Origin of the sequence: Shinella sp. (assembly GCF_049651085.1) — a bacterium.
GTDB lineage: Bacteria > Pseudomonadota > Alphaproteobacteria > Rhizobiales > Rhizobiaceae > Shinella.
In genome coordinates, this window is sequence record NZ_JBASBL010000007.1 from 222,213 (window position 1) to 278,477 (window position 56,265).

Annotated in this window: 54 protein-coding genes and 1 pseudogene (2 of these 55 running past the window's edge); 40 read left to right on the forward strand and 15 right to left on the reverse strand. The window is 65.1% G+C overall.

What is annotated here, in order from left to right:
- A protein-coding gene (locus WA950_RS04360; protein ID WP_424550453.1) for a transglycosylase domain-containing protein crosses the window boundary here: on the reverse strand, positions 1-115 show its 5' portion. Its footprint begins 2,057 nt before the window's first position; the window shows 115 of its 2,172 coding nt (coding positions 1-115); the start codon lies at positions 113-115; its stop codon lies off the left edge, out of view.
- A gap of 188 nt (positions 116-303) precedes the next feature.
- Here WA950_RS04360 and WA950_RS04365 point away from each other — a divergent pair, with 188 nt between their 5' ends.
- The gene (locus WA950_RS04365; protein WP_424550541.1) at positions 304-786 is read left to right on the forward strand and encodes a YcgN family cysteine cluster protein; all 483 of its coding nucleotides are present in this window, start codon (positions 304-306) and stop codon (positions 784-786) included.
- A gap of 67 nt (positions 787-853) precedes the next feature.
- Here the strand turns inward: WA950_RS04365 and WA950_RS04370 are convergent, their stop codons facing one another.
- Positions 854-1,186: an MmcQ/YjbR family DNA-binding protein gene (locus WA950_RS04370; protein ID WP_424550454.1), complete on the reverse strand. Its 333-nt coding sequence runs from the start codon at positions 1,184-1,186 to the stop codon at positions 854-856.
- Positions 1,187-1,432: 246 nt separating this feature from the next.
- Here WA950_RS04370 and WA950_RS04375 point away from each other — a divergent pair, with 246 nt between their 5' ends.
- The 31 genes and pseudogenes from WA950_RS04375 (at position 1,433) to WA950_RS04525 (ending at position 30,859) form a co-directional block, all read left to right on the forward strand.
- On the forward strand, positions 1,433-1,984 hold the full coding sequence (locus WA950_RS04375) for a hypothetical protein (protein WP_424550455.1): 552 nt from the start codon (positions 1,433-1,435) through the stop codon (positions 1,982-1,984).
- Entirely contained in the window at positions 1,953-3,437 is a 1,485-nt protein-coding gene (locus tag WA950_RS04380) for a DNA-packaging protein (protein WP_424550456.1), read from the forward strand. Before WA950_RS04375 ends, WA950_RS04380 begins: the two co-directional genes overlap by 32 nt.
- A 13-nt stretch (positions 3,438-3,450) precedes the next feature.
- Positions 3,451-4,065 carry a glycoside hydrolase family 19 protein gene (locus WA950_RS04385; protein WP_424550457.1) on the forward strand — a complete coding sequence of 205 codons (615 nt, stop codon included), beginning with the start codon at positions 3,451-3,453 and terminating at the stop codon, positions 4,063-4,065.
- A 56-nt stretch (positions 4,066-4,121) separates the two neighbouring features.
- Complete coding sequence (locus WA950_RS04390; RefSeq protein WP_424550458.1) at positions 4,122-5,258, forward strand: phage portal protein; 1,137 nt, start codon at positions 4,122-4,124, stop codon at positions 5,256-5,258.
- 237 nt (positions 5,259-5,495) lie between these two features.
- Positions 5,496-5,804 (forward strand): DUF6107 family protein, encoded by a 309-nt coding sequence (locus WA950_RS04395; RefSeq protein ID WP_424550459.1) that lies wholly within the window; start codon positions 5,496-5,498, stop codon positions 5,802-5,804.
- 46 nt (positions 5,805-5,850) lie between these two features.
- Positions 5,851-6,408 carry an HK97 family phage prohead protease gene (locus tag WA950_RS04400; protein WP_424550460.1) on the forward strand — a complete coding sequence of 186 codons (558 nt, stop codon included), beginning with the start codon at positions 5,851-5,853 and terminating at the stop codon, positions 6,406-6,408.
- 16 nt (positions 6,409-6,424) lie between these two features.
- Positions 6,425-7,675: a phage major capsid protein gene (locus WA950_RS04405; protein WP_424550461.1), complete on the forward strand. Its 1,251-nt coding sequence runs from the start codon at positions 6,425-6,427 to the stop codon at positions 7,673-7,675.
- 119 nt (positions 7,676-7,794) lie between these two features.
- Complete coding sequence (locus WA950_RS04410; protein ID WP_424550462.1) at positions 7,795-8,364, forward strand: head-tail connector protein; 570 nt, start codon at positions 7,795-7,797, stop codon at positions 8,362-8,364.
- Positions 8,364-8,696: a phage head closure protein gene (locus WA950_RS04415; protein WP_424550463.1), complete on the forward strand. Its 333-nt coding sequence runs from the start codon at positions 8,364-8,366 to the stop codon at positions 8,694-8,696. The genes WA950_RS04410 and WA950_RS04415 overlap by 1 nt, the downstream gene beginning before the upstream one ends.
- A complete protein-coding gene (locus WA950_RS04420; protein ID WP_424550464.1) occupies positions 8,693-9,100 on the forward strand; it encodes a DUF3168 domain-containing protein in 408 nt (135 codons plus the stop codon). The genes WA950_RS04415 and WA950_RS04420 overlap by 4 nt, the downstream gene beginning before the upstream one ends.
- 27 nt (positions 9,101-9,127) lie before the next feature.
- Positions 9,128-9,535, forward strand: coding sequence for a phage major tail protein, TP901-1 family (locus WA950_RS04425; protein WP_424550465.1), 408 nt, complete (start codon positions 9,128-9,130; stop codon positions 9,533-9,535).
- A complete protein-coding gene (locus tag WA950_RS04430; protein ID WP_424550466.1) occupies positions 9,535-9,891 on the forward strand; it encodes a gene transfer agent family protein in 357 nt (118 codons plus the stop codon). Before WA950_RS04425 ends, WA950_RS04430 begins: the two co-directional genes overlap by 1 nt.
- Positions 9,888-10,112: a rcc01693 family protein gene (locus WA950_RS04435; RefSeq protein WP_424550542.1), complete on the forward strand. Its 225-nt coding sequence runs from the start codon at positions 9,888-9,890 to the stop codon at positions 10,110-10,112. Before WA950_RS04430 ends, WA950_RS04435 begins: the two co-directional genes overlap by 4 nt.
- Entirely contained in the window at positions 10,096-10,644 is a 549-nt protein-coding gene (locus WA950_RS04440) for a phage tail tape measure protein (protein ID WP_424550467.1), read from the forward strand. The genes WA950_RS04435 and WA950_RS04440 overlap by 17 nt, the downstream gene beginning before the upstream one ends.
- A gap of 56 nt (positions 10,645-10,700) precedes the next feature.
- Positions 10,701-11,336: a phage distal tail protein, Rcc01695 family gene (locus WA950_RS04445; protein WP_424550468.1), complete on the forward strand. Its 636-nt coding sequence runs from the start codon at positions 10,701-10,703 to the stop codon at positions 11,334-11,336.
- Positions 11,333-12,223, forward strand: coding sequence for a DUF2163 domain-containing protein (locus WA950_RS04450; protein ID WP_424550469.1), 891 nt, complete (start codon positions 11,333-11,335; stop codon positions 12,221-12,223). The genes WA950_RS04445 and WA950_RS04450 overlap by 4 nt, the downstream gene beginning before the upstream one ends.
- Positions 12,216-12,656: an NlpC/P60 family protein gene (locus tag WA950_RS04455; RefSeq protein ID WP_424550470.1), complete on the forward strand. Its 441-nt coding sequence runs from the start codon at positions 12,216-12,218 to the stop codon at positions 12,654-12,656. Before WA950_RS04450 ends, WA950_RS04455 begins: the two co-directional genes overlap by 8 nt.
- A 3-nt stretch (positions 12,657-12,659) precedes the next feature.
- Positions 12,660-16,494, forward strand: a pseudogene (locus WA950_RS04460) (baseplate multidomain protein megatron).
- A 12-nt stretch (positions 16,495-16,506) separates the two neighbouring features.
- Positions 16,507-16,713 (forward strand): hypothetical protein, encoded by a 207-nt coding sequence (locus WA950_RS04465; protein ID WP_424550471.1) that lies wholly within the window; start codon positions 16,507-16,509, stop codon positions 16,711-16,713.
- A 92-nt stretch (positions 16,714-16,805) separates the two neighbouring features.
- Positions 16,806-17,057, forward strand: coding sequence for a hypothetical protein (locus tag WA950_RS04470; protein WP_424550472.1), 252 nt, complete (start codon positions 16,806-16,808; stop codon positions 17,055-17,057).
- Positions 17,058-17,109: 52 nt separating this feature from the next.
- Positions 17,110-17,781, forward strand: a complete 672-nt coding sequence (locus tag WA950_RS04475) for a response regulator transcription factor (protein ID WP_424550473.1) — start codon at positions 17,110-17,112, stop codon at positions 17,779-17,781.
- Positions 17,771-19,189 carry an ATP-binding protein gene (locus WA950_RS04480; RefSeq protein WP_424550474.1) on the forward strand — a complete coding sequence of 473 codons (1,419 nt, stop codon included), beginning with the start codon at positions 17,771-17,773 and terminating at the stop codon, positions 19,187-19,189. Before WA950_RS04475 ends, WA950_RS04480 begins: the two co-directional genes overlap by 11 nt.
- A 108-nt stretch (positions 19,190-19,297) precedes the next feature.
- Complete coding sequence (locus tag WA950_RS04485; protein ID WP_424550475.1) at positions 19,298-19,732, forward strand: hypothetical protein; 435 nt, start codon at positions 19,298-19,300, stop codon at positions 19,730-19,732.
- A 115-nt stretch (positions 19,733-19,847) separates the two neighbouring features.
- Complete coding sequence (gene ccmI, locus WA950_RS04490; RefSeq protein WP_424550476.1) at positions 19,848-20,987, forward strand: c-type cytochrome biogenesis protein CcmI; 1,140 nt, start codon at positions 19,848-19,850, stop codon at positions 20,985-20,987.
- Entirely contained in the window at positions 20,984-21,433 is a 450-nt protein-coding gene (ccmE, locus tag WA950_RS04495) for a cytochrome c maturation protein CcmE (protein WP_424550477.1), read from the forward strand. The genes ccmI and ccmE overlap by 4 nt, the downstream gene beginning before the upstream one ends.
- Entirely contained in the window at positions 21,430-23,415 is a 1,986-nt protein-coding gene (locus tag WA950_RS04500) for a heme lyase CcmF/NrfE family subunit (RefSeq protein ID WP_424550478.1), read from the forward strand. The genes ccmE and WA950_RS04500 overlap by 4 nt, the downstream gene beginning before the upstream one ends.
- The gene (locus WA950_RS04505) at positions 23,412-23,879 is read left to right on the forward strand and encodes a cytochrome c-type biogenesis protein (protein WP_424550479.1); all 468 of its coding nucleotides are present in this window, start codon (positions 23,412-23,414) and stop codon (positions 23,877-23,879) included. Before WA950_RS04500 ends, WA950_RS04505 begins: the two co-directional genes overlap by 4 nt.
- A 127-nt stretch (positions 23,880-24,006) precedes the next feature.
- The gene (locus WA950_RS04510) at positions 24,007-25,572 is read left to right on the forward strand and encodes a Do family serine endopeptidase (protein ID WP_424550480.1); all 1,566 of its coding nucleotides are present in this window, start codon (positions 24,007-24,009) and stop codon (positions 25,570-25,572) included.
- A 189-nt stretch (positions 25,573-25,761) separates the two neighbouring features.
- Positions 25,762-26,445 (forward strand): response regulator transcription factor, encoded by a 684-nt coding sequence (locus tag WA950_RS04515; RefSeq protein WP_424550481.1) that lies wholly within the window; start codon positions 25,762-25,764, stop codon positions 26,443-26,445.
- A 4-nt stretch (positions 26,446-26,449) separates the two neighbouring features.
- On the forward strand, positions 26,450-27,874 hold the full coding sequence (locus WA950_RS04520) for an ATP-binding protein (RefSeq protein ID WP_424550482.1): 1,425 nt from the start codon (positions 26,450-26,452) through the stop codon (positions 27,872-27,874).
- Between the two features lie 33 nt (positions 27,875-27,907).
- Positions 27,908-30,859, forward strand: a complete 2,952-nt coding sequence (locus WA950_RS04525; protein WP_424550483.1) for a bifunctional [glutamine synthetase] adenylyltransferase/[glutamine synthetase]-adenylyl-L-tyrosine phosphorylase — start codon at positions 27,908-27,910, stop codon at positions 30,857-30,859.
- A gap of 13 nt (positions 30,860-30,872) precedes the next feature.
- On the opposite strand, the gene WA950_RS04530 is transcribed toward WA950_RS04525, so the two are convergent.
- Together WA950_RS04530 and pepN are read right to left on the reverse strand one after the other, a co-directional pair.
- Positions 30,873-33,221, reverse strand: coding sequence for a PAS domain-containing sensor histidine kinase (locus WA950_RS04530; protein ID WP_424550484.1), 2,349 nt, complete (start codon positions 33,219-33,221; stop codon positions 30,873-30,875).
- Between the two features lie 254 nt (positions 33,222-33,475).
- The gene (gene pepN, locus WA950_RS04535) at positions 33,476-36,124 is read right to left on the reverse strand and encodes an aminopeptidase N (protein ID WP_424550485.1); all 2,649 of its coding nucleotides are present in this window, start codon (positions 36,122-36,124) and stop codon (positions 33,476-33,478) included.
- 325 nt (positions 36,125-36,449) lie between these two features.
- On the opposite strand from pepN, the gene WA950_RS04540 reads away from it, so the two are divergent.
- Positions 36,450-37,388, forward strand: coding sequence for a DMT family transporter (locus tag WA950_RS04540; protein WP_424550486.1), 939 nt, complete (start codon positions 36,450-36,452; stop codon positions 37,386-37,388).
- Here the strand turns inward: WA950_RS04540 and WA950_RS04545 are convergent.
- The 7 genes from WA950_RS04545 to WA950_RS04575 all read right to left on the reverse strand — a co-directional run bounded on the left by WA950_RS04545 (position 37,379) and on the right by WA950_RS04575 (position 44,062).
- Positions 37,379-38,665 (reverse strand): MFS transporter, encoded by a 1,287-nt coding sequence (locus WA950_RS04545; RefSeq protein ID WP_424550487.1) that lies wholly within the window; start codon positions 38,663-38,665, stop codon positions 37,379-37,381. The two genes, WA950_RS04540 and WA950_RS04545, sit on opposite strands and share 10 nt — an antisense overlap.
- A 254-nt stretch (positions 38,666-38,919) precedes the next feature.
- Complete coding sequence (locus WA950_RS04550; protein WP_424550488.1) at positions 38,920-39,063, reverse strand: hypothetical protein; 144 nt, start codon at positions 39,061-39,063, stop codon at positions 38,920-38,922.
- Positions 39,064-39,115: 52 nt separating this feature from the next.
- Positions 39,116-39,292: a hypothetical protein gene (locus WA950_RS04555; RefSeq protein ID WP_424550489.1), complete on the reverse strand. Its 177-nt coding sequence runs from the start codon at positions 39,290-39,292 to the stop codon at positions 39,116-39,118.
- A 210-nt stretch (positions 39,293-39,502) separates the two neighbouring features.
- Positions 39,503-40,363 carry a uracil-DNA glycosylase family protein gene (locus WA950_RS04560; protein WP_424550490.1) on the reverse strand — a complete coding sequence of 287 codons (861 nt, stop codon included), beginning with the start codon at positions 40,361-40,363 and terminating at the stop codon, positions 39,503-39,505.
- 45 nt (positions 40,364-40,408) lie between these two features.
- Complete coding sequence (locus WA950_RS04565) at positions 40,409-41,701, reverse strand: Hsp70 family protein (protein WP_424550491.1); 1,293 nt, start codon at positions 41,699-41,701, stop codon at positions 40,409-40,411.
- 145 nt (positions 41,702-41,846) lie between these two features.
- The gene (locus WA950_RS04570) at positions 41,847-42,635 is read right to left on the reverse strand and encodes an SDR family oxidoreductase (RefSeq protein ID WP_424550492.1); all 789 of its coding nucleotides are present in this window, start codon (positions 42,633-42,635) and stop codon (positions 41,847-41,849) included.
- Between the two features lie 26 nt (positions 42,636-42,661).
- Positions 42,662-44,062 (reverse strand): FAD-binding oxidoreductase, encoded by a 1,401-nt coding sequence (locus tag WA950_RS04575; RefSeq protein ID WP_424550493.1) that lies wholly within the window; start codon positions 44,060-44,062, stop codon positions 42,662-42,664.
- Between the two features lie 260 nt (positions 44,063-44,322).
- On the opposite strand from WA950_RS04575, the gene WA950_RS04580 reads away from it, so the two are divergent.
- The 4 genes from WA950_RS04580 to WA950_RS04595 all read left to right on the forward strand — a co-directional run bounded on the left by WA950_RS04580 (position 44,323) and on the right by WA950_RS04595 (position 49,157).
- Positions 44,323-45,987: a 4Fe-4S dicluster domain-containing protein gene (locus WA950_RS04580; RefSeq protein ID WP_424550494.1), complete on the forward strand. Its 1,665-nt coding sequence runs from the start codon at positions 44,323-44,325 to the stop codon at positions 45,985-45,987.
- Between the two features lie 150 nt (positions 45,988-46,137).
- Entirely contained in the window at positions 46,138-46,767 is a 630-nt protein-coding gene (locus WA950_RS04585; protein ID WP_424550495.1) for a L,D-transpeptidase, read from the forward strand.
- A gap of 344 nt (positions 46,768-47,111) precedes the next feature.
- Positions 47,112-48,110, forward strand: coding sequence for an ABC transporter substrate-binding protein (locus WA950_RS04590; RefSeq protein ID WP_424550496.1), 999 nt, complete (start codon positions 47,112-47,114; stop codon positions 48,108-48,110).
- Between the two features lie 159 nt (positions 48,111-48,269).
- Positions 48,270-49,157 (forward strand): ABC transporter permease, encoded by an 888-nt coding sequence (locus WA950_RS04595; protein ID WP_424550497.1) that lies wholly within the window; start codon positions 48,270-48,272, stop codon positions 49,155-49,157.
- Between the two features lie 61 nt (positions 49,158-49,218).
- Here the strand turns inward: WA950_RS04595 and WA950_RS04600 are convergent, their stop codons facing one another.
- Positions 49,219-50,127 (reverse strand): DMT family transporter, encoded by a 909-nt coding sequence (locus WA950_RS04600; protein ID WP_424550498.1) that lies wholly within the window; start codon positions 50,125-50,127, stop codon positions 49,219-49,221.
- A gap of 139 nt (positions 50,128-50,266) precedes the next feature.
- On the opposite strand from WA950_RS04600, the gene WA950_RS04605 reads away from it, so the two are divergent.
- Positions 50,267-50,740, forward strand: a complete 474-nt coding sequence (locus WA950_RS04605) for an Lrp/AsnC family transcriptional regulator (protein ID WP_424550499.1) — start codon at positions 50,267-50,269, stop codon at positions 50,738-50,740.
- Between the two features lie 44 nt (positions 50,741-50,784).
- Here the strand turns inward: WA950_RS04605 and WA950_RS04610 are convergent, their stop codons facing one another.
- Both WA950_RS04610 and WA950_RS04615 read right to left on the reverse strand, forming a co-directional pair.
- Positions 50,785-51,186 (reverse strand): DoxX family protein, encoded by a 402-nt coding sequence (locus WA950_RS04610; protein ID WP_424550500.1) that lies wholly within the window; start codon positions 51,184-51,186, stop codon positions 50,785-50,787.
- 231 nt (positions 51,187-51,417) lie between these two features.
- Positions 51,418-52,641 (reverse strand): MFS transporter, encoded by a 1,224-nt coding sequence (locus WA950_RS04615; protein ID WP_424550543.1) that lies wholly within the window; start codon positions 52,639-52,641, stop codon positions 51,418-51,420.
- A gap of 361 nt (positions 52,642-53,002) precedes the next feature.
- Here WA950_RS04615 and WA950_RS04620 point away from each other — a divergent pair, with 361 nt between their 5' ends.
- A complete protein-coding gene (locus WA950_RS04620) occupies positions 53,003-53,941 on the forward strand; it encodes a diacylglycerol/lipid kinase family protein (protein ID WP_424550501.1) in 939 nt (312 codons plus the stop codon).
- A 109-nt stretch (positions 53,942-54,050) separates the two neighbouring features.
- Here WA950_RS04620 and WA950_RS04625 read toward each other — a convergent pair whose 3' ends face one another.
- Positions 54,051-55,409, reverse strand: coding sequence for a glutamine synthetase family protein (locus WA950_RS04625; protein ID WP_424550502.1), 1,359 nt, complete (start codon positions 55,407-55,409; stop codon positions 54,051-54,053).
- 146 nt (positions 55,410-55,555) lie between these two features.
- Here WA950_RS04625 and WA950_RS04630 point away from each other — a divergent pair, with 146 nt between their 5' ends.
- Positions 55,556-56,265, forward strand: partial view of an aspartate aminotransferase family protein gene (locus WA950_RS04630; RefSeq protein ID WP_424550503.1) — the 5' portion only. Its footprint extends 664 nt past the window's final position; the window shows 710 of its 1,374 coding nt (coding positions 1-710); it begins with the start codon at positions 55,556-55,558; the stop codon falls past the right edge of the window.

Below are 56,265 nucleotides of genomic sequence, written 5' to 3' on the forward strand. Positions count from 1 at the left end.
CGCCCAGGCGAAAGCCGGCGTTCCAGACCGTGGAGTCGATCCAGGAATCGATGCGCAGGAAGAAGTGCCGCTTGCGGCGGCGGGGTTTTTCGGTTTTCTGGCTGTCGTCTTCCACGATCGCGGTCTCTCGCGTTCCTCGGTTCAGGCGCCGTGACACTGCCTGTTTCCGGTTAACGTCCTGTCACTACCGGTTTATTCGAACAGGATAGCAGTCTTTTGAAGGCAGCAGAACGAAATGTCGTTCCGTCCCGGCGGCGGTCGGCTCTTGACCTTTGGAGCCAAGGGGTTCAGGGGTCGGACATGATGACCAAGAATGCGGAAAAGCCGGGCGACCTGCCGTTCTGGAAGACCAAGACACTCGGGCAGATGAACGATGTGGAGTGGGAGAGCCTGTGCGACGGTTGCGGGCTCTGTTGCCTCAACAAGCTGGAGGACTGGGAAACGGGCGAGATCGCCTGGACCTCGATCCGCTGCGTGTTGCTCGACACGGACAGCTGTCGCTGCTCGGACTACGAGAACCGGCAGGCGACCGTGCCGGATTGCATCCGCCTCACCGTCGAAAGCGTCGCCGAAATCTCCTGGCTGCCGCCGACCTGCGGCTATCGCCTGATCCGCGACGGCCACGATCTCTACTGGTGGCACCCGCTCGTCTCGGGCGACCCGGACACCGTGCACCAGGCCGGCATTTCCGCCCGCGGCCGCACCGTGAGCGAAGTCGGCATCGATATCGAGGACTACGAGGACTATCTGGTGACCTGGCCGCTGGAAGTGGGCGAGGGGAAATAGGCCGGAGTATCCTGTTTTTTTCGCAGTTCCGGGCGCAAAGCCGCCGCGCACTTGTGCTGGAACTGCCCTAGTGAAGGCTTGTCCTGACGAGCTTCTTCGGCGCGACATTTCGCCAGGCGGTGCCGATGAGATCGCGCACCCGCTCGCCATCCGCGCCGTCGAAATAGAGCGAGGTCCAGCCCTTGCGGCCCCAGCCGCCGGGCACTGGCGCGCAAAGGCCCGGATCGGTTTCCAGTACCAAGAGCTGCTGGTCGGGCGTGAACTTGAGAACGGCGCGGCCCGGCTCCGGCAAAGTCATGAAAACCTTCTCGCCCACCCGGAAGTCGCGCTTGCCGAAATGGGCACTTTCCCGCGCCTCCGGCATGCCGAGCGCCATGGCGATGAGATCGTCGGATATCATGACGCAAGGATAGCACCGAATGGGGCGCCAGAAAAGTTTTTGCAAGAAATAGGAAAATAGTCCTTGACGGCGTGACGGTCGTTTGATAGGGTCATGGCATAGTCGGAAAGGTGCGGGCGGAGGGATCGCCGGGCTTTTCGGAGGCTGGAAGGTTTGGCGGTATCCGCCCGCGGCCGGCTCTACAGGAATATTTTGACAGGCGCTCGTTCCATCCGGACCGGGCGCTTTTTCATTTTCGGGTGTGCGATGGAAACGGATCTGGCGATCGATATCGAGCTGTTCGGCGTCCTGCCGGAGCCGGCGGCCTATGACGGCCTTGCCGGGTGGCGCGCGGATTTCACGGGCGGGGCGGCGGCGGTGCTCGATACCAAGGCCGCAGCGCCCGGCGATCCGTTCCTCGACATGCAGGCCATGCTGCTTGAAATGACCAAGGAGCTGCGCGAGCGCTTCCAGCGCTTCCAGAGCCAGAAGGTGCTGGCCGAGCGCGATGCGGACGCTGCCGACGACGAGGCCTTGCGCAAGGCGGCGCAGACCGACGCCAAGGCGGCGATCGAGGCGGTCTCGCTGATCGTGCGCACGCTGGAGAAGATCGACAGCCTGCAGCGCACGCTGATCGCCGAGCGGGCGGAGGCGGAAGCCATGGCGGGCGAGCCCGGGGACGAGGCGGCGCTGGCGGAGGAATTCGAGCGCCTTGTCGAGGAGCGGGTAGAGGACCGGATGAATGCGGCGAAACAGGACTGGATGCGCGAATTCGGGACTGGCGGCGATGCTGCCGCGCGAGCGGAAAGCGGGCCGTAGGGAATGCCTGGCCCAACGGGCGATCCGGCGCAAGCTCGACAAGACGATGAAGAAGGCGGCTGCGGGCTTGCGGATGATCGAGGAACAGCGGGCGCGAACGGATTTTGACAGGACTGCCGACGCGCTGGAGGCCGAGCTTCGGCAGCGGCGTGCGGGTATTTCCGATCCCCAAGCTTCTCCTGATGGGGAGGCAGGCCCTGCCGATGCGGGCGAGCCTCGAAAGCGGACAGGCTTCCATAGCTGGCGGCAATCGCGCGAATGGCGCTTTACCTACCGCACCGCCCAGATGCCACCGAAAGGCGACTGGCGGGTCTGGCTTCTGATGGGCGGGCGCGGCTCGGGCAAGACGCGGGCGGGGGCCGAATGGGTGCATGCGCTGGCGCTGTCGCGGCCTGACATCCGCATCGCGCTGGTGGCCGAAACCCTCGGCGATGCGCGCGAGGTGATGATCGACGGCGTTTCCGGCATCTGCCGCATCGCCGGGCGCCTGCGGCCGGAATTCGAGACCTCGCGCCGGCGGCTCGTCTGGCCGAACGGCTCGATCGGGCAGATCTTTTCGTCGGAAGACCCGGAGAGCCTGCGCGGGCCGCAGTTCCATCTCGCCTGGTGCGACGAACTCGGCAAATGGAAACATGCGCAGGAGACCTGGGACATGCTGCAATTCGGCCTGCGCCTTGGTGACGATCCGCGCGTGCTGGTGACGACGACGCCCCGGCCGGTGCCGCTGTTGCGGTCGCTGGCGGGCGATCCGGGGACGGCGGTGCGGCGCATCGCGACCTCGGATAATGTGAAGAATTTGTCGCCGGGGTTTCTTGCGGCCATGGCGGACCGCTACGGCGGCACGCGGCTCGGGCGGCAGGAACTGGACGGCGAGCTGATCTGCGACCGCGAAGACGCACTGTGGAGCCGGGCGCAGCTGGAAGCGATCCGCCTCAGGCATGCCGGGCCGCTCTCGCGCATCGTCGTGGCGGTCGATCCGCCGGCGACGGCCTCAGCGGCTTCGGTCTGCGGCATCGTGGTCGCGGGGCTGGGCGGCGACGGGCGTGCCGTGGTGCTGGCGGACTGTTCGGTGACGGGCGCAAGCCCGGCGGGCTGGGCGGGCTCGGTGGTGCGCGCCTTCCGCCGCTTCGATGCCGACCGGGTCGTCGCCGAGGTCAACCAGGGCGGCGACATGGTGACGGCGATGCTGAAGAGCGTCGACGCCAACCTGCCGGTTGCGACCGTGCGGGCGACGCGGGGCAAGTTCCTGCGCGCCGAGCCGGTGGCGGCACTCTACGAGCAGGGGCGGGTGGCGCATGCCGGGGCCTTTGCGGAGCTGGAGGACCAGATGTGCGATTTCGGCCCGGACGGACTGTCCTCCGGCCGTTCGCCGGACCGGCTCGATGCGCTCGTCTGGGCGCTGACGGCGCTGGTGATCGACCGGCAGGGCGAGCCGCGGGTGCGCGGGATCTAGATTTTCAAGGAACATGGCGATGATCGAACGCAGGGCGTTTTTCGACGGCGTGCGCGCGGCCCTCTATGGCGGGCGGCTGCGCGGCGGGCAGGTGGAGGGACTGGCGGCGATCATCGACCGGTTCGAGCGGGGCGGCGAGACGGACGACAGGCGCTTCCTCGCCTATGTTCTGGCGACGGCGCATCACGAGACGGGCGGGCGCATGCAGCCGGTGCGTGAGACATTCGCCGCGACCGACGAGGCGGCCATCGCCCGTCTCGACCGGGCCTTTGCGGCCGGACGCCTGCAGCAGGTTTCCGCGCCCTATTGGCGGCAGGACGACACGGGCAAGAGCTGGCTCGGCCGCGGCCTGGTGCAGATCACCCACCGGCGCAACTATCAACGCATGGCGGAGCTGACGGGCATCGACCTTCTCGCCCGGCCTGAGCGGGCGATGGAGATGGCGGTTTCGGTGGAAATCCTCTTCACCGGCATGCTGCAGGGCGCCTTTACCGGGCGGCGGCTGGCGGATCATTTTTCACCCGGCCGGGCAGACTGGGTGGGCGCGCGGCGCATCATCAACGGGCTCGACCGCGCCGAAAAGGTGGCGGGGTACGGGCGGGCCTTTCTTGCGGCGCTGGGCGGATAGTGGATGAGGGGCTGCTTCCCGCAGGTATTCGCATTTTCACAGGAACCGAGGACATCATGAAGCTACCCTCCTTCTTCTCGCGGCGGCGCCAGATGGCGGCGGAAACCAAGGCGTCGGGCTTTTTCGCGCTGACGGCCGAGGGCCGGGCGCACTGGTCGAGCCGCTCCTATGCCTCGCTGTCGCGCGAGGGGTTCATGAAGAACCCGGTGGCGCACCGCGCGGTGCGCATGATCGCGGAGGCGGCGGCCTCCGTGCCGTGGCTGGCCTATGAGGGCGAGGCGGAGCGGCCGGACGACGCCCGGCTGGCACTGCTTGCCCGGCCGAACGGGCGCATGGCGGGCACGGATTTCTTCGAGACGCTTTACGGGCACCTCCTGCTCTCCGGCAATGCCTTCGTCGAGGGCGTGCGGATCGGCGAGGAACTGCGCGAGCTGCATCTGCTCAGGCCCGACCGGGTGCGCATCGTCGAGGGACGGGACGGCTGGCCGGAGGCCTATGAATACCGCACCGCCAACCATGTGCGCCGGCACAGGGCGGGCGATGGGCAGGCGATCCTGCATCTGAGGCTCTTCCACCCGCTCGACGACCAGCTCGGTTTCGCCCCGCTGGAGGCCGCCTCCATGGCGCTGGACCTCTCCAATGCGGCGGCGATCTGGAACAAGGCGCTGCTCGACAATTCGGCGCGGCCCTCCGGGGCGCTGGTCTACCAGCCGAAGGAGGGCGGCAATCTTTCGCCCGACCAGTACGACCGGCTGAAGAGCGAGCTGGAGGAGGGCTATTCCGGCCCGGCGCGGGCCGGGCGGCCGATGCTGCTGGAAGGCGGGCTCGACTGGAAGGCGATGGGGCTCAGCCCCCGGGAGATGGATTTCGTGGAAGCAAAGAACGGCGCGGCGCGCGACATCGCGCTCGCCTTCGGCGTGCCGCCCATGCTGATCGGCATTCCCGGCGATGCGACCTATGCCAACTACCAGGAGGCCAACCGCGCCTTCTGGCGGCTCACCGTACTGCCGCTTGTCAGCCGCACCGCGGCGTCCTTCGCGGCCTGGTTTTCCGAGGAGGGCGAAGCGTTGCGGCTGGTGCCGGACCTCGACCAGGTGAACGGGCTGGTGGCGGAACGCTCGGAACTGTGGGCGCGCATGGGCGCGGCGGCGTTCCTGAGTGACGAGGAGAAAAGGCGGGCGGTGGGATATTGAGCGGGGGCGTCGCCCGGTGATTGGTCAGGAAAAACAGGTGCCTGCGTCGCGGGCATGATTCACTTTGCCGCCTGCCGGATTCAATCCGTGAAGTCCTTGAATCGGTTTTCGAAGAATACGGGACAAGGGATTCAAAAGACTCGAAGATTTCCCATCGCTGGCCCGCGTGAGCCGGCGATTTCCGGCCGACTGCGGCCGAACCTTCTGGATTTAGATAATAATCTGAAAGGCTTAACAATGGCTGACTTCGGAAACGACGGCGGGCTTTGGACGGCCCGACTGCTCGGCGCGTCCGCGGGCGCTGCCGTTTCGCTCATCTATCTGCTTCCCAGGAGCCGCCGCGAGGCGGCCTGCCGGTTCTTCACCGGCCTTGCCTGCGGCCTCGTCTTCGGCGGGCCGGCCGGGCTTTGGATCGCGGTCAGGCTCGGCATTGCGAGCTATCTCGGGCCGGCGGAGGTGCTGCTGACCGGTTCAGCGGCGGCGAGCCTTTCGGCCTGGTGGGGCCTCGGCGTGCTGGCGCGGCTGGCCGAACGGCTGCGGGAATAGGCGACGGCGGCTGCCGGCCTTCCCTTTCACATCATCGGAGAGAGCAATGATAACCGACGACCTGCCGGTCTGGCGGACGAAGAAATATGCCGATCTGACGCTCCAGGGCGTTTCCGGCGACGGGGTGTTTTCCGGCTATGCCAGCCTCTTCGGCGAGGTGGACCTCGGCAAGGACGAGATCGCGCCCGGCGCCTTCGTCCGCTCGCTGGAAAAACGCGGCGCCGCCGGCGTGCGCATGCTCTTCCAGCACGATCCGGCCGAGCCTATCGGCCGCTGGCGCAAGATCCGCGAGGATCAGCGCGGGCTCTATGTCGAGGGCGTGCTGTCGCCCGGCGTGGCCCGGGCCCGCGAGGTGCTGAACCTCATGAAATCCGGCGCGCTCGACGGGCTTTCCATCGGTTTCCAGACGGTGCGTTCGAGGACCGAGCGGGCAAGCGGGGTGCGCCGCATCCTGGAGGCGGACCTCTGGGAAATCTCGATCGTCACCTTTCCCATGCTGACCTCGGCGCGGGTGTCGAACGTGAAGAATGCGCGGTGGTTCCGCGACAGGGAAACGGAGCTCGTGCGCATCATGCGCCGGGCGGCCCGGATGCTGAAATGCTAACGGAGAAGAGCAGGACATGACCGAGACCATGAAGACCGCGCCGGAAATCAAGGCCGTGCCGGAAACGATGACCGCCGCCTTCGACGACTTCATGGAGGCCTTCGAGGCCTTCAAGGAGACGAACGACCGCAGGCTCGGCGAGATCGAGCAGAAAATGACCGCCGACGTGGTGACGCGCGACAAGGTGGACCGCATCAACCGCGCCATGGACGAGCACAAGCGCGTGCTCGACCAGCTGGCGCTGAAGAAGGCGCGCCCGGCGCTCGGGGGCAGCGGCGAGGGCGGCATCGAGGCGGCGGAGCACAAGGCGGCATTCTCCGACTATATGCGCCGGGGCGACGAAAGCGCGCTGCGGGCGCTCGAGGGCAAGGCCATGTCGGTCGGCTCGGCGGCGGATGGCGGCTATCTCGTGCCGCCGGAAACAGACACGGAGATCGGCCGCCGGCTTTCCGCCGCTTCGCCCATCCGCGCGCTTGCCACGGTGCGGCAGGTTTCCGGCGCGGTGCTGAAGAAGCCGTTCGCGACGAGCGGAATGGCCGCCGGCTGGGTGGCGGAAACGGCCGTGCGGCCGCAGACCAATACGACCCAGCTTGCCGAACTCTCCTTCCCGACGATGGAACTCTACGCCATGCCGGCGGCGACCGCCGCGCTGCTCGACGATGCGGCGGTGGATGTCGAAAGCTGGATCGCCTCCGAGGTCGACATGGTCTTCGGCGAGCAGGAGGGCACCGCTTTCGTTACCGGCGACGGCACCAACAAGCCGAAGGGGTTCCTCAGCTACACCAATGTCGCCGATGCCAGCTGGAGCTGGGGCAATCTCGGCTATATCGCCACCGGCACGGCGGGCGCCTTCAAGGCGAGCGGGCCGTCCGACACGCTGATCGACACGATCTATGCGCTGAAGGCCGGGCACCGGCAGAATGCCAGCTTCGTGATGAACCGGAAGACGCAGAGCGCCATCCGCAAGTTCAAGGATGCGGACGGCAACTACCTCTGGCGTCCGCCGGCAACGCCCGGCCAGGCCGCCTCGCTGATGGGCTTTGCCATCGCCGAAGCCGAGGACATGCCGGACGTGGCGGCCGACAGCTTCTCCATCGCCTTCGGTGACTTCCGCGCCGGCTATCTCGTCGTCGACCGCACGGGCGTGCGCGTGCTGCGCGACCCGTATTCCGCCAAACCCTATGTGCTGTTCTACACGACCAAGCGTGTCGGCGGCGGGGTGCAGAACTTCGAGGCGATCAAGCTGGTGAAGTTCGCGGTGAGCTGAGCTGAGCTTTCTTCCCATGCGTTTCCTTGCACCGGCGGTCGTCCCCTGACGCCGGTGCCGCGGGCGCGGTTTTCCTCCCGGCCGCGCCCGCATCCCCTTTCTTTCCGGACAGGATGATCATGACCATCGCCGAACTCTTGCCGCCGGCCGGCGAGCCGATCACGCTCGCCGAGGTGAAGGCGCATCTGCGCCTCGATACGAACGACGAGGACGGGCTGCTGACAGCGCTCATCCGCACGGCGCGCGACCATCTGGAAGACGAGACGGGGCTGTGCCTCATCGCGCGGCCAATGCGCCTCTATCTCGACGGCTGGCCTGCCGGAAAAGTGATTCAGATTGCCAGAGGGCCGGTGCAAACCATTGAACTGGTGACGGTTTACGACGCTGACGGCACGCCGGTGGAGGCCGATACGACAGGCTATGTGCTCGACGGCACGGCGCGGCCGGCGCGGCTTCTGCTACCCGTGCACCCAGCGACGGAACGTGCCGTCAACGGCATCGAGATCGATTTCACCGCCGGTTTCGGCGAGAGCGGCGCGGACGTGCCGGACACGCTGAAGCGGGCGATGCTGCTGCATGTCGCGGCGATGTTCGAGCTGCGTGGGGTCCTCTCCCTCGATGACCAGCCGGGCGCGGTGCCGCAGGGCTATGACCGGCTCGTCGCGCCGCATCGCCTGAGGAGGCTGTGATGGCGAAACACCTCGACCCCGGCCAGCTCAACATGCGTCTTACGCTGGAGCGGCCGGACGAAACGCCGGACGGGCAAGGCGGCGTCAGCGTGGGCTTTGCCGCGCTGGCGACGCTGTGGGCGCGCATCGAGCCGGTCGCCGCACGGGCGGACGAGGCGGCGGGCACGCTGCCGGTGACGGTGACGCACCGCATCTGGCTGCGGCGACGCAGCGACCTTGCCGGTGGCATGCGACTGCGCAAGGGCGCGCGGCGTTTCGCCATCCGCGCCTTCCGCGATCCAGACGAGACGGGGCGCTACACACTCTGCGACTGCGAGGAGATCAAGCCATGAGCGCGGCATCGGCCCTGCAGACGGCGATCTTCGCCCGGCTTTCCGGCGATGCGGCGCTGACGGCGCTTGTCGGCGCGAGCGGCATCACCGACCGCCGGCTCGCCGAGCCCGCTTCGCCGCTGGTGGTGATCGCCGGCATCGAGAGCATCGACCATTCGACCGCCACGGAGGCCGGCGAGGCGCATGTGGTGACGCTTGAGGCCTGGTCAGAGGCGGCGGGTCACCGGCAGGCACAGGCGATTGCCGCTGCGATACGCGCGGCGCTGCACGACGCGCCGCTGGCGCTGGCCGGTCACCGGCTCGTGCTCATCCTCCATCGCGACACGCGGCTGCGGCGCGACGGCAAATCCCGCTTCCACCGCGCCGAGATGCGGTTCCGGGCGGTGACGGAGCCGGATGTCTAACCAGATTTAACGGAAAGGGACCTTGCCATGGTGGCACAGAAGGGGCGGGAACTGCTGCTCAAGATCGACAACGGAGCGGGCTTCGTCACGGTTGCCGGGCTTCGCTCGAAGCGGCTGTCGTTCAATGCCGCGCTGGTCGACGTGACGGATGCGGAATCGGCCGGGCGCTGGCGCGAGCTGCTTGGCGGGGCCGGCGTGCAGCGCGCGGCGGTTTCCGGCAGCGGCATCTTCAAGGACCAGGCGTCGGACGCGCTGGTGCGCGCGCAGTTCTTTGGCGGAACGATTGCCGGCTGGCAGATCGTCATCCCGGATTTCGGGACGGTCGCCGGGGTGTTCCAGATCGCGGCGCTCGAATATTCCGGCGTGCATGACGGCGAGGTGCTGTTCGAGATCGCGCTGGAATCGGCCGGGTTGCTCACCTTCGGAGCGCTGTGATGGGCGTGCGGGCAAACCGGCATCGCGGCGAGATCGAGGCGTTCTTCGATGGCGAGCGGCGGGTGTTGTGCCTCACGCTGGGGGCGCTCGCCGAACTGGAAACGGCCTTTGCCGTCGACAGCCTGGAAGGGCTTGTCGAGCGCTTTTCCAGCGGCCGCCTGAAGGCCGACGACCTGATCCGCATCATCGGCGCCGGGCTGCGCGGCGGCGGCAACCTGTTCAGCGACGAGGACGTGGCGGCCATGGCCGTGGCGGACGGGCTTGCAGGCTTTGCACGCATTGCCGCCGAGTTGCTGCAGGCGACCTTCGGAAACGGAGAAGCTTCGCCAAACCCTCCGCTGCCGCATCCGGCCTGAGCGGCACGGACGCCGCCTTTCCCTGGAAGGCGGTGCTTCATGCCGGGCTGTGCCGGATGCGGCTTTCCACAAAGGATTTCTGGGCGATGACGCCGCGCGAGCTTGGCTATGCACTCGGCCTCCTGCGGCCCTCGCCGAAAGTGCCGGGGCGGGCTTCGCTTGCCGCGCTGATGCTGACCTTTCCCGATGAGGAGCAAGTGAACCATGGCGAACCCGGATGACGCGCCCTTTTCCAATCCGCTGGCCGGCACGCTCGACGATGCCGAACAGCTCTCGGCCATCTTCGACGACCTGGAGGCGCGCTCGCGCTCCTTCGGCTCGGCGCTGACCCATGCGCTGAAGGGCGCGGTGGCGGACGGCAAGGGGCTGGAAAGCGTGCTGCGCGGCCTTGCGCTGCGCATGAGCGACATTGCGCTTTCGGTGGGCCTGAAGCCGCTGGAGGGCCTGCTGACGTCCGGCCTTTCCAACGTGCTTGGCGGCGCAACCCCCTTCGCGAAAGGCGGCGTTGTGTCCTCGCCCACCTATTTCGGCAGCGGCGGTGGGCTCGGGCTGATGGGCGAGGCGGGTGCAGAGGCGATCATGCCGCTGAAGCGCGGGCCGGACGGAGCGCTCGGCGTCGCGGCCGAGGGCGGCGGCGGCGCGCGCATCGTGTTCAACGTGACGACGCCGGATGCGGCAAGCTTCCGCAAGTCCGAGGGCCAGATCGCGGCCATGCTGACCCGCGCCGTGGGGCGGGGGCAGCGGGGTTTGTGAAGGTGGCAGTCTGGGTGGCCCCTCATCCAACGCCGGGGCATTTTCGGAGATAGCGCATGGCAGGATTTCATGAGGTGCGGTTTCCGCTGCGCGTGGCGCTCGGCACCAGCGGGGGGCCGGTGCGGCGCACGGAGATCGTCAGCCTTTCCAACGGGCGGGAAAACCGCAATCGCCGCTGGCAGGATGCACGCCGCCACTATGATGCGGGTTCCGGCGTGCGCTCGATCGACGACCTTTACGCGGTCCTTGCCTTCTTCGAGGCGCGGGCCGGGCAGTTCCACGGGTTCCGCTTTCGTGATCCGGTGGATCACAAATCCTGCGCGCCGGCGGCAACGATCACCGCGCAGGACCAGTTCCTCGGGGACGCCGATGGCGCGACCGCGACGTTCCAACTGGTCAAGCGCTATGCGGATGCGGGCGGCGAGGCGGTGCGCCGGATCGACAAGCCGGTTTCGGGCACGGTGCTCGTTTCCGTGGCGGGCAGCCCGGTGCAGGCGGCCGACTACACCGTGGACAGCGCTGCCGGGACCGTGACGTTCAAGCCGGGCAAGATCCCGGCCTCCGGCGCGGTGCGGGCGGGTTTTGCATTCGACGTGCCGGTGCGCTTCGACACGGACCGCATCGACATCGACCTCGCGCAATTCGACGCCGGCCGCATTCCCTCCATCCCGCTTGTGGAGATCAAGCCATGAGAACCATTCCAGCCGGGCTTCAGGCCCATCTCGACGGGGAAGTGACGACGCTCTGCAACGCCTGGCGGGTGACCCGCCTCGACGGCACGGTGATGGGCTTTACCGACCACGATCACGACCTGTCCTTCGGCGGGCTGACCTATCTTGCCGCGAGCGGCTTTGCGGCGAGCGAGGCGGAGGACGGCAACGGGCTTGCCGCCGAGGGCGGCGATGTGTCCGGCGGCTTTTCCGCCGACACCATCCGCGCCGAGGACCTTTCCGCCGGCCGCTATGACGGCGCGAAGGTCGATGTCTACACGGTCAACTGGCAGGCTCCGTGGCAGCACCTGCTGCTGAGGACCGCGGAACTTGGCGAGGTCAGGCGCGAAGGCGGGCTCTTTCGCGTGGAATTGCGGCGCCTGACGCACCGGCTCGACCAGGTGCGGGGGCGCATCTACAGCCGGCATTGCGATGCGGTGCTGGGCGACGCCCGCTGCGGGTTGAACGTCGATGTTCCTGCCTTTCGCGCGACCGCCACGGTGAGCGCCGTGCCGGACGACTTGCATGTGCGGGTGACCGGGCTTTCCGGCTTTGCCGAGCGGTTCTTCCGCTACGGCGTGCTGACTTTCGAGAGCGGCGCGGCGGTGGGGCTTGCGGCGGATATCGAGGACCATCGCGCGGCGGGCGGGGAGGCCGAGCTGACGCTGTGGCTGCCGATGGCCGCGGGGATTGCCGTCGGCGACACGCTGCAGGTGACGGCGGGCTGCGACAAACGCTTTTCGACCTGCAAGGAAAAATTCGGAAACGGCCTGAATTTCCAGGGTTTCCCCCACATGCCGGGCAGCGACTTCAGCTACAGCTATGCCGATGGCCAGTCCGTGCATGACGGGAGCGCGCTCTATGAGTGAGATTTCCGGCGACCGGGTCGTCGCCATCGCGCGCGGTTTCATCGGCACACCCTACCGGCATCAGGGTTCGCTGAAGGGCGTCGGCTGCGATTGCCTCGGCCTCGTTCGCGGGGTGTGGCGCGAACTCTACGGGACGGAGCCCGAAATTCCCGCGCCCTATGCGCCGGACTGGGCGGAGCGCGCCGGCAAGGAGCGCCTGCTTGAAGCGGCGTTGCGCCATTGCGGAGCGGCCTTGCCGCTTTCGGCGCTCCGGCCGGGCGATCTCCTGATCTTTCGCTGGCGGGACGGCGTTGCGGCAAAACATGCCGGCATCGCCGCGCCGAACGAGCGGTTCATTCATGCCTACGAGCAGGCGGCGGTGATCGAATCGCCGCTGGTCGCCTGCTGGCGCCGTCGCATCGTCGGCGTTTTCCGTTTTCCGGAGCTTTCCTGATCCATGGCGACACTTCTCTTTCAGGCCGCCGGCGCGGCGCTCGGCAGCATCTTCGGCCCCTTCGGCGCGATTGTCGGGCGGGCGGTGGGTGCGCTTGCCGGCTCCGCCGTCGATCGCTCGCTCCTCGGCGGCACGAAGACCATCATCGGCCCCCGGCTGACGGATGCCCGCCTGCCGGGGGCCGACGAAGGCACGGCGATCAGTCGTGTCTACGGCACCGCCCGGATCGGCGGCACACTGATCTGGGCAACGCGCTTCGAGGAGCAGGTCCTCGTGGAGCGCGCTGGCGGCAAGGCGAGCGGCCCCAAATCCGAGAGCTACCGCTATTGCGCCAATATCGCCCTCGGGCTCTGCGAGGGACCGGTGGTCTCCTTTCGCCGCATGTGGGCGGACGGGCGGGAAGTCGACCTCTCGGCCGTGCTGATCCGCGTCTATACAGGCGCGCATACGCAGCCGCCCGATCCGCTGATCGAGGCAAAGCAGGGCGAGGGCAACACGCCGGCCTATCGCGGTCTTTCCTACATCGTGCTCGAGCGCTTTCCGCTCGATGCCTATGGCAACCGCATTCCCGTCATCCAGTTCGAGGTCATTTGCCCCATCGGCGCGCTGGAGGAGAAAATACGGGCGGTGACGGTCATCCCCGGTTCGACCGAGCATGGCTATGACCCGAACCTGGTGACGGATCGGCCGGGCGGAGGCTCGGGCCGGCATATCAATCGCAACATGATCCAGTCCTCGACGGACTGGCTCGCCTCCCTGGCCGAGTTGCAGGGTGTCTGTCCGAACCTCAAGAGCGTCGCGCTCGTCGTTGCCTGGTTCGGAACGGATCTGCGCGCCGGGGACTGCCGGATCGTGCCGGGCGTCGAGACCTATTCGCGCTCGCACGAAACGCGGCCGTGGCACGTATCGGGCATCTCGCGGCAGGACGCCTATCTGGTAAGCGAGAATGGCGGCGCACCCGCCTATGGCGGCACGCCCTCCGACAGAAGCGTGATTGCGGCGATCCAGGATCTCAGGGCGCGCGGCCTCAAGGTCTATCTCTATCCCTTTCTGATGATGGACGTGCCCGATGGCAACGGCCTGCCCGACCCCTATGGCGGGGCGGAGCAGGCGCCCTATCCGTGGCGCGGCCGCGTCACCTGCCATCCGCCTTCCGCCGACGGCACGAGCGCAGCGCGTGATCAGGTCCGGGCCTTCCTTGGCAGCGTCCATGCGGGGCACTTCACGATTTCCGGCGACAGTGTCGTGTCGCCCGCCGGTGACGAAGGCTATCGCCGGATGGTGCTGCACTATGCGCTGCTGGCGGAGGTGGCCGGCGGCGTCGACGGTTTCTTGATCGGCTCGGAAATGCGCGGCCTTTCGTTTCTACGTGACGATGAGGGGAGGTTTCCGTTCGTCGACGGGCTGTGCGACCTCGCCGGCGATGTGCGCGGGGTGCTCCGGCCGGACACCAAGATCACCTATGCAGCCGACTGGAGCGAGTATTTCGGCTATCACCCGCCGGGCGGCAGCGGGGAAGTCCGGTTTCATCTCGATGCGCTCTGGGCGCATCCCGCCATCGATGCGGTCGGTATCGACAACTACATGCCGCTTGCCGACTGGCAGGACGGCGACATGCTCGCCGGCAATCCGGACGGGTTCCGCCATGCGGAAGACGTGGTGGGCATGCGCGACATGCTCGGGCGCGGGGAGGGCTTCGACTGGTACTACGCCAGCGAAGCCGACCGGCGCGCGCAACCGGACGCCGATCACCGACGGGACGGCCGGAAAGCCCTGGGTATATCGCTACAAGGACCTCGCAAGCTGGTGGACGAACCCGCATTTCGACCGGGGCCCGGGCGGCGCGGAAGTGTCGAGCCCGACCGCCTGGGTGCCGCGTTCCAAGCCGATCTGGTTCACCGAACTTGGCTGCCCGGCCATCGACAAGGGCGCGAACCAGCCGAATGTCTTCGTCGATGCCAAGAGCGTGGAGAGCGCGCTGCCCTACCATTCCGGCGGAGGGCGCAGCGATTCGATGCAGCGGCGTTTCCTCGACGCCCATCACGAGTGGTGGCAGGGCAATGGGCCGGAGCCCGGCATGGTGGATCCCGACCATATTTTCCTGTGGACCTGGGACGCGCGGCCCTATCCGACCTTTCCGGAAAACCTTTCGCTCTGGGCCGACGGGGTCAACTGGCAGCGCGGTCACTGGTTGAACGGCCGGCTCGGCGCGGCCACGCTTGCCGATGTCATCGCGGCCATCCTCACCGATCACGGTTTCGCTGATTTCGACGTGTCCGGGGTCACGGGCGATCTGGCCGGTTTCGTGCGGGCCGACCAGGCCTCGGCGCGCGCGTTGCTCGAACCGCTATTGGAGGCATTCCAGATCGATGCACTCGAGGCGAACGGGCGGCTCACCTTCCGCTCGCGCCTGAAGTCCGCCTTGCCGGCGACAGAACTCGCCGTCCTTGCCGAACGACCCGACGAGGCGCTCTTCGAGGAGAGCCGGGGTCATATCAGCGACCTTTCGGGCGAGGCGATCCTCGATCATTTCGATGAGGCGCAAGCGCATATACGCGTCACCACCCGCTCCCGGCGCATGGCGGCAAATACGGATCGCGTGCTGCGCATGGCGCTGCCGGCCGTGCTGCATGCGGGCGCGGCGGCCGCAAGCGTCGAGACGGCCCTGCGCGACCAGCACGCCGGCCAGCGGCGCGTCAGCTTCCGCCTGCCGCCGACCGCGCTCGGCTTCACGCCCGGCGATGTGGTGCGGCTGGCCGACGGTCCGGCGGGCCACTTCCTGATCACGAGCATCACCGACGGGCTGGTGCGCGAAGTGGAGGCTCGCGGCATTGCGGCCGGCAACAGCGCAGCACCCGTATCGCAGGGCGGCGGGCGGCCGGTGGACGGGCCGGGACCGGCGGATGCCTTCGCCCCGGAGATCATCTTCCTCGACCTGCCGATCCTCGGCTCGGGTCCAGCACAGGATTTTGCCCGTATAGCGGCCTATGCGCGGCCCTGGCGCTCCATGGCCGTCTCCAGCTCCGACGGCAGCGAGGGGTATCGCACCCGGCTGCGCCTCGACCGACCGGCGGGGATCGGCTGGCTCACCGCACCGCTGGCCGCGGGCGTCGTCGGGCGTTTCGATGCCCTGCAGGCGGTCATGCTCGAGATGCCCTCGGGCGGGTTCGCTTCGGCCGATTCCCTCAGCGTCCTGAATGGCGCCAACCGCATCGCCGCGCGTGCCGCCAATGGAGGCTGGGAAATCATCGGCTTCCGCACGGCCAGCGAGATCGCACCGAAACGCTGGCGGCTGACCGGGCTTCTGCGCGGTCTGCACGGCACGGAGGACGCCATGGCGTCCGGGCATGCCGCCAATGGGCAGGTGGTGGTGCTCGATGACGCCGTCCAGCCGCTTGGCCTCGATGCGGAGGAGGCCGGACGCCCCTTCAACTGGATCATCGTTGCCTTCGGCGTTTCGGACGGGCAGGCCGGTCCCTTTGCCTTCGCCGGTGGCGAGCGTGCCCTGACGCCGCTTTCGCCGGTGCATCTGCGCGCCCGGCGCGGTGCGGACGGGATCGCCCGCTTTTCCTGGATACGGCGCGGGCGGATTGATTCGGACAACTGGCTTGCCGCCGAAATTCCGCTGGACGAGCCGGGCGAAGCCTACCGCATCGATATTCTCTCCGGGGGCGCGGTGGTGCGCAGCGCCGAGACGGCGACGCCCGAATATGCCTATCCGGCCGTCGAGGAGCTTGCCGATTTCGGCGCTCCGCAGGCCGCTCTTTCCATTCGCGTGCGCCAGCTTGGCCGCGCCGTGCCGCTCGGCCTGCCTGCCGAGGCCAGGTTCAACCTTTAGGAAGGAAACACCATGAACGATGTGAAAGCGTGGTACAAATCCCGCACAGTCTGGGGTGCGCTGGTCGCGATTTTCGCCTCACTCGCCCAGGCGGCGGGCGTCGAGGTGACGACCGGCGAGGCGGGCGAACTTGCCGATCTCATCGTGGCGGCGGTGGGTGCGGCCGGCGGTCTTATCGCGTTGATCGGGCGGATTTCGGCCCGCCGGCGGGTGATCTGACCGCCTGCCTTTTACTGTCCCCCATTCATTTGCCATTCAGCGTGGATCGTTTATTGCTTGCATCAGAATGATCCGCACCTGAAAGTATGTTCATGGCATCGCCACTTCTCATATCCGCCCTTGCAGCCAGTCTGATGCTTCCGGCACCCATCGAGTTGGGCACTGCACGGGATGTCGTCGAGGTGGCTGGCGACTGCAGCAATGCGGCCGCGCAGGTGGTGGCCCAGACTGGCGGCGAGCTTCTTTCCGCCGAGCCGAGCGGTGACAACTGCGTGGTGACCGTGCTTGTGCCCGGCAAGGGCAATGCCCGACCCCGCAAGATGACCGTGCGCGTACCGATGTAAGGCCGCCGGGCTTTTGAAACCGGCGTTGGAATAGCAGATAGAAAGAGGGCGAATGCGCATCCTGGTGGTCGAGGACGATGTCAACCTGAGCCGGCAGCTCAGCGAGGCCCTGAAGGAATCGGGCTACGTGGTGGACCAGGCCTTCGACGGAGAGGAGGGGCATTATCTCGGCGATACCGAGCCTTATGACGCCATCATCCTCGATATCGGCCTGCCGGAAATGGACGGCATCACCGTTCTCGAAAAATGGCGTGCCGACGGCAAGGCCACACCGGTCCTGCTGCTGACCGCCCGCGACCGCTGGAGCGACAAGGTGGCCGGCATCGATGCCGGCGCCGACGACTATGTGGCAAAGCCCTTCCATGTCGAGGAAGTGCTGGCGCGTATCCGGGCGCTGATCCGCCGGGCGGCGGGCCATGCGAGCCCCGACATCGTGTGCGGGCCGGTGCGGCTCGACACCAAGGGCTCCAAGGCGACCGTCAACGGCGAGACGCTGAAGCTCACCTCGCACGAATACCGGCTACTCTCCTATCTCATGCATCACATGGGTGAGGTCGTGTCGCGCACCGAACTGGTCGAGCATATGTACGACCAGGATTTCGATCGCGATTCCAATACGATCGAAGTCTTTGTCGGGCGGCTGCGCAAGAAGATCGGCGTCGACCTGATCGAGACCGTGCGCGGCCTCGGCTACCGGATGCAAGCACCGGCCAATGGCAAATAACGCCAGACGCTCCCGCTCGCTCACCTTCCGCGTCCTCGTCCTCGGTTCCCTCTGGGCCGCCGTTGCGCTCGTCGTCATCGCCATCGTCATTTCGACGCTCTACCGGCAGAGCGCGGAAAAGAGTTTCCGCGATCTCCTGCGCGCCCAGCTCTACAACGTCATCAACACCGTCTCGACGGGCGAGAACACACGGCTTGCCGGTACGCCGCAACTCGGGGACCTGCGCTTCTTCCAGCCGCAATCGGGCTGGTACTGGATCGTCGAGCCGATCGGCGGCGCGCTCGAAGGCGAGGCGCTGACCTCCTCTTCGCTCGGCACGGGCAGCATTCCCATTCCCGACACGGACAGCATTCCCTTCGACACGCGCTACGAGCGCTTCTACACGACCATCGATTCCTTCGGGAACGAAGTGGAAGTGGGCGAGACCGAAGTTGTGCTGGACGACGAGGGGCGCACGGCGCGCTTCCGCGTCGTCGGCAATCGCGACGTGCTGGAAAAGGATATCGATGACTTCTCCGGCAGCCTCTATCTCGCACTGCTCGGTTTCGGTATCGGCAGCCTGCTGCTCAACGCAGCGGCGATCCTCATCGGTCTGCGGCCGCTCGACCGGGCACGCAAAGCGCTCGAGAAAATCCGGGCCGGGGAGAGCGAACAGCTCGACGGTGATTTTCCAAGGGAAATCCTGCCTTTGGCAAGCGAAGTGAATGCGCTGATCGACAGCAACCGGCGCATCGTTGAACGTGCGCGCATGCAGGTCGGCAATCTCGCCCATTCGCTGAAGACGCCGATCGCGGTATTGCTCAATGAATCGCGCCACATCTCCGCGCCGCAGGGCGACCTCGTGAAAACGCAGGCCGAAGCCATGCAGAGCCAGGTCCAATCCTATCTCAACCGCGCGCGCATCGCCGCCCAGCGCGAATCGGTGCTTGCCCGCACCGAAACGCAGCCCGTGCTCGAGCGCCTGGTGCGGGTGATGCGGCGGCTCAATGTCGACAGGCAGTTTTCGCTGGCGGTCGATCCGCCGGGCCTCGTGCTGGCAATGGAGCAGCAGGACGTCGAGGAAACCGTGGGCAACCTTCTGGAAAATGCGGCGCGCCATGCCCGCACGACCGTCGCGCTGCGTGTCTGCGCCGCTCCGGGGGATGTGCGCGGCAGCGACGACGCGCGCAAGAGCTGGATCGTTATCGAGGTGGAGGACGACGGCCCCGGTCTCGAGCCGGACGAGATCCGCGTGGCGATGAAGCGGGGCAAGCGGCTCGACGAAAGCAAGCCGGGTACTGGGCTCGGCCTTTCCATCGTCAGCGAGATCGCGTCCGAATATCAGGGAACCTTCGGGCTTTCCCGCGGTTCCGATGGTGGGCTGCTCGCACGTCTCGTTCTTCCGGCCGTCACAAAGGATGTTGCCTGAGACCGCGGACAATGCAACAAGGGAGGGCTCGCGGTAATGAGGATCGCGGGATTGGCGAATTACGGTGCGGCTAGCCGCCCTTTGCGTGAAGAGAGACGGTCCCAGCGGATGAAGACGGGTTTGCGCGGCGCCTTTTTCCCACTCCTTCTGGCAACAGTAACAGTTTCGGGATGCACGACCACATCCGGCGGCAAGGGAGCGGCCGGTGGCATCATCGCGACCGGTCCGAAGAGTGCCGGCGTCTATATCACGGCGCTGCAGGGCGGCCTTGTAAGCCGCAACACGGCGGCGCAGCTTTCCAAGGCGGATATGCAGCGTGCGCTGGAGGCCGAGTATCGTGCGCTGGAAGCCGCCCCCGGCGGCCAGCCGGTCGTCTGGCAGGGCAAGGGTGTCGGCGGTTCTATCGTCGCGGCCGCGCCATACCAGGTCGGCTCGCAGAATTGCCGGCAGTATAGCCATACGCTGACGGTGGAGGGCCGCGACACCACGACGCGCGGCGCTGCCTGCCGCAATGCGGACGGCGCCTGGACGCCGCTTTCCTAGAATTGCCGGGTTCTTCCGGCATCGTCGTTTGACGGTTGCGGCGAAACGCCTCAAATTCGCGTCATCGACCCTTGGCCAATTGGAAACGTCCACGCATTCCAGTATTTGAACTGTCATGCTTTTCTGGATTCTTGTCGCCATCCTCACGGCAGCCGTAGCGGCCGTCCTTCTTCTCCCCCTGCTGCGACGCCCTGTGGCGGGCGCGGCCGACGCCAGCCATGACGTCGAGGTCTATCGCGATCAGCTCGAAGAACTGAAGCGCGACGAGGCGACCGGCCTCATCGGCCCCAACGAGGCAGAGCTTGCCCGCGCCGAGGTGGCGCGCCGGCTGATTGCTGCCAGCAAGGCCGAGGCGAAGGATCAGGCGAGCCCGGCGCGACGCCTCAACCGGCTGGCGCAGCTCTTCGTGGTCGTGGCGCTTCCCGCCATCGGGCTCTGTCTCTACCTCGGCACCGGCCGGCCGGATCTTCCGGCCCAGCCGCTCGCCGAGCGGCTTGCCAATCCCGGCAACGACATGAACATCCTGATTGCCCGGGCGGAGAGCCATCTGACGCGCAATCCCGAAGATGGTGCCGGCTGGGATCTTCTCGCACCTATCTACTATCGCAGCGGCCGGATGGAAGATGCGGCAAGAGCATTTTCCCATTCGATCCGCATCCTCGGGCCGACCACCGAACGGCTCGACGGTCATGCCGAAACGCTGATCGCGCTGTCGAACGGCATCGTGACGGAAGAGGCGCGCAAGCAGCTCGAGCAGTCGCTGGCGCTCAAGGGCGACAATCCGCGCGCCAAATTCTATCTGGCGCTGGCGCTGGAGCAGGAGGGCCGGAAGCCTGAAGCGCGCGCGGCCTTCGAGGCGCTGGCGAAGGAAACGCCGGCAGGCGCGCCCTGGCTGCCGCTCGTCAACCAGCACATCGCGGCACTCGGCGGCACGCAGGGCGGCGACACCGCCGGATCGCTCGGCAATCCGAGCACGGAAGACATGGCCGCCGCGCAGGACATGTCGACGGGCGACCGCCAGCAGATGATCGCGGGCATGGTGGACAGCCTTGCCGCGAAACTTCAGGAAAATCCCGACAATTTCGAAGGATGGATGCGCATCATCCGTTCCTATGTTGTGCTGGATCAAAGGCCAAAGGCCGAAGCGGCGCTACAGACGGCGCTGAAGACCTTCCCGGCGGACAGTGACAACGGCAAGCAGCTTCTGGCACTGGCCCGGGACCTATCGATTTCGGCTGAGGGCAGCGGACAATGACACGCAAACAGAAACGTCTGGCAGTGATTGGCGGCGGCGTCGCCTTCCTCGTGGTGGCGGTGCTGCTCGTGATGTTCGCCTTCAGCCAGTCGATCGCCTATTTCTATGTGCCCGGCGATCTCGCCAAGGCCAATGTAGCCCCCGGCACGCGCATCCGCCTCGGCGGCCTCGTCGAAAGCGGAACGCTCAAGCGCGGCGAGGGATCGACCATCACCTTCACCGTGACGGATACGCTGTCGACGGTGCCGGTGACCTATACGGGCATCCTGCCCGACCTTTTCCGCGAGGGACAGGGCGTGGTGGCGGAGGGCTCTTTCGGCACGGACGGATTGTTCGTCGCCGACACGGTGCTCGCCAAGCATGACGAGACCTACATGCCCAAGGACGTGGCGGACCGCCTGAAAGCGCAGGGCGTTGAACTCAGCGGCAAGGAAACGATCAAATGATCATCGAGCTTGGACACTATGCCCTGATTCTGGCGCTGGCGACGGTCATCGTCCAGTCGGTCCTGCCGCTGGTCGGCGCGATCCGCAACGACCGTTCGCTGATGGCCGTCGCGCCCGGCGCGGCCCTTGCCGGGTTCATGCTCGTGCTCTTCTCCTTCTCGGTGCTGACCTTCGCCTATGTCGTGTCCGATTTCTCGGTCGCCAATGTCTGGGAGAATTCGCATTCGCTGAAGCCGATGATCTACAAGATTACCGGCGTCTGGGGGAACCATGAGGGCTCCATGCTGCTCTGGCTCCTCATCCTCGTCTTCTTCAGCGCGCTTGTCGCGACCTTCGGCGCCAACCTGCCGGAGCGGCTGCGCGCCAATGTGCTGGCCGTGCAGGGTCTCATCTCCACTGCCTTCGCGCTGTTCATCCTGCTGACCTCCAATCCGTTCCTGCGCCTTTCGCCGGCGCCGGCCGAGGGGCAGGACCTCAATCCGGTGCTGCAGGATATCGGGCTGGCGATCCACCCGCCGCTGCTCTATCTCGGCTATGTCGGCTTTTCCGTCTGTTTCTCCTTCGCCATTGCGGCGCTGATCGAGGGACGGATCGACGCCGCCTGGGCGCGTTGGGTACGGCCCTGGACGCTTGCCGCCTGGAGCTTCCTCACCGCCGGCATCTCCATGGGCTCCTACTGGGCCTATTACGAGCTCGGCTGGGGCGGCTGGTGGTTCTGGGATCCGGTGGAAAACGCCTCGTTCATTCCTTGGCTTGCCGGCACGGCGCTGCTGCATTCGGCGATCGTCATGGAAAAGCGCGAAGCGCTGAAGATCTGGACCGTCCTGCTGGCGATCCTCACCTTCTCCATGTCGCTGCTCGGCACTTTCCTCGTGCGTTCCGGCGTGCTGACATCGGTGCACGCCTTCGCGACCGATCCGACGCGCGGTGTCTTTATCCTCGTCATCCTCATCATCTTCATCGGCGGGGCGCTCTCGCTCTTCGCCTTCCGGGCGGCGACGCTGAAGGCCGGCGGGCTCTTTGCACCGATCTCGCGTGAAGGGGCACTGGTTCTCAACAACCTGATCCTGACGACCGCAGCAGCGACGGTCCTGACCGGCACGCTCTATCCGCTGGTGCTGGAAGCGCTGAGCGGCGAGAAGATTTCCGTCGGGCCGCCCTTCTTCAACCTTACCTTCGGCCTGCTGATGCTGCCGCTGCTGCTGGCGGTGCCGTTCGGCCCGCTGCTTGCCTGGAAGCGCGGTGACGTCTTTGCCGCCGGCCAGCGGCTGTTCGCGGCGGTCGCAATCGGGCTCGCGCTGGCTGCGGTGGTTATCTACATCCAGAACGGCGGACCCATTCTCGCCTATCTCGGCATCGCCCTCGGGTTCTACATGATTGCCGGCTCCGTCACGGACCTCTGGCTGCGCGCCGGTATCGGCAAGGTTGCGAACAATGTCGCCTTCCGCCGCTTCATCGGCCTGCCGGGCTCGGCTTTCGGCACCGCGCTTGCCCATATCGGCGTCGGCGTCACGGTTATCGGCGTGATCGCCGTCACAGCCTTCGAGACCGAGCATGTCGTGGAAATGAAGCCCGGCATGCAGATCGAGGCCGGCGGCTACACGCTGACCTTTGACGGCATGCGCCGCGGGCAGGGGCCGAACTATTCGGAAGAATCCGGTCACTTCACCGTGGCGCGCAGCGGCGTGATCGTCACCGACGTCTGGTCCTCCAAGCGCTTTTATACCGCGCGGCAGATGCCGACGACGGAAGCCGGCATCCGCACCTTCGGGCTCAGCCAGCTCTACGTTTCGCTTGGCGATGCGATGGCCGACGGCGGTATCGTCGTTCGCGTCTGGTGGAAGCCGATGATCCTCTGCATCTGGATCGGCACGCTGATCATGATGGTGGGCGGCACCGTCTCGCTCTTCGACCGTCGCCTGCGCGTCGGCGCGCCACAGAAGGCGCGCAAGGTGAAAGCCGCGCTGGAGGCAGCCCAGTGATCCGCCGCCTGCTGCTTGCCACCGCCTTTCTGCTCGCCGCAGCCCCGGCCTTCGCGGTCAATCCGGACGAGGTGCTTGCCGACCCGGCGCTGGAAGCGCGCGCGCGTGCGCTTTCCACACAGCTGCGATGCATGGTCTGCCAGAACCAGTCGATCGACGATTCGAATGCGGAGCTTGCCCGCGACCTGCGCCTTCTGGTGCGCGAGCGGCTGACGAACGGCGACAGCGATGAGGCGGTCATCGACTATGTCGTCTCCCGCTACGGCGAGTTCGTCCTGCTCAACCCGCGCCTGCGCGGCGAGACACTGCTGCTGTGGGGCGCGCCGATCGTGCTCTTCCTTGCCGGGGCGACGGCCATGATTCTCTTCGTGCGCAAGCGTGGTGGAAAATCGACCGGAACGCCGCTTTCCGAGGCGGAAAAGGCCGAGCTGGAGCGCGCGCTCAAGCAGGATCAGGGCGCATAGCGCCGAAAATTCTCCAACATTACGAAAAATTCATGCTGTGGATAGTGTGCCGTAATGTGAAGCGGCCTATCTCTTTGTCATCGGTTGCCGAACGCAACCCCAGAAAGTTAGAGAAAAGGTGCAAAGAATGTCCAAGATTTCAGCATTCCGTCCGGGCCTCAAGACCGTACTGAAGGCGACCACCGTCGCCGGGCTTGCGGCCGTCATGCTTGCGACCGGCATTCCCGCGCGCGTTACCGAAAGTTTTGCGGAAGCCGTTTCCGTCGAAGCGCCGCAGGTCGCGAGCTTTGCCGATGTCGTGCAGGCCGTCTCGCCGGCTGTGGTTTCCGTTCGCGTCCAGTCCGACGTCAAGCCGGCCAGCGACGAGAGCAATTTCAGCTTCAATTTCGGTGGTCGCGGTTTTGACGACCTGCCCGATGATCACCCGCTGAAGCGTTTCTTCCGCGAATTCGGCGGCCAGGACCAGATGCATGGCGACCGCGGTCAGGATCGCCGCTTCGGTGACCGTCGTGGCCCCGGCCGCAAGCCGCATCTGCGCCCGACCGCGCAGGGCTCCGGCTTCTTCATCTCTGAAGACGGCTATATCGTCACCAACAACCACGTCGTCAACGATGGCTCGGCCTTCACGGTCGTCATGAATGACGGCACCGAGCTCAAGGCTTCGCTCGTCGGCAAGGACAGCCGCACGGACCTTGCCGTGCTGAAGGTCGACGAGAAGGACAAGCGCAAGTTCACCTATGTGAGCTTTGCCGATGACAGCCAGATCCGCGTCGGCGACTGGGTCGTTGCCGTCGGCAACCCGTTCGGCCTCGGTGGCACGGTAACGGCCGGCATCATCTCGGCTCGCGGTCGCGATATCGGCTCCGGCCCGTATGACGACTATCTCCAGGTGGACGCTGCCGTGAACCGCGGCAATTCGGGCGGCCCGACCTTCAACCTCAACGGTCAGGTCGTCGGCATCAACACTGCGATCTTCTCGCCCTCCGGCGGCAATGTCGGCATCGCCTTCGCAATTCCGGCCACCGTCGCCAAGGGCGTCGTCGGCGACCTGATGAAGGACGGCAAGGTCGACCGTGGCTGGCTCGGCGTGCAGATCCAGCCGGTAAGCCGCGATATCGCCGATTCTCTCGGCCTTGCGGATGCCGCCGGTGCGCTGGTCGTCGAACCGCAGACCGACTCCCCCGGCGCCAAGGCCGGTATCAAGAAGGGCGACGTGATTACGGCGCTCGACGGCGAACCGGTCAAGGATCCGCGTGATCTCGCCCGCCGCGTGGCTGATATCGCACCGGGCAAGACGGTCGATGTGGCGATCTGGCGGGACGGCAAGTCGCAGAACGTTCCGGTCGAGATCGGCACGCTGGCCGGCGAGCAGATCCAGGCTGCGACAGGCACGGACGAAGCCGCCCCGGAACAGGAAAGCAGCGAGCAGGCGCTTGCCGATCTCGGCATCTCGGTCACGCCCGGCGACAACGGCCTGACGGTCTCTTCCGTCGACCCGGACTCCGACGCCAGCGACCGCGGCCTCAAGGAAGGCGATCGCATCACCTCCGTCAACAACCAGGCTGTGAAGTCTGCCGACGAGGTTCTGAAGGTGATCGATGGCGCCCGTAAGGACGGCCGCTCCAAGGCGCTGTTCCAGATCGAGACCAAGGATGGCAGCCGCTTCCTGGCGCTGCCGATCGACCAGGGCTGATCGGCTCCGCACATTTGTCTGACGGCGCCGCGAGATCGCAAGGTTTCGCGGCGCTGCCGTATCCGGCAAGGCTCTCCAAAGGCAATTCCGGTGAAAACCGGATCACCGCAATTGCTCTATGAGTTTGTTTTTGCCGCATTATTCGACGCTCTAGCCAAGCCCCGCTGAACATGCTGTAAGGTCCGTACGATGAAGATATTGATTGTGGAAGACGATCTGGAGGCGGCCGCCTATCTCTCGAAGGCCTTTCGCGAGGCGGGCATCGTGCTCGATCATGCCAGCGATGGCGAAAGCGGCCTCTTCCTTGCGACCGAGAACAGCTATGACGTGCTGGTCATCGACCGCATGCTGCCGCGCCGCGACGGCCTGTCGCTGATCTCGGAGCTGCGCCGGCGCAACATTCATACGCCCGTGTTGATTCTCTCCGCCCTCGGGCAGGTGGACGACCGGGTGACGGGCCTGCGGGCCGGCGGTGACGACTATTTGCCCAAGCCCTACGCCTTCAGCGAGCTTCTGGCGCGCGTCGAGGTGCTTGGCCGCCGCAAGGGAACGCCGGAACAGGACATGGCCTACCGCGTCGGCGATCTCGAACTCGACCGGCTCTCCCACACCGTCAAGCGAGCCGGCAAGGAAATCATCCTCCAGCCGCGTGAGTTTCGCCTGCTCGAATATTTGATGAAGAATGCGGGGCAGGTGGTGACGCGCACCATGCTTCTGGAGAATGTCTGGGACTATCATTTCGATCCGCAGACCAACGTCATCGACGTTCATGTCTCGCGGCTGCGCTCGAAGATCGAGAAGGACTTCGACCAGCCGCTGCTGCGCACCGTGCGCGGCGCCGGATACATGATGAAGGACGAGGCGGCGGGTTGATCCCATGCAGCGATTGCTCGGCCGGCTGACCGCCCTTTACCGCACCACCGCAGTGCGCCTTTCGGCGCTCTATCTCCTGTTGTTCGCCGCCGGTGCGGCCTTCCTCGTCTTCTACGTCTCGTCCATGTCGGAAGGGCTGCTTCAGCAGCAGATGCGCGATGCCGTGGCGCAGGAAACCGAGCAGATCGAGCGGATCTTCGACAGCAGCGGCATGAACGGCCTCCTGCGCACGCTGGAACGGCGCGCGCGCCAGCCGGGCGCCAACCTCTATATCATCGCCAGCCCGACCGGCGAGGTGCTGGCCGGCAACGTGGCGTCGATCCAGCCCGGTGTGCTCGACACGGAAGGCTGGACGGAAACGCCGTTCCGCTACCAGCGCTACCAGGAAGAGGCGCGCGGCGGCAAACGCCCGATGGCCTATGCGCAAGTCATCCTGCTCTCCAACGGACTGCGCGTCCTCGTCGGGCGCGATCTCGGCGAACCGGAGAACTTCCGCAGGATCGTGCGCCAGGCGCTGATGGTTGCGCTCGGCGTCATGGGCGTCGGTGCCCTCGCCATCTGGTATCTCATCGGACGCAATGCTCTGAAGCGCATGGACCGCATGTCGGGGGCCAGCCAGCGCATCATGGCGGGCGATCTCTCCCAGCGCCTGCCGACGAGTGGCTCCGGCGACGAGTTCGACCGGCTGTCCGAATCGCTCAACACCATGCTCGGTCGCATCGAGAAACTGAACGAGGGCCTCAAGCAGGTTTCCGACAATATCGCGCATGACCTGAAGACGCCGCTGACGCGCCTGCGCAACAAGGCGGAAGCAGCGCTTGCCGGCGGCGAGAATGCCGAGTACCGCACGGCGCTCGAGGAAATGATCGGCGAATCCGACCAGCTCATCCGCACCTTCAATGCGCTTCTGATGATCTCGCGGGTCGAGGCGGGGCAGGCGCCGGCCGAAATGAGCACCATCGACGTCAGCGGCATCGCCCTCGACAGCACGGAGCTCTACGAGCCGGTGGCCGAGGATAGCGGCCTCCGGCTCGTCACCGAGATCGCGGAGGGCATCGAGATCAAGGGCAACCGCGAGCTCGTCGGCCAGGCGCTCGGTAACCTAATCGACAATGCGATCAAATATGCAGAAGGCAGCGACGGCGAGCCGGATATTCGTGTGTCGCTGGCGCATCGCGATGGCGATGTCGTGCTTTCCGTCGCCGATTCCGGCTCAGGCGTGCCGGAAGAAAAGCTGGATGAGGTGGTGAAACGCTTCGTGCGCCTCGATGCCAGCCGCTCCAAGCCCGGCACGGGGCTGGGTCTGTCGCTCGTCGGCGCCGTCATGGAGATGCATCATGGCCGGTTGGAGCTGGGTGCAACGCATCCCGAACGGGAAAACAATCGGGGGCTGACCGTCAGGATGGTTTTCCCCATCCGTCCGGACTGATACACCTCCTCGGTAAAAAGCCGAGGAGACATCATGGGCGTGACGGAAACGACGCGGTTTTCCGATCTTTCGATTTCACCGATCCGGCCCCTGAGCCAGACGGAAGTCAAATCGGTCCTGTCCGATCTCAAGGATTGGGCGAAAGAACACCCCGCCATCGCGGGGCTTCTTAGCGGCGAGGGACCGCTGAAGGATTTCATCGTCGCGGCCTTCACCCTCTCGCCCTATCTGCGCGATACCGCCCGCATCGATCCTCGCCTTCTCGTCCGCGTGCTGGAAGAGCCGATCCTGCCGGCCATCGAGGCGGCCATAGGCCGTGCCCGCGCGGCGTGGCAGCCGGAGGGCGGCGAGGTGACGGAAGCCGTGCTGATGACCCGGCTGCGTGTCGCCAAGCGCGAGGTCGCCTTCTTCACGGCGCTTGCCGACCTTGCCCGCATCTTCGATGCCCGCCGCACCACCGCGCTCCTGACGGACCTTGCCACCGCCGCCACCTCGGCCGCCATCGACCACCTCCTGCTCTCGGCGCATGAAAGCGGCAAGCTGACGCTGCCCGATCCTGCCCGTCCGAGCGAGAAGTCCGGCCTCATCGTGCTCGGCATGGGCAAGCTCGGCGCCTCGGAGCTCAACTATTCCTCCGACATCGACCTCGTCGTCTTCTTCGATCCGATGGCCAATGTCGCGGCCGATCCGAGTGAAGCGGTCGAGACGTTCTCGCGCCTCGTGCGCCGGCTGATCCGCATCATGCAGGAGCGCACGGCGGACGGCTACGTCTTCCGCACGGACCTGCGCCTGAGGCCCGATCCCGGCGCGACACCGCTCGCCATCTCCTTCGATTCCGCGATGCTCTACTACGAGGGCAGGGGACAGAACTGGGAGCGCGCCGCCTTCATCAAGGCCAAGCCGATTGCCGGCGACCTCCAGGCGGGGGAAGCCTTCCTCAAGGGACTGGTCCCCTTCGTCTTCCGCAAATATCTCGACTATGCGGCGATCGCCGACATCCATTCGATCAAGCGGCAGATCCATGTGCACAAGGGGCATGGCGAGATCGCGGTCAAGGGCCACAACGTCAAGCTCGGACGGGGGGGCATTCGCGAGATCGAGTTCTTCGTGCAGACCCAGCAACTGATCGCCGGCGGGCGCGTGCCGGCGCTGCGCCTGCGCGCCACCGAGCCGATGCTGGCGGAACTGGCCAAGGCCAACTGGATCGACGCGACGACCGCGGAGGAACTGACCGGCGCCTACTGGTTCCTGCGAGATGTCGAGCATCGCGTCCAGATGGTGCGCGACGAGCAGAGCCATGTGCTGCCGGACACCGAAAGCGAATTGAAGCGCATCGCCTTCATGATGGGTTTTCAGGACACCGCGGCTTTCTCCGCAAGGCTCGTCGAAGTGCTGAAGACCGTCGAGCGGCGCTATGCGGCGCTTTTCGAGCAGGAGGCGAAGCTTTCCTCCGAGACAGGCAATCTCGTCTTCACCGGGCAGAAGGACGATCCTGATACGCTGGAGACGCTGAAGCGCCTCGGCTTCGAGCGTCCCTCCGATATTTCCCGCACCATCCGTACCTGGCACTATGGCCGCTACCGCGCCACGCAGTCCGTCGAGGCGCGCGAGCGTCTGACGGAGCTGACGCCGCAACTGCTGCGCGTCTTCGGCGAAAGCAAGCGGGCGGATGAGGCGCTGCTGCGCTTCGACAATTTCATTTCCGGCCTGCCGGCGGGCATCCAGCTGTTCTCGCTGCTCGGCAACAATCCGGCGCTGCTTTCCCTCATCGTCAACATCATGTCCTCCGCGCCGCGGCTCGCCGAGGTGATCGCGGCCAAGCCGCATGTCTTCGACGGCATGCTGGATCCGGGCCTCCTTGCCGAACTGCCGACCCGCGCCTACCTTGCCGCCCGCATCGAGGGCTTCGTTTCCGGCGCGCGGCACTACGAGGAGATTCTCGACCGCCTGCGCATCATCGCCGCCGAGCAGCGCTTCCTCATAGGCATCCGCCTCTTGACCGGGGCGATCAACGGCAAGCAGGCCGGGCGCGCCCAGACCCATGTCGCCGATCTCATCGTCGCGGCGGCACTGAAGGCGGTGCTCGACGAGATCGAGGCGGCGCACGGCAAGTTCCCCGGCGGGCGCGTGGCGCTGGTCGGCATGGGCAAGCTCGGCAGTTTCGAGCTGACCGCCGGCTCGGACATCGACCTGATCCTGCTCTACGACCACGACAGCGACGCCCTCGAATCGGATGGGGCGAAGCCGCTGGACAATGTGAAATACTTCACCCGCATCACCCAGCGGCTGATCTCCGCGCTTTCCGCGCCGACGGCCGAGGGTGTGCTCTACGAGGTCGACATGCGGCTTCGGCCTTCCGGCAACAAGGGGCCGGTGGCAACGCGCATCACCTCGTTTGCCAAGTACCAGGAAGAGGAAGCCTGGACCTGGGAGCACATGGCGCTGACCCGTGCGCGCGTCCTGTGCGGCGACGAGAGCCTTGTGGGGCAGGCGCAGGAGATCTTCCGGACGGTGCTTGGTCGCAAGCGCGACACGGCCAAGGTCGCGAAGGATGTCGCGGAAATGCGCGCGCTGATCGACCAGGAAAAGCCGGCCAAGGATATCTGGGACCTGAAGCACATCGCGGGCGGCCTGATCGATATCGAGTTCATCACCCAGTTCCTGGCGCTCATCGCACCGGCGCGGGGTGCGGCGCAGCCGGAAAAGGTGCTGCCGACGGGCGATGCGCTGGCGGTGCTCGGCGAAGCGATGATGGATCCGAACGATCTCGATGCCGTACAGGCGGCGCTGTCGCTCTACACGGAGATTTCGCAGATCGTGCGCCTCTGCGTCGATGGCGGTTTCGATCCGAAGGAAGCGCCGGCCGGGCTCATCGATCTCGTCTGCCGCGCCGGGGACTGCCCGGATGTGCGCACGCTCGAAGCGGAAGTCCGCCGCCTTTCAAAGTCCGTGCGCAAAATTTTCCAGGCGACGGTCAAGGCCTGACCGTCGCTTCGTCTCATGCCGCCGCCAGATGCAGCGTCGCCAGACGCTCGCGGTCGGGAATGCGCACCGAGATGATCGTGCCCTTGCCCTCGATCGAGTGGATGCGCATGGCGCCGCCGTGCAGATGGGCGAGCGAGCGGGAGATGGCGAGCCCGAGGCCGGAACCGCCCTTGCTTTTGGCGTACTGGCTCTGCACCTGCTCGAAGGGCTGGCCGATCTTCTGGAGCGCGGATTTCGGGATGCCGATGCCGGTATCGGCGATCGTCAGGGTGATCGCGCCGTCCACCCTTCTCGCGCGCACCTTCACCTTGCCGCCGGCATTGGTGAACTTCATGGCGTTCGACAGGAGGTTCAGCAGGATCTGCTTCATGGCGCGCCGGTCGGCGACGGCGAGCAGGCTGCCGGGGCAGGTCTGCTGCACCTCGATGTTCTTCTTCTCCGCCTGCAGCATGGTCAGGCGCATCGTCTCCTCGATCAGCGGTGCGAGGTCGATTGTCTCGCAGCTGATGCGCATGTGCCCGGCCTCGATCTTCGACATGTCGAGGATATCGCTGATGACGTTGAGCAGGTGCTTGCCGCTCTCATGGATGTCGCGGGAATATTCCCGATACTTGTCCGAGCCGATCGGGCCGAACATCTGGTTCTGCAGGATCTCGGAAAAGCCGAGAATGGCGTTGAGCGGCGTGCGCAGCTCATGGGACATGTTGGCGAGGAATTCAGACTTGGCGCGATTGGCCGCCTCGGCGCGGTCCTTTTCCGCCTGGTAATTGGCATTGGCGAGGGAAAGCTCCGACTTCTGCCGCTCCAGCTTGGCGCGGGAGGCCGAAAGGTCGCCGATGGTCGCCATCAGGCGGCGTTCGGATTCGCGCAGGCGCACCTGATGGCGCTTCATCATGGTGATGTCGGTGCCGACGGACACGAGGCCGCCGTCGCGGGTGCGCCGCTCGTTGATCTGCAGCCAGCGTTCGTCGGCAAGCTGCACTTCGCTCGTATGGGCTGCGCCGGTGCCGTCCGCATCCGCGATGCGCCGCTCGATGACCGGGCGGGCAGCGGCGGTATGCACCGTCGCGCGCTCGGTGCCGGGCACCAGAACGTCGTCGGGAAGGCCGTAGGCTTGCTGGTAGTGCGCGTTGCACATGACGAGCCGGTCGTTCTTGTCCCACAGCACGAAGGCCTCGGAGGTGCATTCGATGGCGTCGGCCAGCCGCTGGTCGGCTTCCTGATAGCGCTGGGCGAGCCGGTGCTGCTCGGTGACGTCCATGGCGATGCCGATCATGTGCATGCGCCCGGACGCCATGCGGATGAGCTGGGCGCGGGCGCGCAGCCAGACATAGTGTCCATCGGCATGGCGCATGCGGAACACCTGGTCCACCTGCTTGGCCTCGCCGCGGGCAACCGCGCGGGCAACCTGGTAGATGCCGTCATCGTCCGGGTGCATCAGCCGGGCCGCGTCCCCGAAGGACAGCACGCTGTCGCGCGCCGGCATGCCGAGCATTTCATACATGGAGCGCGACCAGAACAGCCGGCGGTTCACAAGGTCGAAGTCCCAAAGGCCGCAACGGCCGCGGGCGAGCGCCGTTTCCACGCGCAGGTTGGATTCCGCGAAGATCGCGTCGGCATCGCGCGCACGCTTGGACTGGATGTAGTAGGCGTAGAGAATGACGAGCAGGATCGCCGAAATGCCGGCGAACAGCGTGACGTTGAGCGCCACTTCGTCGCGCCAGAACATGGCAAGCTGCCCGAGCGGATTGGCGACGACGATGAAGCCCCCCTTGCGCGGCATCTGCACGAGCGAGGCGTAGTATTCCTCGCCGCCGATATGGGTGCGGAAAACGCTGGTTGGATCGCCGAAATACTGCGCGGCCGCAAGCTCGGGTGAAAACCGCGCGAGGGACTGGCCGACATAGCTCGCCGCCGCCAGCGAGGCGCCGAACACGCGCCCCTTTTCCTCGACGAAGAGAATGATGCCGCCGGGCTGCATGCGGTCCTGCGGCAGGTGCACGGACAGGGCCGCTTCCGCCGCCATGCGGTCGGATTTGACAAGGCTCTCGGCCATCGGGCCGGAGAAGACGGCGCCGACGGCCATCGCCGTCAGCGAGGTCGTGTCGCGCACGCCCGTATCCATCCGGTCGTGCTCGATCAGGATGCCGACCATCCGGGAAATCGCCACGACAAACAGGAATGCGATGATCAGGATCGGTATCGACCGTTTCAGCACGGGCTCAGCCCGTGTCAGGTGCCGTGCGGCAGGCCCGGCGAAAATCTTCGCCTGTCCCGTCCGTTCATCTTCCCAGGCCGCCATTCCCGGAAATCTGAGACGAGTCCACCCGCCGGCTGCGCGTCCTCGTTGCGCGTCCGCCATAATCATAAACCTTGTAAACCTCTCGTGATTCGGCGCGCCGCTCGCCCGAATCTGCCCTAATGAATCAATTGTGATTCGGCTTGTCCATAGGAAAAGGTAAAAGTTTATTAACCATTTATTATGGTTGGAATTTCGTACTTGCCGGAAAGGATTCGGCGTCGTGAAAACGCCACTGTGGCGCGTCCGGGCAGCCGATACTCGCGCATCGGCTGCCATCGGGCGAATGTAAAGCGTTTGACGTTTGCCGAACGGCCTCAGCCCTTCAGCATGCGCTCCACGATGTCAGACACGTCGGAGGAGAGCTTTTCGCCCGCAGCAATGGTGCACAGGGCGTTGCGGGCGTGGTCGGAGCGGACCTCCTCCAGCGCCCGCCACGAGCGCATGGAGGTGAGGATGCGGGCGGCAAGCTGCGGGTTCTTCGGATCGATCTCCAGGATCTGTTTGGCGAGGAACCGGTAGCCTTCGCCGTCCACCCGGTTGAAGCCGGTCGGGTTGGAGAAGGCGAAGGTGCCGATAAGGGCGCGCACCCGGTTCGGGTTCGACCTGATGAAGTACGGGCTTTCCATCAGCGCCTTGACGCGCGCCAGTGCGCCGTCGCCCGGAATGGTCGACTGGATGGAGAGCCACTTGTCGATGACCAGCGCATTGTCGGCAAAGCGGGCGCGGAAGGCTTCCAGCGCGTTTGCCGTCTCCAGTGCATCCGGGAAGCGGTGGGCAAGGACGGTCAGTGCCGCGCTGAGGTCCGTCATGTTGTCGGCGGCGGCGAATGCCTCGGCCGCATGGGCCGGGGTGCCGTCGGACACGGCGAGGTAGGCGAGGGCCGCATTGCGCAGCGCCCGGTGGCCGGCGCTTGCCGCATCCGGCGTGAAGGCGCCTTCGATGCGATGGCTGGCGAACAGCGCGGCAAAGACTGCGGGATCGCTGTTTGCAACGAAGGCGAGCACGGCTTCGCGGCCGGCGCGGATGGCGTCCGGATCGTTGTTGCTGCCGAGTTCGCGGGCAATATCGGATTCGGACGGCAGCGCCAGAGCCTGCGCCCGGAAGGCGGGCTCGAGCGTCTCGTCGCGGGCAATGGCGATCAGCGTGTCGGCAAGAACCGGGTTGGTTTCGATCGGCTCGCCGGCGCGTGCCTTGCGCGCAGCCTCGACGAGACTCGGAAGCGCAAGGTCGTTCAGGGCCTGCCAGCGGGCGAAGAGGTCGCTGTCATGGCGTGCAATATGGGCGAGATCGGCGGAGGACTGCTCGAAATGCACGTTGACCGGCGCGGAGAAGCCCCGGTTGAGCGAGACGACCGGGCGCGAGGCTATGCCCGCGAAGGTCACCGTCTGGCGGCGCTGCTTGAGATGCAGCACGTCGCCGGTCACTTCCGCGCCGTTGACGGCGCTCGCAATTGCTTCGCTGCCGTCGGCAAGCAGCAGGCCGAAGGACAGCGGAATGTGCATCGGATCCTTGACGCCCTGGCCGGGTGTCGGCGGGATCACCTGTTCCAGCGAGAGCGTGAATTCGCGCTTGCCCTGGTCATAGCTCGACGAGATGCTGACGAGCGGCGTGCCGGCCTGATGATACCAGAGCGAGAACTGGGTGAGATCGACGCCGTTTGCCTCCTCGAAGCATTTGACGAAATCCTCGATCGTCGCGGCGTCCCCGTCGTGACGCTGGAAATAGAGGTCCATGCCCTTCTTGAAGCCGTCGCGGCCGAGGATGGTCGCGATCATGCGCGTCACCTCGGAACCCTTCTCATAGACGGTCGTCGTGTAGAAGTTGTTGATTTCGCGGTATTTCGTCGGGCGCACCGGATGGGCCAGCGGCCCGGCATCCTCGGGGAACTGTTCCGACTTCAGGTGCCGCACCTCGGCGATGCGCTTGACGGCGCGCGAGCGCTGGTCGGCGGAGAATTCGTGATCGCGATAGACCGTCAGGCCTTCCTTCAGGCACAGCTGGAACCAGTCGCGGCAGGTGACGCGGTTGCCGGTCCAGTTGTGGAAATATTCGTGGGCGATGATCGCCTCGATATTCGCATAGTCCTGGTCGGTCGCCGTATCCGGGTCGGCCAGCACGTATTTGTCGTTGAAGACGTTGAGCCCCTTGTTCTCCATGGCGCCCATGTTGAAGTCGGAGACGGCGACGATCATGAAGATGTCGAGATCGTATTCGCAGCCGAATACCTCTTCGTCCCATTTCATTGAGCGTTTCAGCGCGTCCATCGCATAGGCCGCGCGCGGCTCCTTGCCGTGCTCGACATAGATTTTCAACGCCACCTCGCGGCCGGACATCGTCGTGAAGGTGTCTTCCACCACGCCGAGATCGCCGGCAACCAGCGCAAAGAGGTAGGAGGGCTTGGGATGCGGATCGAACCAGGCGGCGAAGTGCTTGCCTTCGCCATAACCCGCGCCGCCAAGGAAATTGCCGTTGGAAAGCAGGAGCGGGCAGCTCGCCTTATCGGCGATGATATTGACCGTGTAGACGGCGAGCACGTCCGGCCGGTCGGGGAAATAGGTGATGCGGCGGAAGCCTTCGGCCTCGCACTGGGTGCTATAGATGCCGTTGGTGCGATAGAGGCCCATCAGCTGCGTGTTGGCCTCGGGATTGATCAGCGTGGTGATCGTGATCTCGAAGGGCTCCGTCGCCGGCAGGTCGCGGATTGTCAGGCTGTCGGGCGTCGCGTCGTAGCGGGCGGGGTCCATTTCGATCTGGTCGAAGAGAAGGCCGGCCACCGTGAGTTCGTCGCCGTCGAGAACGAGCGGCGAGGCAAGGTCGGCGCCTTCGCGGCGGTGGAAAATCAACCGGGCTTCGACCTTGGTTTCCGTCGGGTCCAGTTCGAAGGTCAGGTCGACACGCTCGAGAACGAAGTCAGTCTGGCGATAGTCCGCCAGGTGGATGATCTGGCCGTTCTCTGTCCGCATGGATATGTCCTGCCTGTTGCCGTCCGCTCCCGTATCACCGTGCATGACGATACGATCCGTCGGGACGGTCTGCCCCCAAGTTCCCTAAATAGATATGCTTATTGACTTAACATCTCATTTCCAGCGGCCTGGCCAAACTACAAAATCGTGCCATGCCGGCACAGGCCGTATCCGGGAAAGTTCGATCAATATTATCCGCGATGCATCACCAGAATTGATCGCATCGGGCAGGCAATCCCGCTAGACTTGCAGGCGTCTGAATCGGTTCTCCGGTCTTCCTCAACGCCTTGTGCCATGGCCAGCCGGCTGGTGGCGAGTTTTCCGCATGGACTTGCATTCTCCCAATCCCATGAAAGGGATTTTCCTCAAGGTCGCATCGGTCGTGATCTTCCTATGCATGTCGGCGCTGATCAAGGCGGCCGGCAAGGAGATTCCGGCGGGGCAGATCACCTTCCTGCGCTCCGCCTTCGCCATGGTGCCGATCCTCGTCTTCCTTGGCCTCAAGGGCCAGTTGCGCGATGCCTTCCGCACCAACGACATCTTCGGCCATTTCAAGCGCGGTTTCATCGGCATCCTTTCCATGGGCTTCGGCTTCTACGGCCTCATACACCTGCCGCTGCCCGAATCGATCGCGCTCGGCTACGCCCTGCCGCTCATCACGGTGATCGTCGCTGCGGTCGTTCTCAAGGAGCGGGTGGGCGCCTACCGTTGGTCTGCGGTGCTGGTGGGGCTGGTCGGCGTTGCCGTCATCAGCTGGCCGCGCCTCACGCTCATGCGCACCGGGGGGCTGGGCTCGTCGGAGGCGATGGGGGTGCTGGCCATGCTGGCCTTCGCCGTGCTCGGCTCCTGCGCCATGGTGCTAGTGCGCAAGCTGGTGCAGACCGAGCGCACGTCGACCATCGTGCTCTATTTCTCGCTGTTCGCGTCCATCTTCTCGCTCGGCACGCTACCGTTCGGCTGGATCGACCTCGGCTGGCCGGGGCTGCTCATGATGGTGCTGGCGGGGTTCTGCGGCGGCATCGCCCAGCTCCTGCTGACATCGAGCTATCGCTACGCTGATGTCTCGACCATCGCGCCGTTCGAATACACATCGATCGTGCTTGGCCTCATCGTCGGCTACTTCCTGTTCGACGATGTCCCGACGGGCACCATGCTAACCGGCACGGCCATCGTCATCAGCGCCGGCATCTTCGTCATCTTCCGCGAGCATCAGCTCGAACTGAAGCGCCGCGCCGAGCTCAAGCACCAGATGCATCAGGGCTGACGCCATTCCGGCGAGGTCGTGTCGTAGACGAGTTCCTCGGCAATGGTCTCCGGCTGAAGCGCCGCGGCGGCGGCATCCGCACCGAGCGGCTGCACGGACATCGCCTGATAATCCGTCTTGCTGACAAGGCCGTCGGCGTCTTCGCGCCGGCTGATGCGCCAGGCGGCATAGGCGCCGTAGAGCACGAAATAGACCGCGAGCACCACGAACAGCGAGCCTGGGCCGAAGCGGTCCATGATCGGGCCGACCATCAGCGGCCCGGAAATCGTGCCGAACCCGTAGACGATCATCATGCCCGAGGAGACCTCGACATACTCGTCGGGCTGCGCGCGGTCGTTGGCATGCGCCACGTTCAGTGCGTAGATCGGGAAAATGACCGAGCCGACGAAGGCCGCGGCGATATAGAGCAGCACCGGCGGCCCGCCCGCGACCAAAGCCATGACGAGGCAGGAAATCGTGCCGACAATGCCGCAGGCGACCATGACGAGGCGTCGGTCCATGCGGTCCGAGGCGCGGCCGATCGGGATCTGCGAAAGGACGCTGCCGAGCAGCACGCAGGCAAGCAACGTTGCGCCTTCGGCGGTCGAAAGGCCGGTGCGCTGGGTGAAGACGCCGCCAAGGTTCATCCAGGCGCCGGACAGCGCGCCTGCAAGGAAGGCGCCGACGACGGCGACGGGCGAGCGCCGGTAGAGCTTCGGCACGTTGAAGCGGGCCTGAGTCGGCGATGCCGGCAGCGGCGAGGAGGTCAGCGCCGTCGGCAGCAGGGCGATCGAGAAGATGATGCCGCACAGAATGAAGAGCGTGGTGTTGGTCGGATCGCCGAGCGGCACGAGATATTGCCCGGCGATCGTGCCGACCATCGTGGTGATGACGTAGATCGAGAAGATCGAGCCGCGGTTTTCGTTGGTCACGCGCTCGTTCAGCCAGCTTTCGATGATGAGGTAGCTGCCCGAAATGGCAAAGCCCGATATGGCGCGGAACAGCATCCAGGCGCGCCAGTCGACGACGAGGGCGCAGAGCAGGATGCCGACGGCCAGGAGCGTGATCAGCGCCACGAAGACCCGCACATGGCCGACGAGCAGCACGAATTTCGGCGTGACGATGCAGGAAAGCGTGAAGCCGATCGTATAGCCCGTCGCGATCATCGAGATCGTCTGGGTCGACCAGCCTTCGGCGACCGCACGCACCGGCACGACATAGCTTTGCAGACCGAACGCCACCATCATCAGGAGGGTGGACAGCATCAGGCTGAGGATGGACGCAAGGCTTGCCAGCATGGGGGCTCCGAAAAGGGGCGCGAAGGACGCATTCAGTTTCGGAGTGTCGCTCTATTGCGGTGCGCGCGCCCTGTCCACTGCGACAGCCTCTGGCGTAAACCAGAAACCTCGCCGGAAAGCGGGGGCATCGAGAATTCGAGGAAAGGTGGCGTTGAGCGGGCGTGCCGGGCGAAGGCCCGGCAAAACGAAAGGCGGCAAGCCGCCTTCCTCACAATCTAGAATGTAGCGCGGCGCAGGTCGGTCTCAAGCTTGCCTCAGTTGGGCAGGAAGGCCTTGAGCGGATCGCGGCGCTGCGCGGCATCGCGCGGCAGGGAAGCCAGCACGGAATATTCCCGGGCCGCGTTCACGGCGGCGCGGATATCGGAGATATCGGACATCAGCTTGCGGATATTGGCCATGGGGTGCTCCTGGGGTCAGTTGCGTTCGAAGGCGCAATGCGCCTCACACCGTTCAGCGGGTGATGAATTCGGAAAAGAGCTGAACGGGGCGGATGATGCGGGCAAAGCCGGCGGCCGTGAGTTGCTCGTTGGCCGGGGCTGCGATGCCGCTGAAGCCATAGCCGGTGCGCAGACCGGAGTGGCGGAGCGTTTCGAAGCTCGAATGGATGGGCCGAAAGCGGGCGGTCATTGTCGTTTCCTTAAAATCTGTCCTCCCGTCGTGATATATTGCGCCGCAGCATTGATTTTGCAATGCGACATTCCGCCCGGGCAGATATGTGCAATTCGCATGGCTGCTGAAGCATTTTGTTCATGCTTGAGGCAGAATCGCGACGACGTCGGAAGGCCGTGGACAGGGCGGCCGCTCAACGCATTGAAAAGATTGAAAGAGGCCTGTCCGCTAAAGGTCGAGCCCTGCACGAAATGCGAGCAGATCCTGCCAGGCAAGGCGCTTGCTGATCGGCGCGGTCATCAGGTCCTGTGGATGAAGCGTCGCAAAAGCCGGGACCATGCGGCCGGCAATATCGATTTCCCGCCATTCTCCGCGCAACTGATGGATCGTGTCGTTCGAGCGCAAAAGGAATCGCGCCGCGAAATTGCCGAGAATCAGCAGGTGCTCCGGCTCGGCCAGCGCGATCTGCTGCTCGATGAAGGGACGGCAGATATCGGCCTCGCGCTGCGATGGCGGGCGGTTGCCCGGCGGCCGCCACGGCACGACATTGGTCAGCAGGAGATCGGCGCGGGCAAGCCCGATACCGGCGAGCATGCGGTCGAGCATCGCGCCCTGCCGCCCGGAGAAGGGCTGGCCGTCGCGGTCGTCATCGGCATTCGGCATGGCGCCGATCACCATAATGGAGGGTTTCGCGTTGCCTTCGGCGAAGACGAGGCAGCGGGCGCTGGTCTTCAGGTTGCAGCCGTTGAAGGCTTCCATCGCCGTGCGTAGGTCATCGAGCGAGCGGGCGCTGCCTGCGGCAAATTCGGCTTCCGCCACGGCCTGGCTGTCGGGGATCGCCACATTCGGCATCGGGGCAGGGGCCACCGGTCGCGCTTGCTCCTGCCGTGCCGGCGCCTGGCGGCCGGACTGCTGCGGGGCAGGAGCGGTCTCCCGCGGTGGGGCAGCGCCGCGCGCCGCGCGCATCGCCTCGAATTCGGCGATGCGGTCGACCGCCTCTTCCTCCAGCAGCCATTCCACGCCGGCATCCGCATAAAAATGCAGGAGCGATCTCAGCTGTTCGGGGTGGAGGTCTCTGGCGGTGTTCATGGCCTCTACCTTAGCGAAGCGGGATCGCGGAGGAAAGCGCCCTGCTCATGCTGCCCACGTCGCGACGTCGTCGCTTTCGCCGATCAGCGCAAGACCATGGGCGATCGAGAGCAGTTCGCCACCGCTTTCGATCTTCCCGGCATCGAAGCGGTTGGTGAAGATGCGACGCACGGCCGGCACGAAGGACGTGCCGCCGGTGAGAAACACCTTGTCGATCGCGCCCGCCGCCGTACTCGTCTTCTCGAGAACCTCATCGAGCGCACCCTCGATGCGGGCGAGATCCGGGGCGATCCACTGCTCGAAATCGGCGCGCTTCACCGTCTTGCGGCCGGCCGAACCGAGAGGCGCGAAATTGAACTCCGCCTCGTCCGAGGCCGACAGGGCCATCTTGGTCGCCGAGATCGACTGATAGAGCGGATAGCCCTCGTCATGCTCGACCAGATCGATGAAGAGCTCCAGCTTCTCCGGCTCGATCGCCGAGCGGACCAGCGACTTGAGATCGGTGAATTCGCGCGTCGTCTTGAAAATCGAAAGCTGGTTCCAGCGGGCAAAATTGGCATAGTAGCCGCCCGGCACTTCCAGCAGCTTGTCGAAGCTCTTGAAATAGGTGCCCTTGCCGATTTCCGGGGCGACGAGATGATTGACCATGCGCGCATCGAAATGATCGCCGGCAATCCCGACGCCGGAATGGCCGATCGGTATGGCCGCCAGCCGGCCCGCCTGCCGCTCGAAGCGGATCAGCGAATAGTCGGTGGTGCCGCCGCCGAAGTCGGCGACGAGCACGTTGGCGTCGCTCTTCAGCGTCTGCGCAAAATAGTAGGCCGCCGCGACCGGCTCGTAGACATAGTGGATTTCCGGAAAGCCGAGCCGCGTCAGCGCCGCATTGTAGCGCTCGAGCGCCAGCGCCGGGTCGGGGCTGGCGCCGGCGAACTGCACCGGCCGGCCAGTGACGATCCGCGAGACCTCCGCCGGCCATTCCGCGCCGGCATAGGCCTTCAGGCGCTGCAGGAAGATTTCCATCAGGTCGTCGAAGCTGTGCCGGCGCGCATAGATCAACGTTCCCTGGAAGAGCGCGCTGGCGGCGAAGGTCTTGATCGATTGCAGGAAGCGGCAGTCGCCGGGATTGTCGATGAACTGGCGGATCGCGGCCTGTCCCGCCTCGACCTTCAGCGCCTGCGCGCCGACGAGCGGATCCTTCATGAAGGAAAGCGCCGTGCGCATGGTGTCGGTGGTGCCGACGCTGCTGGTGAACGCCATGGATTGCGTGTCGCTGCCGCCCGTCGCGCGTGCCAGAACCGTGTTTGTCGTGCCGAAATCCAGCCCGAGTGCCCGTGCCATCGCCGTGCCCCTGTCATTGTCAGAATGTGTTGAACCGGAGCAAGAAGGCCCCGCGCGCGAAAGGGCGCATCAAGCGCGCCCGCGAATTTTGAGAGCGCGCCAGATGGCACAGGCGACGGAGAATGGCAAGGGGAAGTGCGGCGTCTCAGACCGAGCGTGCCGCCCCGCCGTCGCACCGCACGAGAGTGCCGGTGACATAGCTTGCCGACGCGCTCACCAGGAAGGCGGCGGTGGCGGCAAATTCTTCGACGGCGCCGTAGCGGCGTGCCGGAATGGCCCTTTCCGCGGCGGCGCGTACTTCGTCCACGCTCTTGCCGCTGCGCTCCGCAGCTGCCGAATCGAGGCTGATCAGTCGGTCCGTCATGATGCTGCCGGGCAGCAGCATGTTGGACGTAACGCCGTATTCCGCGACTTCTCTCGCCAGCGTCTTCGACCAACCCGCCAGCGCCGGACGTAGCGTGTTCGACAGGGCAAGGCCGGGGATCGGCTCGATGATTCCGGAGGAGGCGACGGTGAGGACGCGGCCCCAGCGCTGCTCCTTCATGCCGGGCAGCAGCCGGTTGGTGAGCGTGATGATGCGCAACACCATCGAATGGAAATAGGCGAGGAGCTTTTCCTCGCTCATGTCCTCGGTGGAGCCGGGCGTCGGGCCGCCTGAATTGTTGACGAGGATATCGAGCCCGCCCAGCTTTTCCTGGACGGCGGCCACGATGGTCTCGACGAAAGTGTCCTCGCCGAGGTCCGCCTCCACCCAGTCGGCGCGGCCGGGGCCTTGCGCGTTGATGGCGTCGCAATTGGCTTTAAGCGTTTCCACGCTGCGCCCGCAAAGAAGCACATGCGCGCCCTCGCGGGCGAGCGCCACGGCAATGCCCTTGCCGAGGCCGCGGGAGGAGGCGAGCACGAGGGCTCGTTTGCCGGTGATGCCGAGATCCATGACGAAATCCTTACGCTGGGGGCCTGCTAGGCCCGAAAGGGCACCTTGCCCGGATTGAACAGGTTTTTGGGGTCGAGCGCGGCCTTGATCGCCTGCGCGACAGCGCGCCGCGCCGGATTGCCATAGGTGAGATAGGCGCGGCGCTTTTCCGTGCCCACGCCGTGCTCGGCGGAAAAGCTGCCGCCGAATTCGGCAACGCCCGTATAGATCGCATCCTCGATCGGTTCCTTCAGGCTAGGTACTGCCGCGCCCTTGCCGATCACGGAAATATGCAGGTTGCCGTCCGCGATATGGCCGTAGACATAGGCATCGAAGCTGGCATCGACCCCTTTCAGCCGCGAGCGCAGGCCCGCGACATAGTCGTCGAGGGAGGCGGGCGGCACCGAAATGTCGAAGGAGGGTGCGGCCGGAAAGTGCCGGTACATGAAATCGCCATCCTCGCGCAGCGCCCAGAAGCGGCGGGCCTGGTCGAGCGATGCGGCGACGATGCCGCTCGTCAACTCCTGTTCTTCCCACAATTCGGCAAGCCCGTCCTCCAGCGCGCTGCGCGCGTCCGCCTCGCTGCCGGCGGAAACCTCCATCAGCAGCACGGCCGGCGTGTCGGCCTCGAGCCAGTCGAGATCGAAACCCTTGTCGCCGGCGCTGTCGCGGAAATAGCGCTGCCACATCAGTTCGGCCCCTTCGAGCTGCAAGGCCGGCTTTGCGCGAAAATGGGCAATGAGGGCAAGGGCGGAGGTGGCGTCCTTTACGCCGACCAGCGCGGTGGCGCGCATCGCGTTGAAATTCTCGAGCTTCAGCACGGCGCGCGTGACGAAACCGTAGGCGCCTTCCGAGCCGATGAGAAGCTGCTTGATGTCCGGCCCGGCGCTGACCTTGAGGACGCGCGTGAGGTCGCTGAAAAGACTGCCGTCGGGCATCACGGCCTCGATACCGAGCACCTGATGGCGCATGACGCCGTTGCGGAAGGCAAGGATGCCGCCGGCATTGGTGGCGATCATCCCGCCGATCGTCGCGCTGCCGCGGGCCGCAAGGTCGATGCCGGGGGTGAGGCCGAATTCGGCGGCTGCATCCTGCAGCGCCTGCAGCGTGACGCCGGCGCCAACGGTCGCCGTGCGGGCGAGCGGATCGATCGCCTCGATGCGGTTCAATCGTCCTGTCGACAGGATCAGTTCGCCCGGCGCGCTGATACCTCCGCCGACAAGTCCGGTGCGCCCGCCCTGCGGCACGACGGCGACATTGTTTTCAGCGCACCAGCGCACCACGGCTGCCGCCGCTTGCGGTGTCGCAGGCTGCGCCATCGCGCCTGCACCGAAATTGTCTGCATGCTCGCCGGGATGACGGTCCGCGAGCTTTTCACTTCCGATAAGGTGAAGATCCTCGCCGAAATGGTTCAAATCGCGTTGGAGTGATCGGATAATCTCGGACATGCTGACGAACCTCTCCCGGTGGCTGGCGGAAATGCCTAGTCCCGCAGGGAAGGGGAATCAAGCGGGCAGACGGCTGCGCCTGAGACATTCGGTTGACGTTTACGTTAAAGTCAATAAACTTTCAGCCCGGTCATGATGTCATGCGCATTGCAGGAAAAGTCTGTCGCAGAACGGCTCGACAAGGTTTGCCGTATTTGCCATGACAGGCCAACCAGAGGGAGTGACCGTGGCTTTTGAGGGGTCGCGGTGTGGAGAGACGAATGAGCGAAGCAATGGAACTGCCCGAACGCGAGAGCATGGAATTCGACGTTGTGATCGTCGGGGCGGGGCCTGCGGGCCTGTCGGCCGCGATCCGGTTGAAGCAGGTCAATCCGGATCTCACCGTCGTCGTGCTTGAAAAGGGGTCGGAAGTCGGCGCCCATATCCTTTCCGGCGCCGTCGTCGATCCCATCGGGATCGATCGCCTGCTGCCCGAGTGGCGCCAGGACGACAGCCATCCCTTCAAGACCGAGGTGACGGACGACCACTTCCTGCTGCTCGGCCCGGCCGGCTCCGTGCGCCTGCCGAACTTCGCCATGCCGCCCTTGATGAACAACCACGGCAACTACATCGTCTCGCTTGGCAATGTCTGTCGCTGGCTCGCGACCAAGGCGGAAGAACTCGGCGTCGAGATCTATCCGGGCTTTGCCGCCACCGAGGTGCTCTACAATGACGAGGGCGCGGTGATCGGCGTTGCGACCGGCGACATGGGCATCGAGCGCAATGGCGAGCCCGGTCCCAACTATACCCGCGGCATGGAACTACTCGGCAAGTACACGCTGATCTCGGAGGGCGTGCGCGGCTCGCTCGCCAAGCAACTGATCGCGAAGTTCGATCTTTCGAAGGGCCGCGAGCCCCAGAAGTTCGGCATCGGCCTCAAGGAGCTCTGGCAGGTCAAGCCGGAACATCACAAGCCTGGTCTCGTGCAGCACTCCTTCGGCTGGCCGCTCGGCATGAAGACCGGCGGCGGTTCTTTCCTCTATCATCTGGAAGACAACCTCGTCGCCGTCGGCTTCGTGGTGCATCTCAACTACAAGAACCCCTATCTCTTCCCCTTCGAGGAATTCCAGCGTTTCAAGACGCATCCGGCGATCAAGGGCACTTTCGAGGGCGGCAAGCGGCTTTCCTATGGCGCGCGCGCCATCACGGAAGGCGGTTACCAGTCGGTGCCGAAACTGTCCTTCCCGGGCGGTGCGCTGATCGGCTGCTCGGCCGGTCTCGTCAACGTGCCGCGCATCAAGGGCAGTCACAATGCGGTCCTGTCGGGCATGCTGGCCGCCGAGAAGCTGGCGGATGCCATTGCGGCCGGCCGCGCCAATGACGAGCCGATCGAGATCGAGCAGGGCTGGCGCGACAGCGCCATCGGCTCGGACCTGAAGAAGGTGCGCAACGTCAAGCCGCTCTGGTCTAAGTTCGGCACTGCCGTGGGCGTGGCGCTCGGTGGCCTCGACATGTGGACGAACACGCTGTTCGGCTTCTCTTTCTTCGGCACGCTGAAGCACGGCAAGACCGATGCGCAGTCGCTGGAGCCGGCGGCAATGCACCGCAAGATCGACTATCCGAAGCCGGACGGCGTCCTCACCTTCGACCGCCTCTCCTCGGTGTTCCTGTCGAACACCAACCACGAGGAAGACCAGCCGGTCCACCTTCAGGTGAAGGACCCGGACCTGCAGAAGACCTCGGAACTCGACGTCTATGCCGGTCCCTCGACCCGCTACTGTCCGGCCGGCGTCTACGAATGGGTGGAGAAGGACGGCAAGGACGTCTTCGTGATCAACGCGCAGAACTGCGTGCACTGCAAGACCTGCGACATCAAGGATCCCAACCAGAACATCAACTGGGTGCCGCCGCAAGGCGGCGAGGGGCCGGTCTATCCGAACATGTGAGTGCAAGTTTTGAAGAGGGCCGCCCTGAGCGGCCTTTTTCTTGCCGCGCAGCATGGCGCCGCCTGCAACCGATGCGCGCCGCTTAACCTCCGATTAACCATAACCGCATAATTCTCAGCCCCGAGGACAGATATTCAAGGGGCTTTAACCATGTCGATTTCCCGCCGCGGATTCCTGCTCGGCGCATCTGCATTGCTCGCGGGCTGCGCAACGAACGGAACCAGCGACCGCGCCAATTACGGCGAGCGCATGGATGAGAAATTTCCGCTGAAGGTGATGCCGCTCGACAAGGTCAAGCCGGAGCTTCGCCGGCAGGAAGTCGCCTATGCGACGACCCAGGCGGCAGGCACCATCGTTGTCGATACGCCGGAGCGCCGGCTCTACTACGTGCTCGGCAACGGACGGGCCATGCGCTATGGCATCGGCGTCGGCCGGCAGGGTTACTCGCTTGCCGGCAACGCCTATATCGGCCGCAAGGCTGAATGGCCGAGTTGGACCCCGACGCCCAACATGATCCGCCGCGACCCGAAGAAGAACCTGAAATATGCCGGTGGCGTGCCCGGCGGCATCAACAACCCTCTCGGCGCCCGCGCGATCTATCTCTACCAGAACGGCAACGATACGCTGTTCCGTATCCACGGCACGAACCAGCCGTGGTCGATCGGCCATGCCATGTCGAGCGGCTGCGTGCGCATGCTCAACCATGACGTGATCGATCTTTACGAGCGTGTGAAGGCCGGCGGGCGGGTTCATATCATTCAGGGGCGGCGCGAAGCCTGATTTCGCCTTTCCGCATCCACACAAACAAAGGCCGGCTCATGCCGGCCTTTTCGTTTTCTGCCTGAAACAGAAGAATTGTATCATGCCATTGCGATCGCTCCACCGCCGGAAACAGATCAGCCGGCGCTCCCGGATTTGGCCGCATCATGACGCATTGGGGTCAATTCCAGACGCATTCGTATCGGCATTTGACCCTGTAGCTGCAAAAGTCGAAGATGCGGTATCGCGGCCCATGGGCCTTCCCTGGCCTTTTCGGGAACGATCCGCGAGAAACAACGAGTTCCGCGGCGGCGGTGCAGCGGGCTCGACGGCCATAATGACACCGCCGCAATGAGGGAACGGATATGAAACATCTTCTTGCTTCCACCTGCCTTGTCGCCGGCCTCATGGCCATGACGGGTGCGGCGCGCGCCGAATGCGGCGATCTGACCATTGCCAGCATGAACTGGCAGAGCGCGGAGGTTCTGGCCGCGCTCGACAAGTTCATCCTGAACGAGGGATATGGCTGCAATGCCGACGTCATCGTCGGCGATACGGTCCCGACCATTACCTCGATGATCGAGAAGGGCGAGCCGGACCTCGCGCCCGAGGGCTGGGTGGACCTGCTGCCCGACGTCGTCAACCGCGGTATCGAGGAAGGCAAGCTGATCGGCGCTGCCGTGGCGCTGTCCGACGGCGCCGTGCAGGGCTGGTGGATCCCGAAATACATCGCTGAGGCCAATCCGGACATCAAGACGATCGACGACGTGCTGAAGCACCCGGAACTGTTCCCGGATCCGGAAGACAAGAGCAAGGGCGCCGTACATAACGGCCCGCAGGGCTGGGGCGGAACGGTCGTGACCGGCCAGCTCTACAAGGCTTATGGCGGCGAGGCCGCGAACTTCACGCTGGTCGATACCGGCTCGGCCGCCGGCCTCGACGGCTCGATCGCCAAGGCCTACGAGCGCAAGGAAGGCTGGGTCGGCTATTACTGGGCCCCGACCGCGCTTCTCGGCAAGTACGATATGGTGAAGCTCGAGCATGGTGCGCCCTACGACGCTGCCGAGTGGAAGCGTTGCAACACGGTCGCCGATTGCGCAGATCCGAAGAAGAACGAATGGCCGAAGGACAAGGTCCAGACGCTGGTGACCAAGAGCTTCTCCGAGCGGGCCGGTGACGACGTCATGGGCTATCTCAACAAGCGCGCGTGGAGCAACGACACGGTCAACAAGCTGATGGCCTGGATGACCGACAACCAGGCAAGCGGCGACGATGGCGCCAAGCACTTCCTGGAGGAAAATGAAGCCCTCTGGAAGGAGTGGGTTTCGCCGGAAGCGGCCGAAAAGATCAAGGCCGCTCTCTGACCGTCTGATCGGGACAGGCGGCGCGTCTTCGGGCGCGCCGCCTGAAAACTTTGTTCGTGCATGTCGTTGGCGCAAACTGCCGCGCACATTCCATCGGCATGTTTCAGGGTTTGGTTCAAAGACCGGCGCAAGATCGGTCGGAACCGGAAGGGGATCGATATGGAATGGTTGACTAAATTTCCCGCGATGGACGCGAACGCGTTGCGCGACCTCAAGAAGGCGATCGATGAGGGATTTCGCACCTTCACCCGCGCCTACGGCGACAGCATCGAAACCATCTTCGAGCCGTTGCAGCACTTCCTCATATGGTCCGAGCGCTTCATGACGCGCACGCCTTGGCCGATCATCATCCTGTTGATCGCCCTTATCGCCTGGTTCGCCAGCCGAAACTGGAAGATCGTCGCCGGTTCGGTCGCCACCCTTCTGCTGATCGGCTATTTCGACATGTGGGACGACACGATGAAGACGGTGTCGATGATCTTCGTCTGCACGGTCCTGTCGATCGTGATCGGCATACCAATCGGCATTCTCATGTCGCGGTCGGACCGTGTGCAGAGCGTGATCAACCCGATTCTCGATGTCATGCAGACCATGCCGAGTTTCGTCTATCTGATCCCGGTCGTCATGCTGCTCGGCATCGGCAAGGTTCCGGGCCTCATCGCGGTGGTCATCTACGCCATTCCGCCGATGATCCGCCTTACCAATCTCGGCATCCGCCTGGTCGACAAGGACGTGCTGGAGGCGGCTGACGCTTTCGGCTCGTCGAGCTGGCAGAAGCTGAAGAACGTCCAGATGCCGCTCGCTCTGCCCACCATCATGGCGGGCATCAACCAGACGATCATGATGGCGCTTGCGATGGTGGTCATTGCCTCGATGATCGGCGTGCAGGGTCTCGGCCAGCCGGTGCTGAAGGCGATCTCCAACCAGTATTTCACGCTCGGCATCTTCAACGGCCTTGCCATTGTCGGCATCGCGATCATCTTCGACCGCGTCAGCCAGGCCTTCGGAAAGCGCCTGCAAAAGCACCGCGAGATCATTCACGGCTGATCCGGAACGCGGACAGAAAGGGCGCCCCGGCGAAAGCCGTCGGCGCCCTTTCTTTTTTGGCCTAGCGCCTCGGCGACAGAATGCCCGTGGAAAGCGCGACGCCGGCCCCGACGACGAGGGCTGCAATCATTTCCGCCGCGCCGAAGCTTTCTCCCAGGAAGAATGCCCCGCCGAGCGTTGCCAGTACTGGCGTGATGGCGGTGAAGGCCGCTGCCTGGCTGCCGCCGAGCGCTCTTATGGCGGTGCCGTAGGCGAAGGTGGCGATGAGGCCGGAGAGAATGCCCTGGCTGGTGATCTGGAGCGCAAGGTCGGGCAGGGAGGCTTCGGCAAGGTGCGTGCCGAAAAGCGCGGCCAGCACGAGATGGATCAGGAACGACCAGACGGCGATGAGGGCAGCCCCTTCCAGCGCGGAAAGCCCGGAGCGGCGGAAGGCGTGGGTGAAGCCCGCCCAGAGAATGGCGCCGAGCGGCAGCAGCACGAAGCCGGTTGCCGTCATACCGCTCTTGAACATGCTGGCGACCAGCAGGATCGCGACGCCGGCTACGATGGCGGCAAGGCCGGCAAGGCGCATGCGGTCCGGCCGCTCGCCGAACAGCGCCATGCCAATGAGGGCGGTGGCCAGAGGCAGCGAGCCGCCGAGCAGGATGCCCCCGGGCGCGGCCGGTGTGACGTGCAGGGCGGCGGCCGTCACCTGGAAGAACAGCGCACCGGCGCCTGCCACCATGACGACGACGAGTTTCACCGGCACGCCTTTCGGCAGGAGGCCGGTTCGCAGCCAGATCGGAGCGAGCAGGATGGCCGGCACGCCGTAGCGGATGAGGCCGATATCGATGGTGCCGAGCGGGGTTGCCGTCGTATGGCGGGTCGCGAGCACCCAGACCGCCCAGATCAGCACGGTGACGACCGCACCCGCATAGCCGGCAACCAGCGGATTGCTTTTGCCCTCGGAAGAAAACGAGATCGTGGCCATGGCGGTGTCCTTCTAGCGCTGGGCTCAATTCATGGTCGGATTCTAGCGCTGAAGGGAAAGGTGTGTCCTTGCGAGTTATGCCTGCATGAAAGTAGGATGCGCAGGATTATGCCAACATTGGAGGCAAGAAGTTCAGAATATGCCAAATCTTGACAGATTCGATATCGCCATCCTGAAGGTGCTTCAGGAGGATGCACGCGCGACGAATGTCGAGATCGCCGAACGGGTGAACCTCTCTCCGTCGCCGTGCCTGCGGCGGATCCGCAATCTCGAAAAATCGGGCGTGCTGCGCGGCTACCGCGCCGATATCGACCGCAAGGAAGTCGGCCTCGGCCTCACGGTCTTCGTGGAAATCAAGGTGGGGCACCACAGCCGGGAAAATGCGATGGCGCAGCAGGAGGCGCTGCTCGCCGTGCCGGAGGTGGTTTCGTGTTTCCTGATCTCCGGCAATGCGGATTTCCTGGCGGAAGTGGTGGTGGAGGATCTGGCGGCCTATGAAAAGCTGCTGACGGAAACCCTCCTAACCATGCCTGGCGTCACCGATATCCGTTCCAACTTCGCGATCCGCAGCATCAAGACCGGCGGTCCGCTGAAGCTGCCGTCGCTGAAATAGGCCCACCCCGGCGAGAAGGCCGGAGCGAGCGTATCCCGGTAGGGTCAGCGTGCGGCTGCAGATTTCCAGGCGACGACCATCAGCGCGCCGATGACGGTGATATGCTCCATTACGATATGGAACTCGATCGTGCGCATCGGCTCCTGCATGGTCCAGAAGCTATGCGCGATCGGGATGGTGAGCGCGGTGAAGACGGCGAGCATGCCGGCGCCGAGCCAGGTCCAGCGATTGGCGACGATCAGCGCCGAGCCGACGATCTGGGTAATGGCGGTTGCGATGTTGAACAGGGCGGGCGGTTCAAGGCCGAAATGCACCATCTCGCCGACGCCGGCGTTGAAATCGGCCAGCTTCGCGATGCCGGACAGCCAGAACATCGACGTCAGGACGAGGCGGGCGACGAAACCAAAGACGCTGCTGCCAGTGATGCTCTCGATAAGGGAGGTCATGAACGGTCTCCGATGGGCGACGGCCGCAACCGTTCGCGAGACTGCCGCCTGTCAAGCCGGCGGATTGAGCTTCGTCATGTCTATCAGAGTCCGGGCGAGGGGTGTATTCGTCCCTATACCCTGAATTGCATATTTCAACTGTCCTGTTGATCGCGGCCGCGCGCCGGCGCAAACGAAAACGGCGTCCCCGAGGGCAGGGACGCCGCGCAGACAATCAGGGTTTGAGGTTGCCTACTCGGCCGGGCAGGCGGGCGTTGCGGCGCGGTCCATCTTTTCCAGCGTCAGCGACACCATGAAGACGCCAAAGCCGACGACGGCCGTTGCAGCGCCGACGAAACCCATCGAACCGTAGCCATAGCCGGCGCTGATCGACATGCCGCCGAACAGCGCGCCGAGCGCATTGGCGACGTTGAAGGCGGAGTGGTTGAGCGCGGCGGCGAGCGTCTGCGCGTTGCCGGCGACGTCCATCAGGCGCGTCTGGAGCGCCGGGCCGACGACGAAGCTGCAGCCGATCAGGAAGCAGCAGATGCCGAGCAGGATGGGGTCGTGCGCCGAAAGCGACAGGCCGATGAGCACGAAGAAGTACAGTACCAGCGAGTAGCCGATCGTGCGCATCAGCGAGAGATCGGCAAGCTTGGCCCCGAAAATGTTGCCGACGATCATGCCGCCGCCGAAGATTGCCATGAAGACCGGCACCATGCCGACATTGAGGCCGGCGACCTCCGTGACAATAGGGGAGATATAGGTGAAGACGGCGAACATGCCGCAGAAGCCGGACGCCGCGATGCCGAGCGTCAGCCAGACCTGCTTGCGCTTCAGGGCGCCGAGCTCCGTCAGCGCGTTGATGCCCTTGGGAACCTTGTCGCGCGGCAGGAAGATCGCGATCAGCACGACCGTCAGGAGGCCGGTGATGCCGACGGCGATGAACATGTATTGCCAGTCGAGCAGCTGGCCGAAATAAGCGGCGAGCGGCGTGCCGACCAGCGTCGCGACGGTTAGGCCCAGCATGACCTTGCCCACCGCCTGCGTGCGCTTGTTGACCGGCACCATGGAGGCGGCGACGAGGGCCGCAACGCCGAAATAGGCGCCGTGCGGCAGGCCCGAGAGGAAGCGGAAGAGCATGAAGCTCTTGAAGGTCGGCGCGGCGGCGCTGGCAAGATTGCCGAGGGCGAAGAGGCCCATCAGCACCAGAAGCAGGTCGCGCCGGCGGAAACGGGCGCCGATGACGGCGATGACGGGCGCGCCCACCACGACGCCGAAGGCATAGGCGCTGATGACATAGCCGGCCTCGGCCGTCGTCACGCCGAAGGTGGTGGCGACATCCGGCAACAGGCCCATGATGGCGAATTCGCCGGTGCCGATGCCGAAGCTGCCGACGGCGAGCGCCAGGATGATCAGGGTGACGGTGAGCGGTGCAAGCGGTGGCTGCCCGGAGGAAAGGGCAGAATTGGGCAGGGACTGCTGTTCGGACACGGGTGGCTCCGCAAGGGTGACCCACACGACAAACTCGCGCCGAACCCTCACACGGGCCGCCACTCCTCCTGGCTGCTGATGCGGTCTGGTCCGGCCGGGAAGGCCTGGCGGGAAGGTAAAATCCGGTCGGCAGGCGTACTCCCGACGCGCGCGACCGGCAAGCAATACATCAAACCCCGGCAGACTGCCTACTGCGATTTTTCGCTTCGCCCGAAATTGCTCCGCGGAACTGACGATTATTGCTCGCTGTTGCCCGCCCGCCTGTTAATCGCCGCTTTCTCGATTATCTAATGGATCGATAATAAGCCTTCAGGCTTTCCTGACCGTCACGCGGAGCATGTGAATGAGAGTTCAGGCGATTTTCAACCGGGACGGTGGCACGTTCCGCACCATCGACATGGAGGCCTATGCCCGCCACGCGGAAGAGGTCTTCTCCCGGGCGGGGCACCACCTCGACTGCGATATCGTCGAAGGGGCCGACATCGAAATGGCGCTTCGCCGTTGCTCGGACCGCACCGACCTCGATGCGATGCTGGCCGGCGGCGGCGACGGCACGGTTTCGGCTGCGGCCGGCCTGGCCTGGCAGAGCAAGATGCCGATCGGTATCATTCCGGCCGGTACGATGAACCTTTTTGCCCGCTCGCTGAACATTCCGCTGGATATCTGGCAGGCGATCGACGCGCTGGCGGATGGCGATATCGCCGCCGCCGATATCGGCACGGCGGACGACCGGGCCTTCGTGCACCAGTTCTCCGCGGGCCTGCATGCCCGCATGGTGCGCCTGCGCAATGCGATGACCTATCGCTCGCGCGTCGGCAAGATCGCTGCAAGCACCCGCGCGGCCTTTGGCGTCATCCTGGACCCACCGGAATTCGATGTGGAGTTCAACGTCGATGGCGTCGAGGAGCACCGCAGGGTCTCGGCCATCAATGTCTCGAACAACCGCTTCGGTGAAAATGGCCTGCTCTATGCCGACGACCTGACGGGCGGCCATCTCGGCTTCTATACGACCAATCCGTTGAAGCCGACCGGTGTTGCCAGGCTCGCTTTCGATATCCTGCGCGGCAAGCTGCGCGAGAATGCCGACGTCACGGAAATGACCGGCACGGCCGTCGATCTGCATTTCCCACGGGTCGACCGGGCGATCAATTGCGTGATCGACGGCGAACTCCTGCCGATGGACCGCGATGTCGCAATCCGCCTGCATCCGGGCGAGTTGAAGGTGATCGTGCCGAAGGTGCAGGCCAGGAACATGACGACGGCCGAACCGGCCGCCGCCTGACGCCGCCTGGAGCATTTCCAGCCGAAGCGGCATCGCTTCGGCGTTGGATAATGCGGCAAAAACAAAGCCCTGGAGCTATCGCGGTGATCCGGTTTTCACCGGAATTTCTCTAGATGCGCGGCAGGTAGGTCTGGTAGTCGAAATCCGAGACCGTGCGCAGATAGATGAGCGCCTCCTTGCGCTTGGTATCGCCGTAGAGCTTCTGGTAGGCCGGGCCGAAAGCGTCGGCGATGAAGGGCGAGGCGGTGAATTCCTCCACGGCGGTCAGGAAGTCGTGCGTCAGGCGCTTGGCATCCGGCACTTCCTTGCCCGGCTCCGTTACGGGGCCGGGATCGAGGTCTTCATCGAGGCCGAGCAGGATGCCGCCGAGGATCGCCGTCAGCAGCAGGTACGGATTGACGTCCGCGCCCGCCACGCGATGCTCGACGCGGGCTGCCGGACCGTCCGTGTCCGGGATGCGGATGGCTGTGCCGCGATGGCCAAAGCCCCAGGTAAGATCGACCGGCGCGAAGGAGCCCGGCTGGAAGCGGCGATAGGAATTGGCGAAAGGCGCGAAGACGAGCTGCGCATCGCGCATCGTCCGCAGCATGCCGGCTGAGATCGATTTCAGCTTCGTCGGCTCGCCGCCCTTGGCATCGAGGATGTTCCGGCCGTCCTTGTCGATGATGCTGCAATGAACGTGCAGGCCGGAGCCGGCCTCGTCGGCATAAGGCTTTGCCATGCAGGTGGACTTCAGCCCGAACCGGTGCGCGGCCTGCTCGGCAATACGCTTGAGGTAGATGCAGTCGTCGGCGGCGGCGAGTGCATCCGGCCGGTGCAGGAGATTGATCTCGAACTGGCCGGGACCGAACTCCGCCGTCGTCGCATCCGCCGGCAGGTCCATGGCCTTCGCCCAGGCGCGCACGGTCTGGAGATAGTCGTCGAGCGCATCCGTCGCGCGCATGTCGTAGAGCTGGAAGCCGTTCGGTTGGCCGCGATACATGAGGGCTGCCGGCGGGCGGGGTCTGCCGGTCTCGCGCCAGTCGTCCTCCATCACGTAGAATTCAAGCTCGGTCGCGACGACCGGCGTCAAACCCCTGTCTTCAAACCGCTTCAGCATGCGCGCGAGGATGGCGCGCGGGTCCATGAAGGAGGCGCTGCCGTCGAATTCGTGCATCGTGGCGAGCACCTGGCGGGAGCCTTCCGGCGCCCAGGGCATGGAGGTCAGCGAGCGGCGGTCGGGAATGCACAGGCCGTCCGGGTCGCCGACGGATATGGAGAGGCCCGTGATGTCGTCATTGTCGTCGCCCCAGATGTCGAGCGACTGGGTGGAAGAGGGCAGGCGCACCGAACCGTCCCAGATCTTCTTCTCGCCTTCGAGCGGAACCTGCTTGCCGCGCAGGTCCCCGTTCATGCCGACAAGGAGGATTTCGATACGCGGCGGGGCATTGGCGGGCGGCGCGCCGGCCGCCTTGTTGTCATTTGTCATGGTGCCTGCTTTGGTTTGGCGGGAAGCATGGACAAGAAATTTTGCGGTTGCCCGATCTCTTGCCAAATGCCTGTTGTATGGGCATTTTCGTAACCCATTCTGTCCCGCCGTTCAATAAGGCGGGCCTACCTTGAGGATGTTGCCAAATGTCGAATACCAGTACAGCAGCCGTGTCCAACCTCGGTGCCCTCGATGCCGCCCACCATCTTCATCCCTTCTCGGACATGAAGAAGCTGAACGCGACCGGCACGCGCATCATCGAGCGCGGCGAGGGTTCGCATATCTTCGACAATCACGGCAAGCGCTATCTCGACGGCTTCGCGGGCCTCTGGTGCGTCAATATCGGCTATGGCCGCAAGGAAATCGCCGAGGCGGTCGCCCGCCAGATGAACGAGCTTCCCTATTACAACACCTTCTTCGGCACCACGACGCCGCCGGCCGTTCTGCTCGCCCAGAAGATCGCCTCCCATGCCGGTCCGAACATTAACCGCGTGTTCTTCACCGGATCCGGATCCGAGGCGAACGACACCTGGTTCCGCATGGCCCGCGTCTATTGGGGCGCCATGGGCAAGCCGACCAAGAAAGCGGTCATCGCCCGCAAGAACGGCTATCACGGCTCCACCGTCGCCGGCGCGTCGCTCGGCGGCATGAAGTGGATGCACGAGCAGGGCGATTTGCCGATCGCCGGTATCCATCACATCGACCAGCCCTTCTGGTACGGCGAAGGCGGTGACCTGTCGTCCGACGAGTTCGGCCTGAAGATGGCACGCCAACTGGAAGAGAAGATCGACGAACTGGGCGAAGACAATGTCGCGGCCTTCGTCGCCGAGCCGATCCAGGGGGCGGGCGGCGTCAT

Bases quoted from the DNA above. Each gene is read 5' to 3' on its own strand.
- WA950_RS04365 (WP_424550541.1), top strand. From the start codon at position 304: ATGACCAAGAATGCGGAAAAGCCGGGCGACCTGCCGTTCTGGAAGACC.
- WA950_RS04370 (WP_424550454.1), bottom strand. From the start codon at position 1,186: ATGATATCCGACGATCTCATCGCCATGGCGCTCGGCATGCCGGAGGCG.
- WA950_RS04375 (WP_424550455.1), top strand. From the start codon at position 1,433: ATGGAAACGGATCTGGCGATCGATATCGAGCTGTTCGGCGTCCTGCCG.
- WA950_RS04380 (WP_424550456.1), top strand. From the start codon at position 1,953: ATGCTGCCGCGCGAGCGGAAAGCGGGCCGTAGGGAATGCCTGGCCCAA.
- WA950_RS04385 (WP_424550457.1), top strand. From the start codon at position 3,451: ATGGCGATGATCGAACGCAGGGCGTTTTTCGACGGCGTGCGCGCGGCC.
- WA950_RS04390 (WP_424550458.1), top strand. From the start codon at position 4,122: ATGAAGCTACCCTCCTTCTTCTCGCGGCGGCGCCAGATGGCGGCGGAA.
- WA950_RS04395 (WP_424550459.1), top strand. From the start codon at position 5,496: ATGGCTGACTTCGGAAACGACGGCGGGCTTTGGACGGCCCGACTGCTC.
- WA950_RS04400 (WP_424550460.1), top strand. From the start codon at position 5,851: ATGATAACCGACGACCTGCCGGTCTGGCGGACGAAGAAATATGCCGAT.
- WA950_RS04405 (WP_424550461.1), top strand. From the start codon at position 6,425: ATGACCGAGACCATGAAGACCGCGCCGGAAATCAAGGCCGTGCCGGAA.
- WA950_RS04410 (WP_424550462.1), top strand. From the start codon at position 7,795: ATGACCATCGCCGAACTCTTGCCGCCGGCCGGCGAGCCGATCACGCTC.
- WA950_RS04415 (WP_424550463.1), top strand. From the start codon at position 8,364: ATGGCGAAACACCTCGACCCCGGCCAGCTCAACATGCGTCTTACGCTG.
- WA950_RS04420 (WP_424550464.1), top strand. From the start codon at position 8,693: ATGAGCGCGGCATCGGCCCTGCAGACGGCGATCTTCGCCCGGCTTTCC.
- WA950_RS04425 (WP_424550465.1), top strand. From the start codon at position 9,128: ATGGTGGCACAGAAGGGGCGGGAACTGCTGCTCAAGATCGACAACGGA.
- WA950_RS04430 (WP_424550466.1), top strand. From the start codon at position 9,535: ATGGGCGTGCGGGCAAACCGGCATCGCGGCGAGATCGAGGCGTTCTTC.
- WA950_RS04440 (WP_424550467.1), top strand. From the start codon at position 10,096: ATGGCGAACCCGGATGACGCGCCCTTTTCCAATCCGCTGGCCGGCACG.
- WA950_RS04445 (WP_424550468.1), top strand. From the start codon at position 10,701: ATGGCAGGATTTCATGAGGTGCGGTTTCCGCTGCGCGTGGCGCTCGGC.
- WA950_RS04450 (WP_424550469.1), top strand. From the start codon at position 11,333: ATGAGAACCATTCCAGCCGGGCTTCAGGCCCATCTCGACGGGGAAGTG.
- WA950_RS04455 (WP_424550470.1), top strand. From the start codon at position 12,216: ATGAGTGAGATTTCCGGCGACCGGGTCGTCGCCATCGCGCGCGGTTTC.
- WA950_RS04465 (WP_424550471.1), top strand. From the start codon at position 16,507: ATGAACGATGTGAAAGCGTGGTACAAATCCCGCACAGTCTGGGGTGCG.
- WA950_RS04470 (WP_424550472.1), top strand. From the start codon at position 16,806: ATGGCATCGCCACTTCTCATATCCGCCCTTGCAGCCAGTCTGATGCTT.
- WA950_RS04475 (WP_424550473.1), top strand. From the start codon at position 17,110: ATGCGCATCCTGGTGGTCGAGGACGATGTCAACCTGAGCCGGCAGCTC.
- WA950_RS04480 (WP_424550474.1), top strand. From the start codon at position 17,771: ATGGCAAATAACGCCAGACGCTCCCGCTCGCTCACCTTCCGCGTCCTC.
- WA950_RS04485 (WP_424550475.1), top strand. From the start codon at position 19,298: ATGAAGACGGGTTTGCGCGGCGCCTTTTTCCCACTCCTTCTGGCAACA.
- ccmI (WP_424550476.1), top strand. From the start codon at position 19,848: ATGCTTTTCTGGATTCTTGTCGCCATCCTCACGGCAGCCGTAGCGGCC.
- ccmE (WP_424550477.1), top strand. From the start codon at position 20,984: ATGACACGCAAACAGAAACGTCTGGCAGTGATTGGCGGCGGCGTCGCC.
- WA950_RS04500 (WP_424550478.1), top strand. From the start codon at position 21,430: ATGATCATCGAGCTTGGACACTATGCCCTGATTCTGGCGCTGGCGACG.
- WA950_RS04510 (WP_424550480.1), top strand. From the start codon at position 24,007: ATGTCCAAGATTTCAGCATTCCGTCCGGGCCTCAAGACCGTACTGAAG.
- WA950_RS04515 (WP_424550481.1), top strand. From the start codon at position 25,762: ATGAAGATATTGATTGTGGAAGACGATCTGGAGGCGGCCGCCTATCTC.
- WA950_RS04520 (WP_424550482.1), top strand. From the start codon at position 26,450: ATGCAGCGATTGCTCGGCCGGCTGACCGCCCTTTACCGCACCACCGCA.
- WA950_RS04525 (WP_424550483.1), top strand. From the start codon at position 27,908: ATGGGCGTGACGGAAACGACGCGGTTTTCCGATCTTTCGATTTCACCG.
- WA950_RS04530 (WP_424550484.1), bottom strand. From the start codon at position 33,221: ATGGCGGACGCGCAACGAGGACGCGCAGCCGGCGGGTGGACTCGTCTC.
- pepN (WP_424550485.1), bottom strand. From the start codon at position 36,124: ATGCGGACAGAGAACGGCCAGATCATCCACCTGGCGGACTATCGCCAG.
- WA950_RS04540 (WP_424550486.1), top strand. From the start codon at position 36,450: ATGGACTTGCATTCTCCCAATCCCATGAAAGGGATTTTCCTCAAGGTC.
- WA950_RS04545 (WP_424550487.1), bottom strand. From the start codon at position 38,665: ATGCTGGCAAGCCTTGCGTCCATCCTCAGCCTGATGCTGTCCACCCTC.
- WA950_RS04550 (WP_424550488.1), bottom strand. From the start codon at position 39,063: ATGGCCAATATCCGCAAGCTGATGTCCGATATCTCCGATATCCGCGCC.
- WA950_RS04555 (WP_424550489.1), bottom strand. From the start codon at position 39,292: ATGACCGCCCGCTTTCGGCCCATCCATTCGAGCTTCGAAACGCTCCGC.
- WA950_RS04560 (WP_424550490.1), bottom strand. From the start codon at position 40,363: ATGAACACCGCCAGAGACCTCCACCCCGAACAGCTGAGATCGCTCCTG.
- WA950_RS04565 (WP_424550491.1), bottom strand. From the start codon at position 41,701: ATGGCACGGGCACTCGGGCTGGATTTCGGCACGACAAACACGGTTCTG.
- WA950_RS04570 (WP_424550492.1), bottom strand. From the start codon at position 42,635: ATGGATCTCGGCATCACCGGCAAACGAGCCCTCGTGCTCGCCTCCTCC.
- WA950_RS04575 (WP_424550493.1), bottom strand. From the start codon at position 44,062: ATGTCCGAGATTATCCGATCACTCCAACGCGATTTGAACCATTTCGGC.
- WA950_RS04580 (WP_424550494.1), top strand. From the start codon at position 44,323: ATGAGCGAAGCAATGGAACTGCCCGAACGCGAGAGCATGGAATTCGAC.
- WA950_RS04585 (WP_424550495.1), top strand. From the start codon at position 46,138: ATGTCGATTTCCCGCCGCGGATTCCTGCTCGGCGCATCTGCATTGCTC.
- WA950_RS04590 (WP_424550496.1), top strand. From the start codon at position 47,112: ATGAAACATCTTCTTGCTTCCACCTGCCTTGTCGCCGGCCTCATGGCC.
- WA950_RS04595 (WP_424550497.1), top strand. From the start codon at position 48,270: ATGGAATGGTTGACTAAATTTCCCGCGATGGACGCGAACGCGTTGCGC.
- WA950_RS04600 (WP_424550498.1), bottom strand. From the start codon at position 50,127: ATGGCCACGATCTCGTTTTCTTCCGAGGGCAAAAGCAATCCGCTGGTT.
- WA950_RS04605 (WP_424550499.1), top strand. From the start codon at position 50,267: ATGCCAAATCTTGACAGATTCGATATCGCCATCCTGAAGGTGCTTCAG.
- WA950_RS04610 (WP_424550500.1), bottom strand. From the start codon at position 51,186: ATGACCTCCCTTATCGAGAGCATCACTGGCAGCAGCGTCTTTGGTTTC.
- WA950_RS04620 (WP_424550501.1), top strand. From the start codon at position 53,003: ATGAGAGTTCAGGCGATTTTCAACCGGGACGGTGGCACGTTCCGCACC.
- WA950_RS04625 (WP_424550502.1), bottom strand. From the start codon at position 55,409: ATGACAAATGACAACAAGGCGGCCGGCGCGCCGCCCGCCAATGCCCCG.